Here is a 55,473-nt window from a genome sequence, read left to right on the forward strand (position 1 = left end):
CGGATGTTCAACGCGTGCAGCACCGCACCCATCGCGGGCACCGCGATATAGGCCACCAGATGCTCGTTGTTGTTCCACATGAACGTGCCCACCCGATCACCCACCCCGATACCCAACCCACCCAACGCGTTCGCCAACCGCGCCGACTCCGCGCCAACCTCACGATAAGTCATGGTGCGCACACCGGTACCCGTCCACGTCGACACAGTCGAATCCCCAGCGAACGTCGATGCGTAGCGCAGCAACGTCGCCAACGACAACGGCTCGTCCTGCATAGTGCTCAACATCGGAACTCCTTCTTCCATCGATGACTTCCCCACAGAAAGCCACATTGAGCGAGGTCAGGCCTCGGACAGGAACGGTTCCACGACGCCGAGGAACTCGGCGGTCTTCTCGATCATGGTCCAGTGGCCGCAGTTGCCGAGCACGTGCAGCCGGACGTCAGGAAGAAGTTCCAGCAACGCCCCCGAGGATTCCTTCCACGGCACCACCCGGTCGTCTCGCCCGTGAATCATGAGGGTCGGCTGTGCCACCCGGGTCAACTCGGCACCGGACAGGGCCAGGTCGTCGACCCAGCGTTGGCGCGGTTCGGGAAACATCGCTTCCCACGATTTCGCGACGGCGGGCTCGACACTTGCCCCGTATCGCATCTCGACCAGCTGATCGGTGATCAGCCCCCGGTCGTAGGCGAACAGCCCGATGATCTCGCGCATGTTCTCGATTCCCGGCCGGTAGTTCCAGACGGTGTCGAGCCCTTGCGGTAGCGCCATCGCGACACCCATCGAGCCCATGAGGACGAGTCGACGAACGGCCTGCGGACGCTCGGCCGCGAGTGATAAGGCGATTGCCCCGCCCATCGAGTTGCCGATGATGTCATAGGTCTCGATGCCGAGTTCGTCCATGAGCGCGAGTGCGTGCCGGGTCCACGCCTGTCGGCCCCACGTGCGCGCCGCACCGGTGGCTGTGCCACCGAAGCCCAACTGATCGGGGGCGATGACGCGTCGGCTGTGCGACAGGGACGGCAGCACGGGACGCCAGTTGGCCGCGGCGCTCACACCGGGACCGGACCCGTGCAGGAGCAGCAGCGGCGGCTGCGCGCTCTCGCCTGCGGGCTCCCCGGTGTCGATGACAGCGGTGCGCACCCCATCGACTTCGCGTATCGATGCGGTCGGATGATCGCTGGTGATGACGGCCACTTGCTAACTCCTCGTCGGGGTGGGTCGGGTTCCGGCCATCGAGGCCGCGTGCTGCGTGGAGACCCGCTTGACCGGACCCAGCCACATGTCGATCGAGCCGGGTTCATCCGGATCGAACGTGCGCGGTCGCCAAGCCGCGTCGTCCTCGATGCGACGCACCCCGAACGAGTATTCGTAGGTGAAGCCTTCGGGACCGAGAAAGTAGAGGAACACCGCTGTCGACTGCGGGTGGCGACCAGGGCCCATTTCGATCTGGACTTCGCGTTCCCGCAGGAAGTGCCAGGAACGGAAGACGTCGTCGATGGACTCCACCTGAAAGTTCATGTGGCACAGACCAGCGCTCTCGCCCTGGAATACGGCGAGCTTGTGGTGGACGGGATCGATCCGCATCAGGCACGCGGCGTCGCCGATCCAATCCGACACGCGGGCGTTGAAGTGCCCGTTCCAGAACCGGTAGGCCTCGTGCACATCCGGTGCGTCGAGGCAGAGGTGCCCGAACTCCGTGATGCCTGCCGGCCGAGCGAAAGCGACGGGGCGGGTGATCGTCTCCTGTTGGCTGACCAGCTCGATGCGATTGCCGAAGGGATCGTCGAAGCCGATGAACTCGGCCACGCGTCGCGAGCGAGCCTCTTGCTTCGACCCGCGCCGCACGGCGAAACCGGCGTGCTCGAGTTCGTTCTCGGCAGCTTCCAGCGCATCCGTGTCGGCGACGGTGAACCCGGAGGCCAGGACCCCCGACACCCCCTCGACCAAAGCCAGACAGTGGTGGCGGGAGTCGGCGCGAAGGTGTGCGATCCCTGGTTCGGTCTCACCGGCGAGTTCGAGACCGACGATGCGGGTCGCGAAGTCGACGGCGGTCCTGAGATCGGCGACTCCTGACCGCACATAGGCGATGTCGGTCAGCGTGATCATGGGTGTTCTCTCCTGTGGAAACTTGCCGAACGCACGGTGTCAGGAGTCGATCGCGTCCGGGATGAGGTTCTTCACCAGCCCCGGCTGCAGATAGCCGGTCTCCCCGTACCGAGCTACCAGCGCCGCGTTGTCGGCCAGCAGTTTCTCGATCGGTTCGGTGAGGTCGATCGCTGCCAGGAATGGCTGGCGGGCGGGCAGTCCGGTCTGCCAGTACACCTCGCAACGGTTGCCCTCGGGATCGAAGAAATAGATGCCGAACGCGTTGCCGTGCGTCACGATCATGTCGAAGTCGACATCGTGCTCGATGAATCTGCGGTGGAACTCGATCAACTCGGTCAGATGATTGACCCGGAACGAGACCTGCTGAATCAGTTTGGTGTTCTCGTCGGCGCGCGCCACGGTCCGGCCTTCGACGAGCTGGAACTCGTGGTGTTCGAAGTTCGGCCGGGCACTGAAGAACCGCATGCCCAGATTCAGGTCCTCGTCGGTGACCGTCAGTCCGAGGACGTCGCGGTAGAACGCTGTACTGGCTTCCAGGTCATCGCAGAAAACTCCGAAATGACCGAGTTCAGCGATCGGCATGGTGAATCTTCCTTCCCGTGGTGGCGGCCGGGTCATGTGCTGGTCGATCGAGTGCTCCTGGAACGGCCCGGCCGAGGAGTCCGCAGGTGGCGTCACTCCTGTTCGCTACGCGTCCGACCGTAATGTGTATGCACTTTTACTGTCAAGGCTCTTCCGGGATGTTGCCGCCGCACGGAAATTGCATACAGTTATGCGATGAGTTTATTGCCTCCCGCCGCCGATCGCGACGCCCCTGACCCCTCACTGCTCCTGGGCCGGGACTACTGGATGGTGACCTCGACCCCTTCGGCCGGGACGACCTCCGAGGACATCGCCGCCCTCGCCCCCGCGCACATAGCCTGGCTGCTGGACCTCGAGGAACGCGGCCTCGTCTTCCTGTCGGGCCCCCTCGTCAGCGGCCCCGGCGCCGGTCCGGGATCGGGCGTCACGATCTTGCGCGCCTCCGACGAAGCCGACGCAACCGCCATCGCGTCAGCGGATCCGTTCGTCACGGCGGGTCTGCGCAGCTTCGTCGTTCATCGGTGGCGCCTCAACGAGGGCAGCGTTTCGATGCGCCTGTCACTCGGCCGCGGCACCTACGAATGGCATTGAGCGGGGGCCCCTTCGAGCCCGCATCTCGTCGCACTCCCACCGCCTTCAGGCATAGAACCGTTGACGAGCGCATTTCCTGATGTCATAGTGTATACACTCTGCTGACAATGGTCGATCAGGTATCAAGGTGTGGCAGATCTCCACCGTCCGCACAGGTCATCGGCGACGACCGCCATCGACAGCAACGGCAAAACCCGGTTGAAGGAACTCCAGTGGGACGCTTGGACGAACGCGTCGAATTCACCTCCGGCGCAGCTCATGGTCAGGGACTCCGCCACGCGGTTCACCTTGCCGAAGAAACCGCACCGACCTCCATCGCGCCTCGGTATGAGGTGCGACGATGACCGCCACGGCCTTCTGCTCCCGAGCCGAACCACTCCGGCCGCGCGACGACGGCGATCCGGAGGAAGAAAAAGCACCGTTGCTCGGGCCTGATCAGTTATTGGCGGCGATCGCTGGTCACCTTACGCAAGGATCATCGCTGATCGAGTGGGCTAGGGAGTTGGGCGATCTGCACGCGGCACTGATCCCAGTGCGCCTGAATCGAACGCGTCTTCCCGCCGAATTCGATGAAGCTCGCGTCCACATCGACATTGCCGAGATCGTCAGCGAGATCGATTCGTGGGCGTTCGTCCATGTTCCGAGAGCCCCCGGAGCGCGCAGGCACACCCATTCCCTGGGAGAGGTGATCAGCCATATCGCAAAGATCTATGCCAACGCGTGGTGGACGGTGCTACACGTCGATGACAACGACGTGCGGCACGAGGCATGGTTTCATCTCGGTGAGGTCTGCGAAGGCTACGCGCAGCTGATTCACGACGTCCAGGCCTCCGGGGTCCGATTCCCGCTAGGATGGCGGGGCATCCGACACGCGCCGCCGACCTGACAGCTGCTTCCGCGAGGTCGGCCGAGCCCGGCTACTGGCGCAAATTGCGGTCGAACAGGGCCAGCAGTTCGCGGTAGTGCCGTTCATCGGCCTCGGGGTCGTGTGCGGAGGTATCGGCCTGGGTGTAGCCGTGTTGGGCACCCTCGTAGACCTCGGTGCGGTGGCGGACACCGGCGGCATCCAGCGCCTTGTCGAACAGGGCGATATGTTCCGGAGTCATGTGGTGATCCTCGCCCGCGTGGGCGAAATACAGTTCCGCCGTGACGTTTCCGAGGGTGAGATGCGGACTGTCCGGGGTGTCGGTCACCAGCGGTCCGCCGTGGAATCCTGCCACCGCCGCAACCCGATCGGGGAACATGGCGGCGGTCAGCACCGCCAGCCGCGCACCCATGCAGTAACCCGTGACGCCGACCTTTCCCGCTATGACCTGCGGCGACGCTGCCAGCCACTCGAGATATGCGCCGACATCCGAACGCAGGAGCTCCGGGGTCAGCTCGCGGATCATCGGGAAGACCTGTTGGAAGATCTCCGGCCGCTCCCCCGGGTCGATGAAGTCCGGCAGCTCGATCACAGGCGCACGCCCGTGCCGGTAATAGGCGTTCGGCAACAGAACGGTGTAGCCATGGGCGGCAATCCGATCGGCCAGTGATCGCAGGCTGGGCCGCAGTCCGAAACCGTCCTGAATCACGAGCACTCCCGGATGGGCGGCGCCATCGTCGGGGTAGGCGACATACGAGTCAGCGACACCGTCGGATGTCCGGACGTCGACCGACATACCGTTCACTGCGGTCACCCTCGAATCCTCCTGCCATGCCAGCCTTTCGAACATACCCCATTCAAGATCAGCCGATTCGACTCGACTACCGGTCGTCGGAGCATCGAGCCGAGACAGGGGCGGAGCGGTCGAGCCCGACGCGAACCCGATCATCGACGACTGGGTCAACCTTCTCGTCGACCTCACCGCACACGACCGGGACAACCGGCCGATCATGCTGTGCGGCCTCAGCGCGGGCGGCATGCTCGTCTATCACGTCGACACCAAGCCCCAGGGCGGTCTCAGCGGCACCAGCCAGCACATCCGGCAGGTCCGTAACGGGATGCAGTCGCCGATTTCATCTTCAACAACCGTCCGTCCAGGCTCATGCATTGTCTGCATATTTGCAGAAGACGTGTTTATTTCTGCGACATAAAGCGATCGCGACGCCGAGGATCCGCAGATTTGCGCAATAGTCGACCGAAACCGGAGAGCATGCTTCCACTTGGATGGATCCACCGGAGGGGCGTTCGATAGTCGAATGCACCGTTTGGGCACGGGAGAGCCCCGCAGGACGTGCATGGGATGCGGAATTGTACCGACATACCGCAGTGCGACTCGTCCCCTAGCAGGTCAAACCAGACGACACAGGTTGGTGGCACCGAGTGTGCCGTCGGCTCGACTCACGCCGAACGGAATGGAAGCGCACCGCGAGATCGACTCCGCCGCACGTTGATACGCGGGGTGTCGAGAAATCGATTTGATTTGATCATAGACTTCACCGAGGGATGAAGATCAATTTGTGTTACCTCGGCTAAATATTCAGTTAGCCAACTATTAACGGTGATGATTACCACAGCAAGAGAAGTGGATTTGTAGATTTCTTTTTCTTAACGTTGCTGGTGCGCCCGTGATGGCGTCGTTATCCCACTGTGAAAGGAAGCTCCGTAGATGTTCTCTCGTAAGGCCCTTCTCGCCGCCAGCACCGTCTCCGCCGCTGCCCTGTTCTTCGGCCCGGTCGCGGTGGCCTCCGCCGCCCACTCCGCCGCCGGCACCGGTTCCGCGGGCCTGGCCTCGGGTTCGGCCGACGGTGGCTCGTCCACTGGTTCGGCCGGCTCGTCCTCCGGTTCCGCCATGCTGGACTCCGGCAGCTCGGCCCTCGACGGGGGCACCTCCGCCGTCGTCAACGTCATCGATGCGATCACCGGCATCCGGGACCTGACCCAGCCCAAGCCCGCCTCCTGATCCGGTCTCGGTAGATCACCGCATCGTCCGTCTGCCCCTTCGGGGCCGGACTTCCCTGCGCCGCTCCGCTCCACACCGCGGCCCGCACTACAGCGGTGAATTCGCTACAGCTGAACTAGTCGATTCGCCGCATCGAAGCAGATGCGGCGGATGGACCCAGAGATTCCGTTTGCCCGCTAGGGAGACAGCTCCCAGTGCTGCGAGCGCTGAGCTTCCTTGAACACAGGTTCGTGCCGCCCGGCGAAGTCGCCGGACGGCACGAACTTTTTTCGGGCCACCCACCGAATGAAGTTCAGCAGGCTACGTCCCCCTGGGCGGCCTTGTCGAACGACACATGCACATGGTCGTAGTGATTGGCGGTCGGGCTCCCGCGGTCTTCCAGATAGGACCAACCGCTGCCATCGTTGTACCGCTGCCGCCAGATCACGTAGGTCACACCGAAACGCTGCTGATTGGCCAGCACGTATTCGGCGATCGCGTCGCCCCGCGCGGAATCGGGTGTCATGAGATCGAGTGCCAAGCCTGCGCCGTGGTCGCCGTCGCTACGGCCGATGGCGCCGCCGATGTCGGCGACGGCGAACGTCTTCTTGAGTAGGTTGCCCACCTGTGCCACGTGCGGCCGCGTGCCTGCGAGTTCGGTCGAGCACGGTACAGGGGGAGGCGGTGGTGGCAGGTGCTGCGCAGCCTCCCTGGCCGACGGTGGTGGTTGCTCGGCCGCGGACGCCGCCGCTGTCGGCCGAGTGATCGACGGCACGCTGGTCGGCGGCGCGACGGCTGCCGACGGCGGCGAATCGGCCGCTGCGGCATGCCGAGCCTCCAGGCCCGGTCGCGATACCGCCCACAACACGACGGCGAGGGCCACGGCGATGCCGCATACGGCCAGGGCACTGAGCTTCCGGGCTGCGGTCCGTTTACGGTGTTGACCAGGCATGATGTCGGCTACCGATTACAGTCGAGAATAGGTCACCGATACATTACGAAATGGTCGCGAAAATGTCACGCCGAGCGGGCGAAAGGTGCTCGGGTCCGCTGACAGGATCGAGTCCGAGTGTCCTGCTGTGCCGCGGAACGAGCTGACCAGGCCAGAAGCCGGTAGATAGCGCTGTAATGGTTCAGCTGAGGTGAGAAGTCAGTCGGGTCGACTGTCGGCTACCGCAGAAGATTGCGGGCCGGCGAGTCGGCCGACGGCGTGGAGGTGGCTCAGCGCTTGGCGGTAGGAGTCCAGGACGCTGGTCTCGCAGTAGGGCACCTCGAGTTCGACGCAGAACTGTTCGACCATCGGCTTGGCCCGGCGCAGGTTGGGCCGCGGCATGGACGGGAACAGGTGGTGCTCGATCTGGTAATTCAGTCCGCCGAAGGCGGCGTCGACGACTCGGCCGCCGCGGACATTGCGGGACGTGAGCACCTGCCGACGCAGAAAGTCTGCCGACTCGCCTTCGGCCAGTACCTCCATCCCCTTGTGGTTGGGCGCGAAAGTGCAGCCCATATAGAACCCGAACAGGCCCTGGTGCACAGCGATGAAGACGACCGCTTTACCCGGCGACAAGACCAGGAAGACCGCGGCGAGATACCCGGCGGCGTGCGCGGCCAACAGCGCGGCCTCCCAGACGCGGTTGGGTATCGCCCAGCGCAGCACCGCCCGGACACTCGCGTAGTGCAGACTGCCTGCCTCGAGCAACAACATCGGAAAGAACAGCCAGGCTTGATAGCGGAAAATCAACCGCCGGATGCCTTTGCCGGTCCGTGCTCGATGGCCGGAATGGGCCAGCACCCCCATCACGTCCGGATCCGAACCCTCGGTGTTGGGGTGAGCGTGGTGGCGGTTGTGATTACTTACCCACCAGCCGATGCTCACCCCGATGCCGAGATTGCCCGCGATCACACCGACCAAGTAGTTGGCCCGCCGACCGGCGAAGATCTGTCGGTGCCCGGCATCATGACCGAGGAACGCGAACTGCGCGAATACCACTGCCAAGAAAGCGGCAACCACCAGCTGCCACCACGAGTCGCCGACCATGACGAACACCGCCCACCCGGCAGCGAACGCCACCGCGGTGACCGCACTCTTCCAGACGTAATACCGCAACCGCCGATCCAGTAGCCCGGCTTGGCGCACTCGACGCAGCAACACCGCATACTCGCTGCCACGCGCCGGTCGGTTTTCCTTGATCTCGGCGGTCGGCGACGAAGCAACCGGCGCTGCTTGCGGTCCGTCCCGATCGATCGGGTCATAGTCCGCGAGCGCGGTTGTCGTGACGGAGGAGGTCGGCATCGTCCGACCGGTAGAACTTTCGAGAACCACGGATTGCCTGCACATCCTGTTGTCACTGTTGGTCTCCGGGCTCGGACGTTGTCCTTCCGTGCCCGGCGTCGACGACAGCAGGCTATCGGAAGTCGGCCCGGAAGACTCACCTGCCTCGAGAACTAGAGTGTCGCGATGAGACCACCGCGAGGTGAACGGATGTGCCGATCGACGACACATCCGCGTGACGATCGGGTTGCACAGACATCGGCAGGCGCGAGATGAGGAATTGTCCTATGGCCGAGACACTTCCGTGTCGGTTGTGCGAGTTACCGAACGTCGGTCGCAGTCAGCACGCGGGCGTCGGCGGTGCCGTCCAGCCGCGCGCCGACCTGAGGATAGGTCGGGTACTCGATGCCCGAGATGTACTGCACCGTCCGCACCACCTGGCACGAGTAGCCGAATTCGTTGTCGTACCAGACATAGAGAATCGCGGTGTCACCCTCGACGATCGTGGCATTGGCATCGATGATCGACGCTGCGCGCGATCCGATGAAATCGCTGGAAACCACGTCCGTGGCGGCGGTGTAATCGAGGTTTCGGCTCAACGGCCCGGCGAGCGAAACCCCGCGCAAGTAAGCGAGCACATCGCTCTTCGTCGTCTCCCGCTGAAGCTGCAGGTTCAGAATCGCGACCGAAACGTCGGGGGTGGGAACACGAATCGAGTTGCCGGTGATCTTGGCCTTGAAATCCGGCATAGCCTTCGCGACCGCGGACGCGGCACCCGTTTCGGTGAGCACGAGATTGAACGGCGCGGAACGACCGCGCCGGTCCGCCTTGTGATAGTTGTCCAGCAAGTTCTGGTCGTTGGTGAACGAATGAACCGTCTCCACGTGCCCGCGGATGATGCCGTACTCGTCGTCCATGGCCTTGAGCGGCGGAACGATCGCGTTGGTCGTGCACGAGGCGCACGAGAAGATTTGCTGCGACAGGTCCAGGCCGCGATGGTTCACGCCGTGCACGATATTCGGGATATCGCCCTTACCGGGCGCGGTGAGAACGACTTTCGCGATGCCGGGGCGCAGATGCTGCGACAGCCCGTCCCGATCACGCCACCTGCCCGTGTTGTCGATCAGGATCGCGTTCGTTATCCCGTACTCGGTGTAGTCGATCGTCGTCGGATCATCGCTGTAGATGAACTTGATCGTGTTCCCGTTCGCGGTGATCGTGTCGTTGCCGGTATCGACCTTGATCGTGCCGTTGAATGCGCCGTGCACCGAATCCCTGCGAAGCAGCGACGCTCGCTTGCTCAGATCGTCGTCGCCTCCCTTGCGCACCACCACGGCACGCAGGTTCAGCCCGTTGCCGGATCCGGCCTTCTCGATGAGCAGGCGAGCGACCAGGCGACCGATGCGGCCGAAGCCATAGAGGACGACATCCCTCGGGCCCGGGGACAGAGCCTTGTTGCCGTTGGTCACCTCGGCCAGCACCGCCGCGGTGAACTCGCGGATCGACAGTCCGCGATCGTCGGCGCGATAGGCCATGACCAACTGACCGAGATCGATCTTGCAGGGCCCGAGATCCAGTTCACTGAGCACTCGCAGGAAGGGAAGAGTCTCGTCCACCGACAACTCCTCGCCTTCGATCTGCCGCGCGAAGCGGTGCGTCCGCAGGATGCTGATCACCGACTTGTTCACCAGCGACCGGCTGTGCAGCAGGATCGTCACGCCCTTGCCCCGATACAACGTGCCGATGATGGGAATCATTGCCTCGGCGGCGGCTTCCTGGGCGTTCCAGCGGTCGAGTTGTTCGGTAGTCAACGTAGGTCCTCGGATCTCCTCGATTTACACGCGTATCGATGCTAATCAGGGCCCCGATTTCACCGAGGCCGGATCCCCCCTCGTGAGATCGCCAGGTGGCGACCCCGAACGAGCACCATCGTCCGAGCGGCGGGCGGCCTATCCGATATCGACTACTCGGGCCCATGCGGGAGGCGCGTCCGGAACGTAATCGGGGTCGTTTTCGCGCCACGAAGCGGCGTGCTGCCGACGGAACAGCCCTACCACCGTCCGGCACGGTGGCCGTGTGGTCGGCCAGGGTGTCTGGCCGTCGGTCAGCACCACGAGGACATCCGGGCGGGGGTGGGCTCGTATCGCCTTGGCGATGCCCGTGCGCAGGTCAGTGCCGCCGCCGCCCACCAGTGGTATCCGCTCGGCACGGCACAAGGGATGCACGATCCTCGCCGCCGCGTCGCACGGCAGCACGGTGACCAGGTCGCGGCGGCCGCCCACGGCACGGGCGATGGCGGCCACCTCGAGCAGCGCGCTGCCCAGTTCCGTATCACTGACCGACCCCGAGGTATCGATGAGCACCGAGACCCGAGGCGGCGTTCGCCGCAGACTCGGCAGCACTACGCCGGGCACCCCCGCCGAGCGCCGTGCCGGCCAGCCATAGGTGTAGTCCGCACCCGCACCGGCGACGCAGACCGCGGAGCGGAGAGCCGCTCCCAGCAGATCCCGCCACGGTTGCGGCGGATGGAACGCCTCTTCCGCCCAGCGCCGCCACCCTTTCGAGGCGTTCCCCGGACGGCCGATGATGCCCTGCGCCACCCGGAATCGGACGGCGTCTCGTTCGTGTTCGCTGAGTCCGTCCGCACCGTCGGGCCCGAGTTCCCATTCGCGTTCCAATCCGTCTGCGCCGCTGCCGCAGTCGAGCCACGCTATGCCCTGCGTAGTGGGTCCGAGCCGGAACTTGCGCAGGTAGTCCTCCATGAGCTCCCCCTCGGGCAACCCCAACGACTCGGGCGTGACAGCGTCATCGGGGCGGGTCAGCCCGTCGCCGAATGCGTCGTCGTTGATTTCGCAGTCCGCGGCGATGTTCATCCGCAGTCGTTCCGCCGGGCCGGTCAAGTCGTGTTGCCGGGCGAAGCGGTCACTGCGACCGTGATGGTCGCGCAGCAGATGCGACACCTCGTGCACCCACACCCCGGCCAGATCCGCTACCGAAGTCCGGTCCACGAACGCAGGCGACACGTAGCAGCGCCAGTGCCGGTCGACACCCATCGTCGGTACTCGGCGCGATTCGACGACGCACAGCGCGAACAGAGCGGTCGCCAAGTAGGGCCGGACCCTGGCGGCGTGCAATCGGGCGGCGAAGAGCTTGTCGCGGTCCAGCGGCCGCAGCGCGTTCGCGGTCATCGGCCTGCCTTCGCCGCGACACGGCCCGCTGCCCGATCCGCTTCCGTGGACACCGATACCACTCCGGCGAGTTCCTCGATGGCCGCGGGCACGTCCCAGTCGTCCTGGCGCAGCGTGGCGAGAGTGGTTGCGGGAACGACGATCAGATCCGGCGCCCCGGTTTCCGAAGCCTTGACCAGAAGCGCCCATGCCGCATCCCAGCGGGATTTCTCCGGCCGTTTGCGGACCGCAGCCACAACGCCGTCGAGCACAGCCTGCCGCAGATCCCCCCGCTCGGGCAGGACGGCTCCCGCCGGGTCGGCGAGCAGCACTTCCGGGTCCGGGAGGTCCATCCGGTCCAAGCTCGCCAGCAGCTCGAAGCCCGGCCCCTCGCCAACAGTGCCTCGGACCAGCTGGGAAAGCACATCCCGGGATGAACCGGCCGCGGTGGCGAAGGCGATCAGCCGCAATGTCATCTCCCAGCTTCGAGGCGACGGCCAGGGACCGCCTCGGCGGGTTTCGGTGCTGGGGAGTTGATGCACGAGAGCGGGACGAGCCGCCAGAAGCGCACACACCGCGCGGCGCGCGAAAGTCACAGCGTCGCCCAATCTTTCGGGTGCCAGCCGCGGTAGCGTCGCATGGGGCCAGGTCCCGCCGAGGCCCCGAACGACCACTTCGTGGTCGTGGGCCCATTGCAGATGCACGAACCGGTTGGCCAGTGGCGGGCTCAGTTCCCAGCCATCGGCCGCCGAGGATCGCGGATTGGCCGCGGCGACGATCCGAACACCGGGCGGCAGTTGCACGGTGCCGATCCGCCGCTCCAGGACCAGACGGAGCAGGGCGGCTTGCACGGCAGGCGGGGCGGTGGACAGTTCGTCCAGAAACAGCAGTCCGCGCCCGGTCCGGACGAGCCGTACGGCCCAATCCGGCGGAGCCATCGGGACTCCGTGTTCCGCGGGATCGTCCCCGATGATGGGCAGGCCCGAAAAGTCGGACGGCTCATGGACACTCGCGATCACCGTGGTCAGCGGCAGGTCCAGGTCGGCGGCGAGCTGGGTCAGGGCCGCGGTCTTCCCGATCCCTGGTTCACCCCATAGGAGAACCGGCAGGTCGGCGGCCACGGCCAGCGCCAAGGCCTCTAGTTGGTTATCGGGGCGCGGTTCGGTGGTTACCTCGCGGAGCAGACTCAGCAACTCGTCGGCCACATCGAGTTGGGCGGGGCGGGCCGGATCGGCGGCCGTACGGACAGCGGTAAGCATGTGTGATCACCTGAAGGGGTTGCGTTGTCGAGTGGATGTGCAGCGAGGTCGCCGGGTCAGCGCGAGGTCGCGTTGCGGGGGTGCGCGCGGCGGTCGCGTGGACGGCGCACCGGAGGAACGCGCCCGATCCCTGGCTCGGACAGGGCCGCCTTGAACAGTCCATAGGTAATTCGTTGTCGCGCGAACGTTTCCAGTTCGTCGCGCAGAGCACCGTCGCGCAGTACCGCGTCGGGACCGAGCAGTCCCGCTACGATGGCCAGCGCGCCGGCGGTGTCGCCATGGTCCAAACGCTCACGGACACCGACCAGACAGTCCGGATGACGGTGCGCCTCATCGATGGCCTGCAGGCAAGGCAGTGGAGTGCCGGTCAGGGCGACCAGCAGTTCTTCCCGCCGGATCTCGGCCTGGTTATGGTCCAGCGCGGCCAGGAACCCGTCGACCAGCCCGATCCTGTGCTGTTCTCCCCTGCACTGCACCAGGCGCGGTTGACCTGCCCGGTCCAGGATGCGTGGCGCATCGTTCGGCGAGTAGTCGGGTACCAGTGCCGAGGCGACCAGCGGATGCAGCCGATCGGCCGCTATCGCGCCGGCACGAAGCAGTGCCGGATCGGGCAGCACCCAGGTCGCCGCGTCGGGCAGGACGGGCAGCGCGGAGACGCCGCCAACCGGGTATCCCGACGCGATCCGCACCATGGACCGTCCAGAACCGTTTCCGTCCACGTCGAGAACCAACCGTTGCCGGGCCCCGAACCGCACCACGAAAATACCGCTACGCCGTCCCTCGGTGTGGCGCAGCATCTCCGCCTCGGCCGCCCAGCGGTCGACGGCGCAGCGGCGGACCTGCGGCACCGCGGCGAGCAGTTCGGCGGCCGGCATCGCGCAAGTATCCGCGTGCCGCTCGGCCCCGGACCGTGTGCGCAGCTCGCCGACTCTGCGCGCGTCCCACAAATGGCGATGAAGATCCAGGCGAAAACGCCGGTGTGGGCGAGGATGCGGATGGAGCCCGGCGCTGGTTCCGGCGGCGGACCCGTCCCACAGCGCGAGACTGATCCGCTGACCGGCGTCCGCCCAAGCCGGCGCGGTCCGAACGACAAGGTGCATGGGGCGTGCGCCGCCGCGCTGGTCCGGTGCCGTGTCGTACCGCGCCAAGGCGATGGTCAGACCCGGCCGCAACAACCCGTCCGGAGCGACTCTCGGCAGATGCCAGCGCAACAGGTCAGGAGCCAGATGGCGGAGATCGGCCCGGATTCGAGCCGCGAGTTCGTGCCCGTGGCTACGCGCCACCGACCGCACAGTGAAATCGACATCGAAGCCTGCCGCGGCACACGCGCCCGCCCAGTCCCCCACGCGACGGCGGGCGGTAGCAGTCTCGATCATGGAGGGCGGCACGGCGAATTCACGCACACGCAGCCAGAAGGAAAGGCGGGAGTCGTTCTCGTTCGCGATGTGAGTGAGCATCAGCACTCACCTTGTGCGAACGGAACCCCCAATCTTTGAACAGATGGAGTCATCATCGCGTTGATCATAACCTCCCGAACCGTCACCGGCCAGCCGAAGGGGCTCGGCGGCAGCTTCGCCGAACCGCTTCCACCCCCACAAGCACCCGCCAGACCGGTTGGTGCAGTTGATGATCAGCTAGTTTCCGGTGATACATCGACGCCACATCCCCCTGCGGCATCGCCCGGGGGACGACTGCACCAGCAGATCCAGTCGCCCCGGATGCGCCACTCGAGCCGTACGGCAACCGCCTACCGAATGAATCGGCGAATGTGATTCGGGAACGGGAGGTTTCGAGTGCGGCCACCACCTCATCGACGAGGAGCCGGCGAACCTCTCCTGAATCAGCAGGACCATTCTGGACCGGAGTCCCGTCACCGCCGAGAACTGAACACCATTGCGGCTGAGTGGCGCCGCTTCAGCTGCGGAAAGCGTGCGCACGGTGGAGTGCCTCGATCGCGTCGGTGAGTTCGGCGACCGGCCCGTCGACCACGGCGTCCGGCACGACCTCGGTGATCGGCAGCGCCGCGACCGGGGCACGCGGGACACCCCATTCCGCCAGCCAGGACACCAATTGACCGGACGACACGGCGTACACGATCCGCCCCAGGCCGACCCATCCGTGGCTCGCCGCGCACATCGGGCAGTGCTCGCCGGAGGTATAGACGGTGGCCGCGGCGCGCTCGTCAGGCGACAGATGTGCCGCGGACCAGCGAGAGATCTCGAATTCGGGATGACGTGTCGCGTCACCCGCCTTGATCCGGTTCCGATCCTCGAAGAGCACTTCCCCGTCGGCCGAGACCAGGAGCGAGCCGAACGGCTCGTCCCCGTCGTCGAGCGCCTCCCGGGCGAGTTCGACGCAGCGGCGCAGGTACGAAAGGTCCTCGGCAGTGATGGTCATCGCACCATCCTGGTAGCAGAAAGCGGGTGGGCCTTGCCGGAATCGACAAGGTCCACCCGCCGACGCGGTCGATCAGCTATCGCATCGGCGCCGGTCCGCATTCCTTGCCCATCAAGTCGGGGAGGTGCGCCCATCCGGACGAGCAGTTCATGACCTCGCCGCCGTTCACCTGGAACGGCTGCGTGATCTCTCCACTCGCGGGCGCACCGTTCGACGGCGTGCAGTCCATAGCGGTCACCCTGCCTTCCCACACCGGCGAATGGGACGAACAGTTGTAGTTCCACATCTCCTGCGCCGTGGCGGTCGGCGGACAGAACAACAGCGCCGCCGCGGCGGCGAAAAACGGGGGAAGACCCAAACGAACGAGGCGTGTGGCTTTCATGACGATCTCCTTGTCCTGGTTCCGTGCGGTCTGAATCGGTAACCGCCCCGGACGAACAGTCCGAGTGGTAGCGAGCAGAAACTGCTTGGTGCTCAGGAGAGAACGTGCACACTGCGATAAGGACGCTACCCCCGGGATATCCGACCTGATGCGGAATGCCGACCGCTGTGACCATTCGGATATGGTGGCGCCCATCTCGGCTGCCGAGCCGGGCGAACGCCGAGCTCAGTGGGCATGCTTCCCGGGCGCGGCGCTGCCGCGGTACTCGCCGAGATCGGAGACGAGCTCCATGATTTCGGGCATGCCGTGCGACCATCGAGAGTCCGGGAGCCGTGGTTCACGGTTTCAGCACAACCTTGCCGACCACCGTGCCCGACTCCGCGAGCCGCACCGCCTCGGCGACCTCGGTGAGCGGCAACCGTGCGGCGACCTGTGCCCGCAATGACCCGGCCACCGCGAGATCGAACACCTGCCCGAGGTCCTCGGCGATCCGGGCGCGGAAGGCCGCGGCGTCGCGCTTGCCCGCCCACAGATTGAAGAAGTGCGCTCTGCGCTTGTTCGGCACCGCGTTCCACAGTTGCAGCCGGGCGAGCAGTTTCAGCACGGGAAGCCGGGAATCGCCTTCGACGTCGCGGGTAGCCGCGGTGCCGTAGGACACCAGGGTGCCACCGGGCGCGAGCAGCCGGAAGGAGTCCACGATGCCGGGCCCGCCGACGTGGTCGAACACCGCGTCAACACCGTTCGGCGCCAGCGCCCGGACCTGGGCGGGCACGTCGCCGCGGTAGTCCACCCACTGCGCGCCGAGCGCCCGGACCGCGTCCGCGTTGCGGGCCGACGCGGTGCCGATCACCGCGATACCGGCCGCGCGGGCCAGCTGCACCAGCGTGGAGCCGACGCCGCCGTTCGCACCGTGCACCAGAATCGTCGCACCGCGCCGGGTTCCGGCGACCCGGTGCAGCATCTGCCACGCGGTGATCCCGTTGACGACCAGCGTCTCCGCTTCTGCCGGGTCGAGCCCGTCCGGCACCGGCACCAAGTCGGCGGCGTCCAGCAGCACGTGGCTGCGCCAGCCGCCGGTCTTGGTGAGCGCGGCGACCCGGCGGCCCCGCAGCGCCGCGTCCACTCCCGAACCCACGGCGACGACCTCGCCGACCAAGTCGTAGCCGGGCACGAACGGGAACGGCGGCTGGTCGTAGTACTTGCCACGGCGCATCTGCTGCTCGGCGAAGGAGACTCCAGTGGCCTCTACCCGCACCAGCGCCTGCCCCCGACCGGGTGGCGGCAGTTCGCGCTGCCGCACCCGCAGTCCGCTCGGTTCGACTTTGCCGGGCAACACGATCTCGGTAACTGTCACGTTCGGTGTGCTCATCTCGGAACCTCCTAGTGTGTGATTGATCAATCACTCGATGGGCAAATGGCGACTTCGCCACTCAGGACGTCGATTACATGCGGTTCGGGTGCCGGATCCCCTTGGTGAGCATTGCCGCCCACTCTCCTGCGCTCGCGTCGATGTCGAGCGTGGTGATCAGATGACAGAGCTGGCCGTAGGCGATGAAGCGCTGGACCTGCTCGGCGCTGCCGCCGGACCGCTCCGCGGCGAACGCGGTGACCCGTTCGAGCCCGCTGCGCATAGCGGCGGCGATTTCCGGGATGTCGGCCGCGGACTGGGCGTGCACCTGCACCATGAGCAGTCTGTTGTCCGCGATGAGTTCGGCGTAGGCGCCACCCATTCGATACAGGATCGCATCCGGGTCGGTCTCGCCCGGCCGGGACGCACCGGCCGACAGCGCTTCCTCGATCAGTTCGAAGGCGCGATCGAGCGCGGCGACGAACAGCGATACCTTGCCGGGGAACAACTTGAAGACGTACGCGGGCGAGATCGATGCGCGTGCCGCGACGCTCGTGATCGGCGTGCCGTGATAGCCGGTGCGGGCGAACTCGTCGATCGCGGCGTCGACGACGGCCTCGCGCCGGAGTTCCGCGGTGGAAAGAGTGGCACGTCTGCTCATGTGAGTGACTGTACACTCACTGCTCGAGTTCGCGCAACGGCGCCCGAGGCGGTCGCCAGATGACCTTCTGCCCTGTCGATACCTTCGCCGCCGTCGAATGATGATCGGAGTAGCGAACACGCCACCGCAATAGAAGGAGATGCATCATGACGACCGCGCGGACCATCATGCGGCCCGACGTACAGCACATCAGTGTTCGAGAAACCATGGAGGCAGCCGCCCAACGCATGCGGCAGCTCGACATCGGCGCACTGCCCATCTGCGACGGCGAATGCCGTCCCGTCGGCATAGTCACCGATCGGGATATCGTCGTGAAGGTGGTCGGTGTCGGCGCGAATCCGAAGACCACCACCGCCGGCGAATTGGCGCAGGGCGCCGACCGACTGCACACCGTCGATATCGACACCGATGTGCGCGACGTGCTGGTCCTCATGGAGCAGCAGCGGATCCGTCGGCTCCCGGTCACCGACAACGGCATGCTGGTCGGCATCATCACCGAGGCCGATCTGGCCCGCAATCTGGCCGATAGCACCGTCGGCGAATTCGTCGAGGCGGTCTGCGCGGCCCATCTGCCCGCCACCGAGAAAGTGTGAGGATCCGACGCGTCGGCCAGCCCGTCGAAAACTGTCTCGGAGAGGTGCAACGCGGGCAGCATCGCGACAATGATGCAGTAGGAATGCCGAGGCCGATATCATCGATACCGCGACCTTTTCACAATGCTGATCCTCCATAGCGAACGCGATTCATCCGTGCGGGAGGTGGTCGGTGAACGGCATAGCGTTCGGTCGCTACCGGTTGCACGAGTTGATCGGCGAAGGCGGCATGGGCCAGGTATGGCGGGCCTATGACACCGCTACCGACCGCATCGTGGCGATCAAATTGCTGCCCGAGCGCTGTGCGATTGATCCCAGCTTCCGGGAGCGGTTCCGACGCGAGGCTCACGACACCGCTCAACTGCGCGAACCACATGTGGTCCCGATCCACGGCTACGGCGAGATCGAAGGCCACCTCTATCTCGATATGCGCTTGATCGATGGCGACGACGCGAGAACCCTGCTCAACCGCGATGGTGCGATGGAGCCTGCGACAGCGGTTGGGGTGATCTCCCAAGTCGCGGCGGCACTGGATGCGGCGCACGCTCAAAGTTTGGTACACCGCGACGTCAAACCATCCAACCTGTTGGTCACCGATACCGGCTTCGTCTATCTGATCGACTTCGGTATCGCGCGCTCGGCCAGCAATACCCCGCTGACCAGCACCAGCACGATGATCGGAACCTTGGCCTACATGGCTCCGGAGCGATTCACCAGCGGGGTCGCCGACGCTCGGTCCGACGTGTATGCCCTTACTTGTGTGCTGTGCGAATTCTTGACCGGAATACCGCCCTACCCGAGCACCAGCACGGAGCAACAGGTCGCGGCGCACCTGACCGCAGCACCCCCGGCGCCGAGCATGCGGCGGCTCGACCTACCGGTCGAGTTCGACGATGTCATCGCCCGGGGCATGGCGAAGGACCCGGACGACCGCTACCAGACCGCCGGAGAGCTGGCAGCCGCCGCCGAACACGCTCTCACCACTGCTCCTGCGGTTGCCGCCGGAAGCGCTCCCCGAGCCGGCCCCGCTTCGGTGCCCCCCGGCTTCGGAGATCTCCGCGATCGGCCCGGGCCGCCGTCGCCGGTACCCCCCACAGAGCCGTACGCGGAGCAAAATTCCACGATCAACGCTGGACCTCCCGTAGATCTGCCCGGTCTTCAGCCCATTCGATCCGAATCGGGCGGGATCGCACGTGGCGGCACCGCACCGCCTCGACGTAAACGGCCTGTCGTGGGGGTAGTGGTGACCGTGGTCGCCGCGTTCATCGCCGCGGCCCTAGGAGCGGGTATTTGGTGGCTGACCCGGCCATCGAAGCCGGAAGTCGCTTTCGACGGCAAATACGAAGTCACCTACACGCCCAAAACTCTCAACGGGAAGCCGGACAACAGTCCCCCCCAAGAAAGGACATGGTCAGTCCGATCCGACTGCCCACCGCACGGCGAACGCTGCGTGGCCTCGATAACCAGCCAGAGCACGGCCGAGCGGGAGACAGCCCCGGCCAAGTTCAGCGCGGACTATCGCGACGGCACGTGGACGATCACAAGAGACATACGGGCCCGCCCCGACCCCGATTGCGAAAGTCCGATCACCAAGGTGCCGCAGAACGTCCCGGCATGGCAGCGACTCGAATTCCGACCCGGCATCCCGGCGTGGACCGGAAACTCCTTCAGTTTCGTCGGCGGCCCTTGCGCATACACCCAACAACAAGAGATGAAGCTTTCCCGCGTCGGCGAGATCGACCGGAAGGTCGACGTCGTCCCTCCCGAAACCATCCCCGACCGCGGTCCCAGCCCGACCATCGCGCCGATCAGCGGCTCCTACGACGTAACCATCACGTATACCGCGACACCAGACGTTCCCAATCCCCCACCGCCGAGCAAGTTCCGGCAGCAATACAACACCCTGTGCATGCGTGAGGGCGACCGCTGCGCCGCAACGACGGACACAAATTCCGGCACAGATCCGCGCAAAGATCCACGCGCCGTCTTCGCTCCGATGTTGAGGCTCGAGGGCGGGGTCTGGCGGACCGATTACAGCATCCCCTTTCCCTGCTTCGCGGAATCGAACGAGCCGCACACCATCGCGACATTCAATTGGGATTTGTTCGCGTCCGACGTGGGCCCCGACCCCACCGAATTCTTGACCGGTACATGGACCCGCGAGAAATCGGATCCTTGTCCCGAGACCAGCCGTGCCACGGTCGAAATGCGGCGGGTCGGCTCGACCGGCGGGCGGCCCGCTGTCGCAGGCAGCAATGCGGACCAGCAGCCCCATCCGTCCGCGGCTCCGGCGATCGTCGCAATCCGCTTACCCAAGGGCAGCGATGGATTTCGAGACCCACACCTCGGTCAAACGATCAGATGACAACGACAAGAGCGGTCCGGCCGAGGAATTCCAGCTCGCTCCGCGCCGCACCGCTCGAGATGGAGGCGGACATGACCACAGGCGATGCGGATTGGTCCAGGCCGGCGGCGATGGCCCTGCCGAAGGAGGGGTTCTTCGAGCTAGAGCAAGGCCGGTACGGGCCGGTCTTTCCCCGCACACCCGCCAATTACGGCTTCTCGATCATCGCGCGGGTCAAACCCGGCCGCGAGGAGGCGATCCGGGAGTACGGCAAGCAAATCGAGGCCGCGGTCGCCGAAGATCCCACTGTGCTGGCGCCGCTCCGGCTGCATTACTTGCGGTGGGTACTGTTCGACATCGGCGACGGGTTGTGTTTCCAATATCAGGGGATCTTCGATACCGACTTCGACAAGTACGTCGAGGATGCTATCGCCTTGTTCCTGTCGACGGGCATCACAACCGTATTCGTGAACCTCGAAGGGTTCCCCGAAGACTGGAAGACCAATACCGATGCGGTGGTCGGGTTCTTTCGTGAGCATCAATTCCCGAGCTTCCTGGAGTACGGTGAGTACCCCTATGTGACCGCGGACGAGGTCAAGAAGGCGCTGCGCGTGAAGGCGGCTTTTTCCGACATGCTCGACCAGATGCAGTAGGGACCGAGAGGTTTGCCGATGCTCGAACTCGACGACATCCAGCACATTCTGCTGACTCGCGTCCCAGCGCTGACCGGACGCTACGAGTTCCTGTCGTTCGCCGGCGCCACCGGTGGGCGGGCGTGGCTGTCTGCCATGGTCGACCGCGTGGCCTCGGCCGCCGACGCACAACGCTCCGTGACCACCGACCGCCGATGGGTGACACTCGCGTTCACCTGGACCGGCCTACGCGCACTCGGCGTGCCCGAACAGTCACTGGCAACGTTCCCCGAGGAGTTCCGCCAGGGCATGGCAGCGCGGGCCGCCATCCTGGGCGACACCGGGACCGCTCACCCCGACCATTGGGTCGGTGGATTGGCGGGCGACGATCTACACGCGATCGCGATCCTGTTCGCCCACGACGACGCCGAACGCGCTCGCTGGGTGCACGAGCACCAGCAGCTGCTCGGCCGCTGCACCGGAGTGACGGTGCTGTCGTCGCTGGACCTCGCGGCCGTTCCGCCGTTGGAGTACCCGCACGACCATTTCGGCTACCGCGACAGGTTGTCGCAGCCGGTGATCGAAGGCTCCGGTGAGCAGCCCACACCGGGCACAGGTGCCCCGATCAAGGCCGGCGAGTTCATCCTGGGATATCCCGACGAGGACGGTCCTCCGGTGGGATTGCCGCAACCGGAGGTGTTGTCGCGCAACGGCAGCTACATGGCCTACCGGCGCTTACAAGAACACGTCGGGCGATTCCGCGAGTTCCTGGCCGAGCACACCGACACCCCGGAGGAACAGGAGTTGCTGGCCGCGAAACTCATGGGCCGCTGGCGCAGCGGCGCTCCTCTGGTGCTCGCCCCCGAGCGGGACGATCCTGAACTCGGGGCAGATATGCGGCGAAACAACGATTTCAACTACAAACAGATGGACCCCTACGGGTACGCCGTGCCTTTGGGCTCGCACATCCGCAGGCTGAATCCCCGCGACACCGGGGTGAACATGCAGCGGCGGCGCATGATCCGCCGCGGCGCCACCTACGGACCGCACCTCCCCGAAGGCGTTTCCGAGGACGGCGCCGAGCGCGGAATCGCGGCCTTCGTGCTGTGTGCCAGCCTGGTGCGCCAATTCGAATTCGCCCAGAACGTGTGGATCAACGACAAGACGTTCCACGAACTCGGCAACGAGCGGGATCCGATCATCGGCAACCAAGACGGCACCCTGGAATACAAGATCCCCAAACGTCCGATCCGCAAGACCATCAGAGGATTACCGGCGTTCACAACTCTCAGGGGTGGCGCGTACTTCTTCATGCCCGGTGTTCGCGCACTGCGCTACCTCTGCACCCCTACCGACAACGAGGTGGCACCATGAGCACCGTCACCCAGGCACGCACCTACAACCAATCTCAGCTGCCACGCACCTACACTCCCGGCAGACGCCGGTTGAGCATCTACTGGACGTGGAGTTATCCCTGGGAGGCACAGCGCGATCCCGCCGCGCTCGACAACCGCTTCTCCACCATGACCGAGGTGCGCCAAGCGGCTTGGCCTGCCTACGAGACGCCCGAGTACGACGCCGCGCACTTTCTGCAAGGGATCGCCGGAACGCTGGAATTGTTCCACCGCTCCACCCTTACCTTCCAGCAGATCGCCGGAGAGGCCACCGGTCACCCCGTCGCGGTCTTCCAGCGCATCGATCAAGCCGGGTTCGAACTGCCCCTCGACGAACGCATTCTGGCCGACACCGATACTCTCATGATCTTCGGCCTCGACCACGTTCTCGGTCAGGCAGAAGCCGCGCCCGACGAGATCGCGGCCCTCGACGAATGGCTGCGACGCGAAGGCACCTGTCTGCTTTTGGCGCCTCATCACGACGTGGGTTGCACCGATGACCTCCAGCAACGCCAAGTCGAATTTCAGCACCACGGCGACCCGCTGGTGCCGCGCCAACAACGCTTCAGCGCCTACACCCGCTCACTGATGAAAGCCCTCGACGTTCCGGTGCACAACATGTACGGACTCCGACCCGCCGTCGCCGAAGGCACGAAATCCATTGCGCCCCTGTCCACATTTCCTGACCTCGACGACTTGCACCTGCTCGACAACGTCACCACATTCAACTTCCACCCCCACCTCCCGCACTATCACCTCACCGCGCCCGCAAGCGCATCCGTGCGCCTGCTCGCCCGGCAACCCATCGACCTCGACCGACCCCACCCCTTCACCGCCGAAGGCAACACCGAATTCAACACCGCGATCTGGCTGCCGCCCACCGACCGACGCGCAGGCGACATCGTCATGATCGACTCCACCAACTTCACCACCCTGTTCGGAGGAACCGAAAGCCTCATCAACCTCTGGCGCAACTTCGCCCTCATGAAGTGACCGCGCACCACACCGACGCGGTCTACCTCCTGCCGGCCAGGGGCCATCCGCCCACGGCGTTCGGCGGCCATCTGCCGCAGTTCCGCTTCGCTACGTGGGCGTCGATGTCAGCAATTGGTAGGGGCGAGCTCTCCGCGGGCCCGGCCTTCGAGCCACAGCAGCACCGCAGGCGCACCCAATACCGCAGGGGCCAAATGTTCCAGCGCGGAAGGCAGTTCAACCGACGGCACCAGCACCGTCTGCACCCGCACCCCGGCCGCGCACCAGCGGCGGACGGTATTCTCGATCGCACCGAGCGGAATCTGCTGGTCCTTCGGCGAATGCCATTCGAGGATCGGGTTTTCCGGCATACCGGGATAGAGTTCCAGGCTGTTCTCCTCCACCACCGAGCGGGCTTCGCGGCTGTCGACGATCGAGGTGTTGTCGAGGTACTCCCGAGCGCTGCCGTCGACGCCCGCGGTGAGGATGTCGTTGCTGCAACTGTTGGCCATGTCCTGAGCGACCGCGAGGCCGCGCGGGTTGAGATACGAGCTCGTCGGCAGTCGGTCCGGGTACTCCCGCTCCAGACCGATCGCCGCCGCCATGGCCAACCCGAACGAGGGGTGCCGGTCCAGGCCCAGTGTCTCGGCCATCGTCATCAGATTCATCGGGGCACCACCGATGGCCGCACCCGCGAGTTTCAGCTCCGGTGCGTATGCCGGCTGCAACGCGGCCGCCCATGCGGTGGCCAGGCCACCGCCGGAATAACCGGCCATGACCGCGGGGCTGCGCTCCACGGCGAGTGCGGGTAGCCGCTTCACCGCACGGATGCCGTCCAATACGACATGGCCACCCAAACGCGCTGCCCCGAGAGCGAACTGCGGTCCGAGGTGATCCGGCAGCGCCACAGTCCAGCCCTGGGCCAGCGCCACGTTCAAGATCGGCGTGGTCGCCACCAGGTTCAGATCGTCGCTGTACAACTTGTGCGATATCGCGCAGCCGGTGCCGAGCGCGTTGATGAAGTGCTGATACGACAACAGCGGCCCGCCGGGCTGTCGGGCGAAGGGAGTCAGAACCGTCGTAGTCGCCGCGATCGGCGCTCCATGCGAGTCGGTGGACCGGAACTTGACCAGCGTGACAGTGGCTGCGGGGAAGATCGCCAGCGCGGGCAGTGCCCGCACACCCAGCACATCCCCTGCTTCGTGTGCCGCCAGATCCGCCGGGGCGGCATAGAACGGGTCCGGATCGGGCAGTGGATACAGCGGTTGCGCGGTTGCCGTCGTCGCCAAGAGCAGCCCGAGTGCCACACCGCCGATCGCACCGCTGCGCCTGCTGCCGGGCAAAAGAAACCGCCGGATCACGATCTTCTACCTCCAGTAGTTCGCGCATTTGTCGACCGGCCAGCCTGCATTCAAATCCGACGCTGCGGGCTGACCTTCAGCGACACGCCGCACGAAAATCTGAAACGGTAGGAATCGAGATGTGCACGCGCTGTCACACACGCGCGAAGTCGGCAAGGTGTCGGGTGGCCCATTCGCGGAACGAGGTCGGCCGCACGCCGGTGACTTTCTGCACCGTCGGATGCACGACGGAGGTGAACGACTCCAGCGCGGTGGCTCGCAGTGCCATGATGGCGTCGGCCATGATCTCGGAAAGTCCGTGGTCCAAGATCGCCTGACGGGCGGCGGCGGGCTCGACTTCCAGGAACCGTAGCGGCCTGCCCAGCACGTCGGCGAGTACGGCGGTCATCTCGGCGGGGGTCAAAGCCTCCGGTCCGCTGAGCCGGTAGGTTCGCCCGTCATGACCGTCGGTGGTGAGCACGGTGGCGGCGACGGAGGCGATGTCGTGTTCGTCGACGACCGCGATGCGGCCGTGGCCATAGGCGGCGAACACGCTGTCGCGGTTCCGAATCGAGTCGGCCCAGTGCAATGCGTTGGCCATGAACCCGAGCGGGCCGAGGATCGTCCACGGAATGCCGCTGTCGCGCAGTGCCTGTTCACCGCGGCGATGCCAGCTCGGGATGGGGTCGGTCGCGGTGTCGTCGCCGGTACGCCCGGAGGACAGCTTGACGACATGCGCGACATCGGCGCGTACGGCTTCGCGCATCAGGTTCGCGTCGTGGGTTGGGATGTCGGGGCCGGTGGAAAGCAGGAACACGCGGTCCACCCCGCGCAGCGCCGCGGCGATGCTGCCGCGATCACCCAAGTCGCCCGCGACGACGTCGACGGCAGCGGGAAGACCGGCGGCGGCGGGCCGACGGGTCATCGCGCGCACGGGCACCTTCGCGGCGACGAGTCGGTCGACGAGCGAGCGGCCGACAGTGCCGGTGGCGCCGGTAACCAGAATCATGAGAGTCCCTTCCGTGGATCGTTGTCGTCGCGTCCTGTCCGACGACGGGACCCAGCATCGGCCCGGAGCCCCGCCAGCTCCATCCGCAGGGAGATATCGGTGGAAATTTTCCATTAGAGACGGAATGCTGAAAGAAATGACCGTGATAGACGAGCTGGACCGGGGCATCGTCCATGCGCTGCACATCGATGGCCGCGCAACGTTCAGCCGTATCGGCACGGTGCTCGGTGTGTCGACGCAGACGGTGGCCCGGCGCTACCGGCGACTGCGCGCCGAGGCCGGGTTGCGGGTGGTCGGGCTGAGCCGTCTCGACCGCGACGACCACACCCGCTGGCTGGTCCGCCTCGGCGCCACCACGACGGCAGCCCGGACACTCGCTCATTCCCTCGCCCGACGACCCGACACCTCATGGATCAAACTCCTGTCGGGTGGCACGGAAATCCTTCTCATCCTTCGCATGCCGCACCAGGCGGACGCGGCGCATCCGCTGCTGCTGCAGGAGATCCCCCGCACCGCCGGTATCACGACCGTGTCGGCGCACTATGTGCTCCACACCTATTTGGGCGGTCCGACGCCGTGGCACGGACAAGTCGCAACCCTCACCGAGCACCAGCAGCGACAACTCACACCACCCCATCACGACGCGCTGTCCGCACGCCGGCTCTCCAGCGCCGACGATGCCCTGTTGTCCGCGCTGCAAGCCGATGGACGGGCCGGGCTGGCCGAGCTGGCGGCAGCCACCGGATGGTCCCCGGCGACGGTCGCGCGCCGCCTGGCCGATCTACGGGCGCAGGGCGAGATCTTCTTCGATGTCCAGGCCGACGACACCCGGTTCGGCGCCACCACCCAGGCACTGCTGTGGATGTCGGTCGCTCCCGCGCGGCTCGACCAGGTCGGCCTCGAGTTGGCGCGGCATCCCGAACTCGCCTTCGTGCTCGCCACCACCGGTCCGAGTAACCTTGTGGCCCAAGCGATGTGCCCGAATCCCAGCGCCTTGCACCATTACCTGACCCGCCGCCTCGGCAGCGACGACGCCATTCGAACACTGGAAGTGACACCCGTACTCGCCACGGTCAAAGCCGCGGGTCACGTCATCACCGAAGGCACCAGGCACGGCACAGCCAGCCGTCGTTCGAAAAGCGCGGCGAATTCGAAGTGAGGCGCCCGTGCCGCAGCCGCATCCCGCATCCGCGCAATGCCCCGAGGTGGTCGTGCATCCGGCGCGCCGGGCGCGGGTCCACAACAGACCGATCGCACCGGCGACAATAAGGGCGATGCCCAGCGACTCCAGCCACGAAAGGCTCACCAACGCCACCCCGCCGCCGAAGATTCCGGCGGCGACCAGGACTGGAAGCGCGCAGCATCCGACACACAGAAGCGCGCCCAGCCCGATCGGTACCCACCAGCGTCGCGTCCGCGTGCGCTCAGCACCCACACTCGCCTCCTTCACCGGCGGAGTCGGAGGTGAACGGTACTGGGCAACAAGGGCTTTCGCTGCAGGCAAGCAAGTCGTCACAACCTGCCTCCAATGCGGCATGCAAGGTGTCGCGCACCGCGGTCAGCTCGGTGAGTTTCGCATCGATCTCGGCCAATTTGGCCGCCGCGCGCGCTTGTAGCCCGACAGCAGTACGGCGACCCGATCGGGCGGCGGCCAAAAGCTCGGCCACCTCGTCGAGGGTGAACCCCAGCCGCTGGGCCGCCTTGATCACACGCAACACCGTGACGGACCGCTCCGGATACAGTCGATGCCCGCCGAGAGACCGCTGCGGTTCGGCGAGCAGACCGCGCCGCTCGTAGTACCGCAACGTCTGAGTGTTCACCCCGGCGGCCGCGGCCAGCTCGCCGGTGCGCAATCCGGTCAACGCCGATCGCCGCCGATCCAGGCGTCCGCCCGCGCGGCCAGCGCGTCGAGGACCGCGGCCTGATTGTCGGGAACGGCGATACGCATCACCGGACCGTCCTCGGTGGCGTCGAAGCCGAAGGTGAAGAACGAGCAGCAACCGGACTCGCGCGCGGCGAGGTCACGGCCCTCCTCCTCCGCCTCGGCGGCCAGTAGGAGATTCAGTCGCGTGCGCGCGGACCGATCCGTGCGCCGCACCGATCCGGTGATGAAACGGTCGAACTCAGCGACTCGTACCGACTGTTCTACGGTGGGCAGTGTGCACGAGTCCGGTACCCAATCACCGGTCGGGGGCGTGATCGTCATGCCCTCACGGTAAGCCCGTACCCAGGTACAAGATGCAACCTCGAACCGCGGAAACGTGCGTACGTCCACCATTCCGCACTGCTGTATTACAGCGTCCGGCAAATTCGATGCTTCAGTTCGAAGTGCTACGGATGTTCGGTCCGTTGCACCTGTTCGTTGATGAGGGTGTCGTCGTCAGCCGGCGGCTCGGGGTCATGCCACTCTTCTGCTCGGCTGGAACGATTGCCTCGTATCGTGCCTTCCAACTCGTGGGCCAACTCGTCGTCGTGTACGGGACCATGCTTGGTATTTCCTCGTTCCATGGGATCTTCTCCTGTTGCGGTTGCTGGACACCGGCGCGCTAGCGGTGGCGCAAAAGGGTGGCGACCCCTTCCCGGGGTACGACAGCACCTTCGACGGGCACGATCGAGCCACCCTGCAGCAATGTGACCACCGGCAACGCTTCGTCCGCGCGGTAGGCGCGAGACGATGTCGCATCATCGATCCACTGCGCCGCGGTGATGCCGCGAAGCAATTCCGGATCGAGTTCGACGGATCGGTCCCCCACGGTGTCCGGATCGATCAGCAAAGTATCGGCGTTCGCCGCCAGCAGCGCCGAGACCGTCTCGGGCAGCCCCTCGACGGCCAGGCCGTCTGCCCTGCCCCGCGCGGTATTCAGTTGCTCGACGACCTGTCCCTGGCGCTGCCGTGCCTGCGTCCGCACCGCTTGCTGCACCTGCGCTTCCAGCGCGGCGGAGTCAGCACCCGCGGCCCGGGCACCGGCCTCGACCTCGACGATCCGAGCGGTAGGCGAATCGAGTGCCTTTGCCAGCGCTGCGCGGGCGCCGACCTCACCGACCAGCACGATGACCTGCGCTCCGACGCGATCCGCGAGATCGCGGACCGCCGTGGCGGCCTCCCCGACGTTCCGGCGGACCACTTCCTCTACCCGGCGCTGCATCGAAAGGTGTGCCCACCCTCCGCCGTGATGGATCTTGTGCACCGGATGCGCGGTGCCTTCGGCGGTCATCTCGATCAGGTTCTCGTCCTCGTCGACGCCGTACAGATCGCAGCCGACACGGTCGACGACCGCGATCACATGCGGCACCTCACGGGACTGCTGCTCGATGAGAGGCAACAGATACGGAAGCGCCGACACCCGCACTGTCTCGCGTGCGGGCGGCTCGGCGAGCATGTGATCGACGAGGACGCTGTCCGAATCGGCGATCAGCAGGCGGCCTGCACGCCCTTTCTCCGCCTTGACTTTGCTGATCGCGTCGTCGAGTAGCGTCAGCGTCTTCTCGGGAACGTGCTGGGCGGCCAATCGCTCGCGGATCGAGCGCCACCGTAACGCTTTTTGCTGCTCGGCGTCTTCGGTGTCGTGCGAGGCGTCGACGCAGAGCGAGACGAACGGGCCCCGCCGTTGCGCTATTTCTCTGAGATTCGTGCCATACACATCCGGCGCGTACCCGGTTCGGCGTGCACGAATCCGAATCCGCGAGTGCGTTCGGAATACGCTCCGAACGGTGGTTTGGCCGACCCAGGCCCGGGTAGTCGCCACGCGTCCGCCGGGACAACCGACTGGAGGTGAAGCCATGGCCGAAACCGTCATCGACGATGAGCTGTGGGAGGAATTCCACCGCCTGGTCAATATGTCGTCCCGGCAGTTGCGCGACTGGCTGCGCACCGAAGGCGCCGATACCGGCACCGAAACGGAACCCGATCGCGCGGGGCCGGAGATCGGCCGGCGCATCCTTGCGGTTCTCGGCAAACGTCGTACCGACCTCGATGCCGACGACATCGCGGTGATGCGCCGGGCCGTGGACGAGATCACCGCGGCGCGCGGTGCGGAAGCAGAGCGCGAGCCGCGCGCGGGCAGAGACGACTGGCGCAGGCATCTGATGTCACTCGGACACGACCCACTCCAGCCGTCGTGAACTCCGCATCGCGAGTCGAGCGGATGGGTGTGCGCTCTGCAAGTTGACGGCGAGGAGGGTGCTTCGATGAAGGCAGTGGTGTGGCACGACGTGGGAGATATCCGGCTCGACGAAGTCGATGATCCCAAAATAGTGGAACCGACCGATGCGCTTGTGCGGATCACGACCTCGGCTATCTGCGGTACCGATCTCCATCTCGTGCGCGGCACGATGCCGGGCATGCAGCCGGGAACAGTGCTCGGGCACGAGGCTGTCGGAGTGGTGGAGGAGACCGGGGCAGCGGTGCGCGGGTTCAGCCAGGGCGATCGGGTCGTAGTGTGCTCGACCATCGCATGCGGGACCTGCTCCTACTGTCGTTCGGGCTACTTCGCCCAGTGCGATACCGCGAACCCGAACGGACCGCAGGCGGGAACCAGTTTCTTCGGCGGACCGGAGAGCACAGGCCCCGTCGCGGGGCTGCAGGCCGCTTACGCGCGCATCCCCTTCGCCGCCACGACGCTGGTGAAAGTCCCGGATTCGGTGTCCGACGAACAGGCGATCATGGTCTCCGATGTGCTGCCGACCGGCTGGTTCGGCGCCCGATTGGCGCAAGTCGGGCAGGGCGACACGGTACTGGTGCTCGGTGCTGGCGTGGTCGGGCAATGCGCGATCGCCGCAGCGAAGCGTCGAGGCGCGGCACGGGTGCTGGTCGTCGACGGTATCGCCGATCGTCTGGCGACCGCTCGCGCGCAGAACGCCGAGCCGATCGATTTCAATGCCGAGGATCCGGTGGCAACGGTGCGCGAGCTGACCGGCGGTATCGGAGTGGACAGGGTGATCGACGCGGTCGGTGTGGATGCCCAACGCCCGAAGTCCGGACCGGCCGCACAGAATCTTCCGGTTTCGGATTCGACGCTGGAAGCCGAGCGCGAGAAGGCGGCCCCGCAGGGCAGGACCGAGGGCGCGCAGTGGTTGGCCGGCGACGCGCCCAGCTTGGCGGCGCGGTGGGCACTCGAGGCAGTCGCCAAAGCCGGTAGCGTCGGCGTCATCGGAGTCTATCCGCCGAATTTCGACGCTTTCCCGATCGGCGCCGTGGTCAACCGCAATCTCATCGTTCAGGGCGGCAACTGCAACCACCGCCGCTACGTCCCCGGCCTGTTGGGCAGGGTGGCCCGGGGCGACATCGATCCGACCGCCTTCATCACCCAGCGCGCCGACCCGGTCTCGATCATCGAGGCCTACGAGACGTTCGACCGGCGCGAAGACGGCTGGCTGAAGACGATCGTGCCGATGTGAGGTGTGTAGCGATGCTGAAGTCGATCCTCCGCGGCGCCGCGGCGGGAGCCGCGGGCACGACCGCGTTGAACGCCGTCACCTTCCTCGACATGATCGCGCGCGGCCGACCACCGAGTCGCACGCCCGAACAGAGCGTCGAGCGCATGACCGACAGGTTGGGCGTGCAGGTGCCCGGTGACGAGGAACAACGGCGCAGCCGGATTTCCGGCGCGGGTGCGCTGCTGGGCACGGGGACCGGCGTTTCGGTCGGCTGTGCCTACGGTTTCGCCCGTTCCATGAAGTGGCAGCCGTCGATTCTCGCCGCCAGCACGGTCAATACCGCCACGGCCATGTCCGTCACGGCGCTATCGCTTCTCAACTTGGGTGTTTCCGATCCGCGCCGATGGACACGTTCCGACTGGCTCAGTGATCTCGTGCCACATCTTGCGTACGGGCTGGTCACTTCCCTCACCTACGCCGCCATGGCCGACAGTCGTTCGACCTCGCGGCGACGTCGGCAGTGGCCGTGGGCATGACCCCAGCGGTGCCGGCCATCTCCGTGATGGGTTCGCGACTGCGCGGAGCCGGGTCGGCGAGCCTGTGCCGGTCAACCCGCCCTGCTGTCCGAGTTCGTCTGCGTGCTAGTCGAATCGATGACGACGATATCCAGTTCGCCTGACGAGTACCGGGCGCGCAGGGCTTTCTTGTCGAATTTGCCGACACTGGTCTTGGGTACTTCGGGCAGGAAAGTCCAGCGCTCGGGCAGTTGCCATTTCGCTGTCCTACCGGCCAAGAACGCACGCAGCACGCCCGCGTCCGCCTCCGCTCCGGCCCGCAACGCGGCGGCGACGACCGGTCGCTCGTCCCATCTCTCGTCGGGTACGCCGAACACGGCGGCCTCGACGACGTCCGGGTGCGCCATGATCGCGTTCTCGAGCGCGACCGACGAGATCCATTCGCCGCCGGACTTGATGATGTCCTTGGCTCGATCGACCAGGGTGAGGTAGCCGTCGGCGGTGATGGTCCCGACGTCACCGGTGCGCAGCCAGCCGTCACGGAACGCGTCGGAGCCGACCGTGCCCGCATCCGGCGAGTAATAGGACGCGGTGATCCAGGGCCCCCGAACCTCCAGCTCCCCCACGGCTTTTCCGTCGCGGGGCAGCTCCGCGCCGTCATCGCCGACGAGGCGCGCTTGCACCGTAGCGGGGAAGCGTCCCTGGGTGACCCGGTAGGCGTAGGCGTCTTCGCCCTCGGTTCCGGGTGGCGGCCACGCGACGCAGCCCAGCGGCGAGGTCTCGGTCATCCCCCATGCCTGGATGATGCGCACTCCGTGGCGGTCCTCGAAGGCGCGCATCAGTTGCGGCGGCACGGCCGAGCCTCCGACCACGACCGCTCGCAGGTGGCCGAGGTCCTGCGGGGCGGCGTCGACCGCGGCGAGCACACCGTTCCACACCGTCGGTACGGCGGCGGCGAAACTCGGGCGTTCGGCTGCCATGAGTTCCAGCAGCGGCGACGGCTGCAGGAAGCGGTCCGGCATCACCAGCGAGGCGCCCACCATGAGCGCGGCGTAGGGCAGGCCCCACGCGTTGGCGTGGAACAAGGGGACGATGGCCAGCACCCGATCGCCCGTCCTGATGCCCATGCCGTCGGTGGTGCAGGCGTGCATGGAGTGCAGCCAGTTCGAACGGTGCGAATAGACAACGCCTTTCGGGTCACCGGTGGTGCCGGAGGTGTAGCACATCGCGGCGGCGGATCGTTCGTCGAGCAGGGGGAAGTCGAACGTGGACGAATGTCCGGCCAGCAGCGTGTCGAGTTCGTGTACCGCCACCCCCTCGGGTGCGCGCAACGCCGCCGCGTCACCGTTGGCGACGATGACGTGGCGGACCGTACGCAACTGCGGCAGCACCTGCGTGAAGGCGGGCACCAGCGAACCGTCGACGATCACCGCCTTGTCCCCCGCGTGATTCGCGACGAAGGCGATCTGTTCCGGGAAGAGACGGATATTCAGGGTGTGCAGCACCGCGCCCATGGCGGGTACGGCACAGTAGGCGAGGAGGTGTTCGTTGTTGTTCCACATGAAAGTGCCCACTCGGTCGCCGCGGCCGATTCCCAGCGCGGTGAGGGCGTGCGCGAGTTGGGCGGCCCGATCACCGAGTTCGCGGTAGGTCAGTACCCGCGACCCGCTGCCCGTCCAGGTGCGGACCGTGGCATCGGCGTGCACGGTGGTGGCGTAGCGCAGCAGCGTCGCCAAGGAAAGGGGTTCATCCTGCATGGTGCTCGGCATCGGCAGGTCGTGCTCGGGGTAAGTCATTTCGTGCTCGTCTTTCTCGAAGAATGCCCGGCCGACGGGAACGTGGTGAGCCCGGGCCGACGTTGCCGCCGGGCCCGGGCTGGTCTCATGGGTTTCAGCCGCGCAGCGCGGAGGCGAAAATCGGCGCGAGCGGGGCGACGCCGGGCTTCTTCGCGAAGTTGGTCAAACGCCGCAAGGTGGTGGCGCCCGTGCGGTTGGTGACGAACCACGGCGGCTTCGGCGACAGGCTGAATTCGCCGTGCAGCAGCGACCGAGGCGAGGGGCGGAACGGCCCGCGCAGGACGGTTCGTTCCGGTTCGGCGATCAGCAAGGCGTTGTGCACCACACCGATGCCGCTCTGGATATCGGTCAGAGAGTGCCCAGGGAAGGCGCCCCACGACGCGCGGGCGGTGAGGTAGCCCAAGCCGGTCCAGGCGTTGACAGCGATCGTGCCGTAGCGCAGTTCGGTGACGGCCGTGTCGAATCGGTCGCCCAACTGTTTGATGGTGGCCGGGTGGGCGATGATGTTGACGCCGAGCGTGCCCTCGAACTCGTCGTTGCATACCTGCACCGCCCGCGCCAGGAACTCGGCCGGGTCGCCGCCGGGCAATTCGATCACGCCGAGCACCGGGGCGAAGTATTCGGTGTGCAGAGCGGGCTCGCGCCGATTCGGTGTCAGGCCCTCGATGAGGGTGCGTGCGCCGATCACTTGCGCCTGCGGGTAGCTCTGTCGGGCGGCCTCGACACGGTCGGAGGATCCGGGATAGTAGTCCGGCCGCTGCGGCGCGCGGCCGATAGCCGCACGGAGTTCGGCGAGGAACCGCTCCTTTTGCGGCCAATCCGCGGAGATCACCGCCACCTGTGCGGCGATGCAGTTGTACCCGTTGTTGTGGAGGCGCTGCGTCGCCAGGTGCTCGGCTTGGAAGCGCAGGTCCGCGTTGGACCATCGGCCCGGCACCACGATGGTGGGAGAAACACCGCCGAGTTCGCTGGTGATCGGCTTCGTGAGTCTGGGCGTGCCTGCCGCCTTGTTCCGTTCGGCCTCCGCTCCGGTGCCGAACACGATGGCGTCGTGGGTCGCCGCGCTGCCGGTCATGTGGACGGCGTCGACATCCGGGTGGTGCACCAAGGCCGCGCCGACTTCAGGGCCGCCGGTGATCAGGCGCACGAATCCGCGCTCTATCGCCGGAGCGAAGATCTTCTCCAGCACCGGCAGCAGCGGATCGGTGATCGGGTTGAGCTTCAGCGCCACCACCCTGTTGTCCGCGTAGAGCTGGTACAACACGTCCAGAGGGGCGATCGAGAAGATGTTGCCCGCCCCCAGGACGACGCCGATGCCGCCGGTGCTGGTCGGCGTGCGCTGCCCCAGGCCCGCACGGGCGCGAACGGTTTCGGCGTCGACGCCGGGCCGCGACCAGACTTCGGCGCGGAATCCGTTGAGCAGCAGGGCGTCGAACACTCCGTGCGGAAACACTTCGACGGCCGTCCGGCCACCGGGGGCCGGACGCATCGGGTATCCGTCGACCGGGCTGCGCCCCTCCTCCAATGCCAGCAAGGATTCCGCGAGCGCGGCAGCCCCGGTCAGCAGGGAATACGGTCCGCTCACCCACTCCTCACCGAGCAAGGGCGAATCCGAGGTCAGTTTCTTGATCCGGGCCGCGGTCTCGACCCACTCCTGCGCATGCCGCGCCGTGTTGACATGAATCTGATCCAGCAGTCGGCGCCGTGCGGGCAGCGCGGTGCGCGCCCATTCGACTTCACCACGCCGTAGTGCGGAGACCGCGGCGCCGACGGTTGCCGTCACGGTCGAGGTCATGCTTCGGTTCCTTCCGATTCGGCGTCCTCGAGGACCATGTCGGAAGCCTTCTCGCCGATCATGATCGTGGGAGCGTTGGTGTTTCCGCGCACTACCGACGGCATGACCGACGCGTCGGCCACGCGCAGACCGCGCAATCCCAGCACGCGCAATCGCGGGTCCACGACGGCGCCGATCGCGCAGGTCGACGTCGGGTGGTACAGGGTCTGCGCCGTCCGAGCCGCGAAATCGAGCAGCTCGGCATCGGAATCGCCGGTGGGGGTAGCGAATTCACCGGTGGTGAGCTCCCGGAGCGCGGGTTGATCGGCGATCCCGAGGGCGCTGCGCAGCCCGGCGATCACGCTCTGGCGGTCCTCTCCGGTCTGGAGATAGTTGTGCTGGATACGTGGCGCCGTGCCGGGGGACGCGGAACGCAAGGTGACTTCGCCGCGGCTCGTCGGGTTGATCAGGCACGGGCCGAAGGCGTATCCGTGCTCCGTCGCGGCCCCCATGCCTTCACCGTGGAACAGCACCGGCGCCATATGGAACTGGATGTCGGGCCCCGCGAGACCGCCGCGGGTCTCGATGAAGCCCCCTGCCTCGCCGATATTGGAGGTCAGCGGGCCGCGTCCTTGTTCCTGCAGCAGAGCGAGGTTTTCCGGGGTCAGTGCGGTCATCAGCGACTCGCGATCGGTGCGGTAGTTGAGGAACACCGACAGATGGTCTTGCAGATTCCGCCCGACCGGCAGGTCGCGGATCGTCTCGATCCCGAACGCCGACAGCTGATCGGCCGGGCCGACACCCGACAACAGCAGCAGATGCGCCGATCCGTATGCGCCCGCGGCGAGAACAACCTCGCGCCGGGCCTGGATCACTTCCGTGCTGCCGTCCCGGCCGATGACCACACCGGTCGCGCGGCCGTTCTCGATGACGACTCGATGGGCGAGCGCGCCGGTGACCACCGTCAGATTGGGGCGCGACGCGGCCGGGTGCAGATAACCGACGGCGGCGCTGCACCGCATGCCATTGCGCTGTGTCACCTGATAGCGACCGACGCCCAGCTGCGTGGACCCGTTGAAGTCCTCGTTGCGGAGGTGGCCCGCTTGCTCGGCGGCGCGCAGGAACGCGTCGCCCAGTGGATGCCGCGATCGGCTTTCGCTCACCGCCAGCGGCCCGCCGACGCCGTGGTAGGCGTCCTTTCCGCGTTCGTTGTCCTCGGCCTTGATGAAATAGGGAAGGACTTCGTCGTAGCTCCATCCGTCGGCGCCGCCCGCGGCCCATCCGTCGTAGTCGGCACGTGCTCCGCGAATGTAGATCATCGCGTTCATGGAGCTGCTCCCGCCGACCACACGCCCACGCGGCAGATAGGCGCGGCGGAATTGCAGCCCGGCCTCGGGCTCGGTGTCGTAATCCCAATCGAGCGGACTTTTGAACAGAGAGGGAAATGCGACCGGCAGATGGATTTCGTCCGCCGTGTCCTGCGGCCCCGCCTCGATCACGGCCACCTGGACCCGCCGGTCCTCGGACAATCGACTCGCCAGCACGGATCCGGCGGATCCGGCGCCTACGACGACATAGTCGTACACGGTCGGCACCTCTCTCGAAATCAATTCTCGAATCGGGGCGCTATGACCCCGGTCACTGTCGAAGTCGATACTGCTGGGGGGATGCCTCGAACCACCATGTGCACGGGCCTACCGATCCACGGCGGATATGTGTGCCAGAGCACAAGCGCATTCCCGGCGAATGCCTACCATCTATCCATGACCACGCTGACGGAGCCGCCCGTGAATGATTCCGCCGCGGTGGCGCGCACGCTGCTCGCGGAGGTCGACGACCTCACCGCCGAACTCGTCGGCCGGATCCGGACCGGGGACCACGCCTACGCGGAATCGACCGCGCTCACCGACGCTGAGCTGGGCTTCGTCGTCCGCGACAACCTCGTCTCGCTGCTGGGCCAGCTCTCCGGCGGTGTCGGGCGTCGGCTGCAGCCCGCTACCGTGGTGGGCCGGGTCAAAGCCGAGCTCGGCGTGCCCCTCCCCGCGGTGCTGCACGCGTACCGGCTGGCCGGACGACTGCTGTGGGAACGCGCGCTCGCAGTGGCCACCGGCACGAGACTCGACGTGTTGCCCCAGCTCGGGTCGGAGATGTGGCGGATCATCGACGACTATTCGGGAGCGGCGGCCGAGGCGTACGGCGACTATCTGACCGAGCGAGTCCGCCACGACGATTCCGAACGCCGCGCTCTGTTGCGCCGTCTACTGAACGGCGATTCCCACGATCCGACACAACGCGACATCGCCCGCGCCCTCCACCTGCCCCCGCTGGGCAGCTTCGTCGTCGTGCATGCCGAAGCCGATCCCGAAGCACTGGCGCCACTGATGGGCATCGAGTCCCGGCTCCGCGCCGAATACGTCGAATCGATCTGGATCACCGAAGCCGGCGCTCGCATCGGGCTGCTCAGCCCGGCCACCGAGCGCGCGCACCAGCAGGTACTCGCTCAACTGCGGCAACACGCCACAGGCCGGGTCGGCGTGAGCCGCCCGTTCTCGACCGCGGGGGACGCAGGCGCCGCACTGCGGGAGGCCGAACTGGCCGGGCGTTGCGCACCGGCAGGCACCGCCACGGTCACCGTCTACGGTGACACACCCATCCCGCTCGTCCTCGCGCATGCTCCGTCCGCTGCGCACGAAATGGCGCACGAAATCCTCGGACCCGTACTCGACCTGCCACCAGAGGAGTGCGATCCCCTTCTCGACACGCTCGCCATGTGGTTCGAATGCGGAGGCTCCAATACCGAAGTCGCGCAACGTCTGCACTACCACCGCAACACCATCCACTACCGGCTGCGCCGCATCGAAACCCTGACCGACCGCCGCTGCTCCGATCCCAAAGCGGCCGCCGAACTCTACGTCGCCCTGACCGCCGTGCGGCTCATCGGACTGGACCGGTCCGGGATTGCCGCCGATCCCCCGTCGCGTGGCCAGGCAAAACGCCTCGGCTTCTGATCACAACAGTCTTTCACCGGCTGGTCAGAGCACGCCACCCGCGCCGGAGCATGCGTCTAACCACCCTGGGAGTGACAGATCGTCGAACGACCATCCAGCCCGTGCACAAGATCGATGCCGCGGCCGAGATTGTCCAGTCGCGCGTGCAGGGTGTCGCCCGCGGGATAGAGACGTACCGTGTCCACGCCGGTGTCGCGCCAGGTTCGCAACCGCTCGCGGACCATGTCCTCGGTGCCGATCAGCGTGGTGGCCAGCACCATTTCGTCGGTGACCAGCGCGGCGGCGCCATCGCGATCACCGCTCTGCCACCGTTCACGCACTCGAGCGGCGACATCGGCCCAGCCTTGGCGGCTGTAGGCGTTGTTGTAGAAGTTGGTCGAGCCCGATCCCATTCCGCCCAGCGAGAAGGCGAGTTCTTTCTTGCGGCTGCCGAGGACCTCGTCGAGTTGGGCCTCGTCGGCGACGATATTGATCTCCGCGCCCTGGCAGATGTCCAGATCCGCGCGGTCCCGGCCGGAACGGGCCAGCCCGGCGTCGAGATGCTCGAAATAGGCGTCCGCTCCCTCGGGGACGAAGCTGGTGCCCAGCCAGCCGTCGGCGATCTCGCCGGTCAACTCCAGCATCTTCGGTGACAGGGTGGCCAGGTATATGGGAACCGCGACCGCGGGCACGCTCAGCCGCATCGGTTTGCCCTCGCCACCGGGCAGCGGGATTGTGAAGTGCCGGCCCTCGAAGACGACCTTCTCACCGGTGCAGGCCGCCCGGATTATCTGCACGGTCTCGCGCATGCGGGCCAGTGGACGGGCGAACGGCACGCCGTGCAGACCCTCGATGACCTGCGGGCCGGAAGCACCGAGACCGAGCAGGAATCGGCCTTCGCACAGTCGTGCCAGGGTCATGGCAGTCTGGGCGATCAGGACCGGCGACCGGGTGCCGAGTTGAATGATGCCGGTACCCAACCGCATTCGCTCGGTGCGCGCGGCGAGGAAACCCAAAGGTGTCACCGCATCGCTCCCCCACGCCTCGGCCATCCAGCAGATGTCCAGGCCGAGTTTCTCGGCTTCGACTACGAATTCGACGAGGTCGGGCCAGTTCGCCCCCGAGGCCTCGATGGTGGTGGCCGTGCGCATCACGCGTCCTTCTCCACTAGGTCCTTGATGGCGGACAGATTGGCGGCCATGCCGAACTCGAACTCGCGCAGGCGCACGAAAACGATTTTCTGCTCCTTCTCGGGCATGGCATCGATCGCGAAGTTGAGTCCCGAACGCGCGGGACCCATCTGGGTCCACTGCTCCAGGACGGTGCCCGCGCCCTCGGGTTGGAGGGTGAAACGCCATATGCTGGATGGGTATCCGGGATCGCCGACAGCCCAGGCGAAGCGCCGCTCCGGCTCGAATTCCACAACCGTGCTGGTCGTTTCCCAGTTCCCCATGGCCTCGTGGGCGTTGCGGCCGATGAACCGCGCGCCGACCGCGGGTCCGGTGGCGCCGTCGAGCCATTCCACGCTCTGTAGTTCTTCACTCAACCGCGGCATGAGGTGGATATCGCTGACGAATGCCCACACCCGTCGCGGTGGCGCGTCGATGAAGGTCTGAACTGCCACGGTCGGGGTGTCGGCATACACCTGCCCGGTCCACTCCACGATCAGCTCCTTCCGTCTGTTTCGCCCATAGTTGCATAGATAGACTAAGCACTACAACGGTCTCTTCAGCGCACTCAACAGCTGAGTTTCACATTTGGACTCACGGGGATGGGGCTATGCCGCGCACATCGTCGGCGAACTGTGATCGTCCCGGCACCCCGCACGATTGATCCACTGGGGACGACTCTCGGACGCCCCTAGATGGGGCGTCGCTTCATCGATCGCCGACATGACCGGCCGGGGTAATCGATGGCTCTCCGACGAGGGCGTCGGCAAAATCCGGCGATCCGTAGCCGGTCATTCACCGGGAGGCCGGCCTACTTCGACGCACCCACGATGCGCAGCGCGAGGTCCACGTAATAGTCGCCGATCTCCTCCGGCGAGAGTGAGCCGTCCTCCCGGTACCAGCGAGCGAGGTCGATGCCGAGCGACAGCAGAGCGACCGCCGCCATATGCGGATTCGGGTTGTCGAACACACCCGCCGCCACACCTCGCTCGATCAGCTGCCGTATCTCCGCGTCGATGAGGTGACGGATCGCCTTGATCTCGCCTTGATGCTCCGGACTGAGTGCGGCGAGTTCGTAGTTGATGACCCGGGCCACGGTGTGCGCCCGAGCATGGAAAACAGTGAAGGCCCGGACCGCCGCGATCAACTGATCGACCGGATCGTCAGCGGAAGCGACAGCGCTCTTTAAGCGCTCCAGCGTGTTGTGGTGACCGGTCCGGGAGACCTCGTAGAGAAGTTCCTCTTTCGAGCGGTGATGCACATAGATGGCTGCCGTGCTCAGCCCCGCGATCGAGGTGATGTCGCGAGTGGTGGAGCCGTGGAAGCCCCGCTCGGCGAAGGCGACGACCGCGGCATCCAGCAGCCGAGCTCGTGTGTCGTCCGCACGTGATTCGGTCACTTGAACAGTCTCGCATCCTGCCATCGAACACTTCCGGACGGTATCGGTCCGGCCCTCGCGCGACCGGCGTCGATGCTGTCGTGACCTTCGGCGCGTCGCACGGCTGTGATCCCGGATACGCTGCGGTGGTCGCCGCTCAGAGTGCGAGCACGAGTTTTCCGTTGTTGGCACCGCTGAACAGCATGTTCAGCGTCTCGCCGAAACGCGCGACGCCTCCCTCGACGACGTGCTCGCGGCTCTCGAGCTTGCCCTCGGCCAGCCATTGCGCGATCTGCGCGACGGCTTCGCCGTAGCGATCGGCGTAGTCGAAGACTACGAATCCCGTCATCGAGGCGCGGAAGACCAGCAGTGACATATAGCGCGACGGACCGGGAGGCAGCTGCTCGGCGTTGTAGGCCGAGATCGCGCCGCACAGCACCACGCGGGCCCCACGGCGCAAGTTCATCAGCGCGGCATCGAGGATGTCACCGCCCACGTTGTCGAAGAAGACGTCGATGCCCTGCGGGGCGAGCTCGCGCAACCGCTTCGCAACGTTGTCGTTGCGGTAGTCGACAGCCGCGTCGAAGCCGAGTTCCTCGGTGAGCAACCGGGCCTTCTCCGGGCCACCCGCGATCCCGATGACCTCCGCGCCCTTGGCTTTGGCGATCTGACCGACCACGCTCCCGACGGCGCCTGCCGCCGCCGAGACCACCACGGTGTCGCCTGCCCGCAGCTTCCCGACCTCGAGCAGGCCGAAATACGCTGTCATGCCGGGCATTCCGAGGGTGCCGAGCCAGGTGGGGCCGGGGGCGATGGTCAGATCGACCTTCGAGACGTCACTGCCGTCACTGATCGCGTATTCGGTCACCCCGAAAGTGCCGCTGACCGTGTCACCGACGGCGAAGTCGGGGTGCGCCGATTCCACGACCGTGCCGATATCCAACGACCGCATCACCTCGCCGATCCCGACCGGCGGCACATAGGAACGCTGATCTCTCAGCCATCCACGCATGGCGGGATCGATGGAGATGAAGTCGATCTTCACCAGCAGCTGGCCTTCGGCGGGTCCGGGCAGTTCCTCGGTCGTCAGGCTCCAGGTGTCGTCGCCGGGCAGCCCCGACGGACGCCGCGCCAGACGGATCTGCTGAGTCTTCGTCATGACATTCCTCTTCTCATCGATTCGGCCATACATCCGGGATGGCGTCCGTTGCCGTCGAGAAACTCTGCCCCACAGCTAATCTGGTCAACTGCAGGTCCCGCTCGCAGACGGTCGCGAACCGTGCCGGTCAGTTCTTCGGTCCTCCGGCGACGTACACCACCTGCCCCGACACAAATCCCGCACCCTCGCTCGCCAGGAATGAGACGGTGTGTGCGACATCCTCGGGCGACCCCGCTCGCGCGACGGGAATCTGCGCGATCGCTCATGGTGTTCTCCTTCGGGATGGACAGATGCTCGACGGTCCACGCGTAACCGGTCGACGACAGCGGTGCGCGCTCAGGACAGCCGCTCGAGCACCATGGCCATGCCCTGGCCCCCGCCGACGCACATGGTCTCCAGGCCGAATTGTTTGTCATGGAACTGCAGCGAATTGACGAGGGTGGTGGTGATCCGCGCACCGGTCATTCCGAAGGGATGGCCGACGGCGATCGCGCCGCCATTGACGTTGAGCTTGTCGAGGTCGATATCCAATTCGCGCATGGACGCGATGACCTGCGCCGCGAAGGCTTCGTTGATCTCGACCAGGTCGATGTCGCCGATCGTCATGCCCGCGTTGGCCAGCGCCCGCCGCGACGCCTCGACCGGGCCCAAGCCCATGATCTCCGGCGACAGGCCGCTGACACCGGTGGAGACGATGCGCGCGAGTGGCGTCAATCCGAGTTCCGCCGCCTTGGTATCCGACATGACGACCACCGCGGCGGCACCGTCGTTGAGCGGGCAGCAATTGCCCGCGGTGACCGTGCCGTCCGGCCGGAACACCGGCTTCAACGCCGCGACCGCGTCCAGCGTCACACCCGCGCGCGGACCGTCATCGGCCGACACCACCGTGCCGTCGGGCAGAGTCACCGGGGTGATGTCGCGTTGCCAGAATCCATTCGACAGCGCGATTTCGGCGAGGTTCTGGCTACGCACGCCGAAGGCGTCCTGCTCCGCGCGGCTGACACCCGCGAACTGCGCGACGTTTTCGGCGGTCTGCCCCATCGCGATATAGATGTCGGGCAGTGCTCCGTCTTCGCGGGGGTCCGACCAAACCTGCCCTCCCGCAGCGAATTTCGACGTCCGCGCGACCGCGTCCTCGAACAGGGGGTTCTGGGTGCCCGGCAGGCCATCGGCATTGCCGCTGTTGTAGCGGCTGACGGTCTCGACGCCCGCCGAGACGAACACATCACCTTCACCGGCTCGAATCGCGTGCAGCGCCATCCGGGTCGTCTGCAGGCTCGACGAACAATAGCGATTGACCGTGACGCCGGGCACCCGATCGAGCCCGGCCAGTACCGCCACCACCCGTCCGAGATTGAAACCCGATTCGCCCGCGGGCTGGCCGCAGCCGAGCATCAGGTCGTCGATCGTGGCCGGATCGAGCGCGGGCACCCTTTGCAGCGCGGCCTTGACGATCTGCGCCGCCAAGTCGTCGGGGCGCATGTCCTTCAGCGAGCCCTTGACGGCGCGTCCGATCGGCGACCGGGCGACGGAGACGATGACGGCTTCGGGCATGTGCCCAACCTCCCAGCTACTTACTAAGCGCTTATTCAGCGCATACGATGCTGGATCGGACAGGCCGCGGTCAATACCGACGGCCCGCATCCATCGATGTGATCTGCCACACAACATGTACATAAGCGCTGGTGAGGCAGGTGAATTCGGCGCGCGAAGAACGCGGCCACTGTGCACGTATCGCCTCGTCCGGAGTGTCCTAGGCAGAGCAGAGCACCGAAGCGACGATGGCGGTGGGCCAGCAACTCGGTGTGCCGCCACGCCTCGGGACCTGAAACCGGCCCCGGTGAACTTTCGTCAGTTACTTCGACTCTTGCCGCGCGAAGCGCTCCACGACGTCGGGACGTTCGCGCAGATGTTCGGGGTAGCCCGGACCCATGCGCAGGCGGGATTCCTCGATCGGGACAGGCTGTTCACAGTGCTCGCAGACCACCTTGACCTGTGTGTCATGACCGCACGCGGTGTGCCGCACAAGCACCGGCGGACCCGATTCGTCGGCGAGCCAGCGATCACCCCAGCTCGAAATCGCCAGCAACACGCTCCAGAAGTCGGCGCCCTTCTCGGTGAGCACATACTCGTACCAAGTCGGCTCGACCTGATACGGCCGTTTCTCGAGCAAGCCTTCGTCCACCAGACGACGCAAACGGTTGCTGAGGGTATTGCGCGCGATGCCCAACTGCTGCTGGAAGTCCTCGAAACGGCGTACTCCATAGAAGGCCTCACGCATCACCAGCGGGGTCCACCAATCACCGAGCAGATCCATCGTGCGCGCGACGGAGCATGGCCATCGTGCGAAGGATGTACGCCTCATGCAGCGAGGATATCGGTTTCATAGATAGACCATGCACTTGATGACGCCACGCGGCCGCCCGCGCTCTGCGCGGGCCATCCATCGGACCCCGCCTCGACCCCGAACTTCGCCGGCAGGCCGCGGCCGCCACGAGCCGAGGCTCAGGTCGAGCGCGATTCGCTCGGCGTCTGCATGGCATCGAGGGCTTCGATGACTTCCCTACACCAGACGATCCAGGCACGTTCGGTCCCGAGACCGGCCTTCAGGATCAGATGCCTCATCGCGCCCGCATCGTCGCCGACAGCCGGAAAATCACGTGCCTCGATCTCCCGATAGGTCGCGAACGTCTTCTCGTGCACCGCGAGGTGGTGCGCGACGACCTCGCGGACACCTTCGAAGTCCCCGGTGGCGGCCGCTGCTCGCAACCTGATCAGCAGCGTTTCTCGCTGCTGCGGCGGCTCGTCGACCTCGCACACCCAGCGGCGAAGCGCAGCGGTGCCCGCCGGTGTGATGGAGAAACGCTTCGGCTGACCACGCCCCGGCGCCTGTGGCTGCGAAACCTCGGCGACCAAACCGCCACCGCTGAGCCGATCCAATTCGCGATAGATCTGCTGATGGGTGGCCGACCAGAAGTATCCGAACGCGCGGTCGAAGCGCCGAGCGAGTTCGATGCCGGTCGAGGCCCGTTCGGTCAACGCGGTGAGGATCGCGAACTGCAGTGCCACGGCCCCATGTTAGAGAGCGTCGAGCGCGTCGGTCCCGCGACCTGAATCCGGAGTATCCCCGGCGAAGGCTGTGCGCGCGACCTTGCGCGACCCGGGATCCGGCCACTTGTGAAGCCGTGACCACAGGGCATGTGATCGGCCACACATGTTTTTGCAACTTATTGCATGAATGCGGGGTGCGTCGATAGCTTCGTCGTAACGCAGCGCTGTGCGGCCGGAATCGCCGCGAGTCAACGCTTCAGAACTCCTCGAAGGACGTCATCATGGCCTTACCCGCCGCTCTGTCCGGTCGTCTCACCCTGCCCATCGTGGGCTCGCCGATGTTCATCTCCTCCGGACCCGATCTCGTGATCGCGCAGTGCCAGGCCGGGGTGATCGGATCCTTTCCCGCGCTGAACGCACGTCCGGCGTCACTGCTGGCGGACTGGCTGGACCACATCACCGAGGAAAACGCGTCGTTCGCGGCGGCGAACCCGGACGCCACCGTCGCGCCGTTCGCCGTCAATCAGATCGTCCACCGGACCAACGACCGCCTCGAACACGACATGGACGTGATCGTGCGGCACCGCGTGCCTATCGTGATCACCTCTCTGGGCGCACGCCCGGAGATCAACGACGCCGTGCACTCCTACGGCGGAATCGTCCTGCACGATGTGATCAGCGACGAGTTCGCTCGGAAGGCAATCGAAAAGGGCGCGGACGGCATCATCGCCGTCGCTGCAGGCGCAGGCGGCCACGCCGGAACGCAGTCGCCGTTCGCGCTTGTCCAGGAGATCCGGGAGTGGTTCGACGGGCCGGTGCTGTTGTCCGGCGCGATCGCCCACGGCCGCTCCATCCTCGCCGCTCAGGCCGCAGGCGCTGACCTCGCCTATATCGGTTCGGCATTCCTTTCGACCGTCGAGGCGATAGCGGCTGCGGAATACAAGCAGATGATCGTCGACTCCCGGGCCAAGGACATCGTGTACAGCAACTTGTTCACCGGCGTCCATGGCAACTATCTGCGCGGCAGCATCGTCGCCGCAGGCCTGGACCCGGATAACCTCCCCCATTCCGACCCTTCCATCATGAATTTCGGCTCCGGCGGCAATGCGAGCGCCAAGGTATGGCGGGACATTTGGGGCGCCGGGCAAGGCATCGGCGCGATCAAGGAAAACCTCACTGTCGCGGACTTGGTGGCTCGCTTCAAGGCCCAGTACGACGAGGCGCTCCAGGCTCTCGCCCGCAAGACACCGAGGCCCGACACCGTCGAGCAGCCGGCCTGACCCACACATGCCCGTCGAGGCCTTCCTCGCCAAAGACGAGGAGTTCATCGGCCGCTGACGCGGAATACCCGCCTACCCGGTAACGCGATCATTGCCAGGTAGGCGGGTATTTTCACGTTCGGCCGCACTGCTATCCAAGCGCGACGAGACGTGCGCCGGGGAACGAGCTATGCACCGTCGTTGCCATCGCGCAGGGAATGGATCATGCTCCGCAGGATCCGCAACGCGCTGGACCGCTCGGTCTCGGTCAGGCCGGCGAGCATTCTGACCTCGACGGACCGGACCGCCACGGTCGCCTTCTCGAGGCTCCGTCGTCCGCGGGGCGTGAGCCGTGTGGGAAGAACCTTCCCGACGGGCGCCTCCGCGGGCCTGGTCACGTAGCCGTCTCGTTCCAGGGCCTGGAGTAGCACGTTCATCGTCTGCCGTGTCACGAACGCGCCCCGCGCGAGCTCGGAGTTCGACAGGCCCGGTCGTTGCGCCAGCAGCTCGAGGCAAGAGTAGTGCGTCACGCTCATCCCGAGTGGCCGCAGCACCTCCTCCATGGCTACGCGCAGGACGCTCGACGCCTCTTTCAGCAGGTAGCCCAGTGACGTTTCCAAGTCGACGCCCGCACGGTCTTGACCCATGTCAGCATTCTGACATAGATTGCCCTGTGTCAGAAAACTGACACAGAATGAGGAGATCATCATGCCCGTTACCGGCCCCGACTTCATCTCGCTGCAAGCGCGCGACCTGGCCGCTTCGCAGGCGTTCTACGAGCAGTACCTCGGCCTCGTCCGCTCGCAGGCCGGACCTCCACACGCCGTCGTCTTCGAGACGAAGCCGATCGCGTTCGCACTCCGCGAAGTCGTTCCCGGCACCGATCTCGCATCCGCCGCTCAGCCCGGCATCGGCGCCGCGATCTGGCTCCACGCCACCGACGTCCAGGCCATTCACGATGCTCTCGTCGCCGACGGTCACACCATCGTCTCCGCACCGATCGACGGCCCCTTCGGTCGGACATTCACCTTCGCCGACCCCGACGGCTACCAGGTCACTCTCCACGACCGCGTCTGACAGGACCAGCGCCACCGGACGATCACCGCCCCCGAAGACCGCGCGGCGACAAGTACGTCGCCGTGATCATCGACCTCACCGGGATCCGTGACTTCACCGGACCAGCGCGGCTTCTGGACATATGCTCCCCGACCGGCCCAGTCGCTGTCGCCTCGGCGTCTTACGCACCTTCAGTAGCGTACTTCCTTGACGAATTCCGCTATGGCGGTGCCGATTTCATCAGGGCTGTCTTCCTGAATGAAATGTGATCCCGCGACGGTCGTTTCGCGCTGATTGGGCCAGGTGCGGCAGAATTCGCGTTGCGGTCCGGTGAGAATGGAGCCCGGTTCCGCGTTGACGAACAACTTCGGGACATCGCTGGTGCTCAACCATCGTCCGTAGTCCTCGACCACCTCGACGACATCCTTCGGCTCCCCTTCGATCGGGATCTGGCGAGGCCAGCTCAGAGTGGGCCGGCGATCCTCGCCCGGCGACGCGAACGGCCGCCGATATTCCGCCATCTCCGCGTCGCTCAGCGCCCGGAGTACCGAACCGGGGAGAACCCGCTCGACGAAGATGTTCTTCTCGAGCACCATTCCCTCACCGGCAGGCGACCGGAAACCCTGGAACACGCCTCGTGCGCCTTCGGGCCACTGTTCCCACGTCACCGGCATGACAATGCTTTCCATGTAGACGATTGCCCGGACGCGGTCGCGGTGCTGGTTGGCCCAATCGAATCCCAAAGCCGACCCCCAGTCGTGGAGGACCAGCACGATATTGTCGCCGAGATCGAGCGCATCCCACAGATCGAAGAGATACTCGCGGTGCTCGGCATAGGTGTATCGGTCGGGATCGGAATCGGGGAGCTTGCTGGAATCACCCATGCCGATGAGGTCGCAGGCGATCAACCGTCCCAGCCCCGCACAGTGCGGCATGACGTTGCGCCACAGATACGACGATGTGGGGTTGCCGTGTTGAAAGACAATGGCGTCGCCCTGCCCCTCGTCGATGTAGGCCATGCGCTGTCCGCGAATATCCGAGAATTTCTTCGCCGCGAAAGGCGCTGTACTGTATGGCATTACAGAGTCTCCTTATGTGTAGGTGTCCCGTTGAAGGCAGGTCTATGCCGCTGCGGCAGTCCGATCACTCACACCTCTGCCCCAGGCCCGCGCTCGGCGCGCTCGTCGACCGCGGCGCCCATCCGCGCCGCCGCGTTCCGGCACACGCGAAGAATCCGCGACGAGAAGGACTCGGATTCCACAGCCCGTGACAGCACGAGTCCGCCGATACACAAGGCCAGGGTCGCGATGGCTTCGTCATAGAGTTCGTGCTCCTGCGGATCGTCCACCGGACGGCCACCCATCGCGTTGAGAGTCTTGCGCAGTTCCTCCTCGTAGGCTGACCTGAACTCGGCGGGCATGCGCGCGGCGTCGGATCCGATCGCCGAGAACGCGCACGAATCCGCCCGCTCGTCGCGGTGGGTCCGGTTGAGATAGCCGCGCGCGAGTCGGGCCGCGCGGGCGCCCCAGGACGCGTCGCGCGTCTTGCCGATCCAACGCGGCCGGCTTTCGGCAAGCCCGTGCCGGAAGGCCGCGATGGCCAGATCGTCCTTACTCGCGAAGTGTGAGTAGAAGGCTCCGTGCGTCAGGCCCGCGTCCCGCATGACCTTCCCGATAGCGCCGCCATCGGGACCATCCACCCGCAGCCGAGCGGCACTCGCGTCGAGGATGCGCGTCAACGACTCTCGTTTCTGTCGCGCGCGCTGCCCCTCCCCGGAGGGCGAATTTCGCATGTCGACCATCATGTGAACTACGCTCTCGCATGATGTCGGTCATGTCAATGCACCCAACCGGCCGAGCGGTCGGGGCGCGCACGGGATATCGCAGGATCAACTGACGAAGTTCCTGGCGAGCCGCCGCATGGTCAGGCGCGCGAGCAATCGCGTAGTGAACTCGCCGAAGGCACCCTCGAAGCGGGCGAGCTCTTTGCCGATGGCCACGTCGAGATCCGCTGCGGTGATCAACGTTCCCTTGGCCACCGTCGCCGTCAGGTCCCGGCTCACCGACCAGCTCGGATGGCGTGGATCCGATCGAGTGACGACGAGTTCGGCGCGCGCACCGCGGTCCACGGTGCCGATATCGGTGAGTCCGAGCGCGCTCGCCGCGGTGGCGGTGGCCAGCCGCCACGAGTCCCGGCGTGGGATACCGGCTTGCTCGAAGGCCTCGAGTTCGCGATGCAGGGCGATCCCCGGCGCGACGAACGGTTGCTGGGTGTCCGTACCCAACCGCAGCGGCACACCGTCACCGAAGAGACGGTTGACGAGCAGATGTTTGCGCTCCACGGCGCGCCTGCACCGATCGAAGTCCTCGCGTCGGATGTCGCGATAGGCAGGGATGCCGTGTCGAGGGTGCCACACGATGGCCGAGTAGAACGACGGCAGCGCTCGCGCTGTGGGCTCGTCGCGCGCTTGGTGATGCCGCTCGAGATCGAGGACACCGGTGGAGGTGTTCAGCGTCGGCGTGACCGCGAGCCCGCGGTCGGCGCTCACCTGCCGGATGAGATCGATGCGGCGGTCGTCGACAGCGTCCCAGTCGATCATGCGATTGAAGACGTGGTCCCGCCGAGTACTGGCCGGCGGCGCCATGCCGAACAGGTGCTGCCCATCCGGCAGTTGCGCATCCTCGTGCCCGAGCCCGTACGGGACGTGTCCGAGAACTCCCATGCCGGCCGCACGTGCCGCTGCTTTGAGCGCGACGATGCGCGGAACATCGAGATTCTCATAGGATTTGACCCTCTTGTTCGAGCGTGTTCCTGCTCGCGCGAACCGGAGCGCTCGACGGTGGCCGCGCGACGACATCCTGGTTCCTCGCAGCCGAACTCCAGGCACGGCACCCCGCGATCACCGTCGAACCCGACAAGATCTTGGTCCGGCACGGCCGCACGGTCACCGGCGGAGCATCACTCGCCCATGTCGACGTCATGCTCGCGGCGATCGAGATGCTCACCGGCTCGGACGTGGCCGATCTGTGCGCCCGCTATCAGCTCATCGACCGCCGGACCTCGCAGCGTCCCTACATGATGCTCACCGTGCTGATCGCCGACGACCCCGATCTGGTGCACGCCCACGACTGGATCGTCAGCAATCTCCGCCGATCCTTCACGACCGCCGATCTCGCCGACGCGGTGGGACTTCATACCCGCACACTCGCACGACGCCTACAGCGCGCTACCGGCCTCAGCCCGCAAGCCTTCGTCCAGTACATCCGCACGGACACCGCGTTGACGCTGATCCGATCGGGAACCACTGCGGAGGCTGCCGCCCATCGAGTCGGCTACGCCGATGCCTCTTCCCTGCGCCGAGCCATTCGCCGCCGAGAAACCGGTCGCACCAGCTGGTCGACTCCCGGGCACAGGCCGGACAGCGGGCAGGGCACGGTGTCACCCCGGGAATAGCGGCTCCAGAGGACCGCACACGTGTTTTCGCACTGACCAATGGCGCCCTCCCGGTCACGGCTGTTGCCACTTCCGGGAGGGTTCCCGACGGCGTCGGGCGCCATACGTCCGCTACTTCACGGTGATCGTGAGCGTCCGCGTCTGCGTCTTGGCGGGCAGCTTGGTGGTGTCGACCATCAGCACCTCACCCGTGTCCTGGGCGCCGTTGGCGAGGAGCTTGGCTTTCAGTCCGAACGGCGGCTGGTCGCCGGTGGCGGCCTCGATGCCGAAGTCGCTGTCGTCGGCGATGTAGAGGGTCTTGCCGCCGTCGCTGGTGGCGACGCCCTCGATCTTGTCGTGGCCGAAGAACTTGCCGTCGGCGTTCAGGCCGTCCAGCAGACCGCCGAGGTCCAGGGCGGACTTCTTGGCGACGGGGGTGACACCCGCCTTCCGCAGCGTGGCGACGCCTTCGGCAGTGGGCACGGCACCGACGAGGAGTTCCAGCGGCTTGCCGTCGACCAGCAGGCCGAGTTGTGGATCGTAGTGCGCGTTCTGGATTTTCGCCTGCGGGCCGACGTCGGTGGCGCCGGTGATGTCGATGGTCCACAGCTTCTTGTCGGCCTTGGGTGATTTGCCGCCGTCGCGTTCGTCGACCAGGAAGGTGGTCTCGCTCAGCGCCGTGATCTCGGAGACCGCGAGCTTCTGCTTCGGATTCTCCAGCGGATATACGAATTCCTTGACGTCCCGGGTCTTCAGATCCACGGTGACGATCCGGGTCATGGGCACCTCACGCGCCGACGCGACACCTGGCTCGTTCAGTGCGCTCTGCACGATGCCGACCAATGTGCTGCCGTCCGGCGTGATGGTGAGCCCCTCCATACCCTGGTTCGGGGTGCGCAGCGAAAGCTCTTTGGGCAGACCGCGTCCCGGTGCGAGCCGCTCCAGCTCGGTGCCGTTGGCGTCGAAGTGCACGACGAACGGCCCGTACTCGTCGGACACCCAGAAGCTGCCGTCGGGCATCGCGACCAGGCCTTCGCTGTCGATGCCGTGATCGGTCGGCGGCAGGACGGTGCCGTTGAGGTCGCGGATGGTCTCGCCGGTGCTTGCGGAGGCGTCGACCAGGCCGTTGAACGGCTGGCCCGCTGAATTCTTCAGAGGAATGGCGCTTTCCAGCACCGCCTTGGTGCCGACCAACTTGAATTTCGCGATGGTGGGCGTGAAAGTCGGTATCGGCGTGAGCTTCTCGTTCTTGCCCTTGCCGTCCACGTTCGGACCGCGGTCGGTGAGACCATAGAACTCGTCGGTCGATCCGGGCACCGGCGTGAACGCCGACCCGTATCCGCTGCCCTGCAGACTCACGCCACCGAAGTCACCGAGCGGCGGGATATCGGTGGTGAACAGCTTCACGGCGTCGGTGGTGGTCACAGTGATGCTGTCGGAACCGGTGTATCCAGCCGCAGGCGTGTACACCACCGCACCGTCGGTGCGACGGGTGATCGTGCCGTGCTGCGGATCGGTGATCCCGACCGCGGCGCTGCCGCCGGTCGCCGCCAGCAGATCATCCAGCGAGATCACCAAGGGCTGGTCCTTGGCGGCGGTGAAGCCCGCCTCCGAGTTCGACGACGAGCAAGCGGACAGAACGGCGGTCGCGCACACGGCGACCATGACGAGCGCGCTTCGGGTACTGCGGTGCATTCTCACCAGCGATGCGTACCGTCCGAGCCCGACCGCCAGTTGGCATCGAGCTGAACATGAGCCGTCGATCCCCACAATCATCCGATCAGTTTGCAGTGTTGCCAATCCTGACGAACGTGAGCACTGCGGTATCCGAGCGTCGGGCCGCGTCGCTACCGCGCTCTCGACGCTACCGACTTCGATGCCGAACAAGCCTTAGCGCTCGGTGAACGGGCACCTGCGTCCGATCGGGCGCCTGCGGCGAGGAAGATGCCGAGCAGGCCATCCGCATCGAGGTCGCCGCAGCCGGGACGCGGCCCCGCCACCACCACCACCCAGCGGGGGACCCAGCCGTGCTAGCTGTTCGGAGATCATCCCGTAAGTGTCGTGTCGTTCCCCGTATAGCTCTACGGTGGAGATATGACCGCCTTGGAGTATCAGCATGTGCTGGTCGCGCGGGACGGCGACACAGTGCGCATCACGATGAACCGGCCGGAGCGACGCAATACCCTGTCCGGCGAACATCTGGCCGAGTTGCTCGCCTCCTTCCGCGCTGCGGGCGAGACGGACGCCACCGGGATAGTGCTCGGGGCAGCCGGTCCGGTGTTCTCCGCGGGACATGATTTCGCCGATGTCGCGGCACGCGACCTGCTCGGCGTGCGGGAACTGCTCACACTGTGCACCGAGCTCATGTCGACCATCGAGTCGGTACCGCAGGTGGTGATCGCCCGCGTGCAAGGTCTGGCCACGGCTGCCGGCTGCCAACTGGTGGCCTCGTGCGATCTGGCCGTCGCCGCCGAATCGGCCGGTTTCGCGCTCCCCGGCGGCAAGGACGGCTGGTTCTGCCACACCCCCGCGGTGCCGGTAGCCCGCGCCGTCGGCCGCAAACGACTGATGGAACTCGCCCTCACCGGCGACCCGATCGATGCCCGCACCGCCGAACAGTGGGGCCTGATCAACCGAGCGGTGCCGGACGCCGAGCTCGACACCGCCGTCGACGAGTTGCTCGCCCGAGCTACCCGCGGCAGCCGCGCCAGCAAAGCACTGGGCAAACGCACCCTCTACCGCCAGCTTGACCGCCCCGAGGCAGACGCCTACGCCCTCGCCCTGGAAGTCATGGCCGCAGCCGCCCAACTTCCCGGCGCCCGCGAAGGAATGGCGGCCTTCCTGGCGAAGCGCCCACCTGTCTGGCGCGATTAGCGGCGCCGGCGTCTGCCCCTGCCCGCCGGAGACGGCTCGAATCGGCAAGAGACGCTGGATGTGACGCGTATTCGCTGCTGCCGTCAGCTTTTCATCGGATCGTGGCCCCAGTTCATCAGCGAGTATCGCCATTTGGTGTTCTCGATTTCGCCGGAGGGTCGCTGCTCGAGATGGCGGTGCGCATAGCCGATGACTTTGCGCATGTGCGCGTAATCATCGTCGGTCGGTTTCTTCTTCTCGAGGATGTCCGCGATGCGCCGCCCGCTCGCGTGCCCGGTCGACTCGCCGCCGTCTTTCGGTTTCTGCCCCACCGACTTCGACTCGTCGGTGTCGAGCCACCGGCGCAGTTCTTTCGCCGTCATGTTGACGATGTTGTCGAATTTCGTACGCGTGTCTTTGTCTTCCGTCGTCATGGCGCGGCTCCAATTTTCGATGTCAATCGTCGTGCGGACGTAGCGCGCCGGGCTTGTGCACCGCGTCACGGCCGCTCTTCGCACTGCGCACCCGATACTGTGGCTCCTGTTCGGAGGCCCGTACCGTTCGGCCCGCCGCTTCGGTGTCGGACGTGATCACGTCTTCCACCTCGCCCTCGGCGGTACTGCCGTGGCTGTTCCATTCGACTTCGTCGCCTTTGCTGAACGATTGCTTTCCCATGGTCGATTCCTTCCCCATTCCCGCATCCAACGAGGTCGTGTTACCCGCAGTCCGCTCTCGAAAACTGATAGCTGAACCGGTCCTCCTGATCGCCACCCACTCTCTCTGCGGCCAGAACCTCGTGCAGGGTCGCGATGGTGCCGGTTTCGACCCGACGATCCCGTTGTCAGCATCGGCCGCGCGGTTGCGCTAGGAGGTAGTGGTCCGGCGCCAACAGCCTGAGGCGGCGGATTCCGCGACATAGTTCTCGAATGTCCGGGCCGGACGGTCAAGAGCTCGGTGCACGTCATCGGTGGGGGTCGTGCCCGGGCCGCCGTGGGGAAGCCGGGTGAGAATGTCGGTGAGTAGCCGCGCAGCCTCGGGCGAGACACCGAAGCCGATCTGCTGTTCGACGAAAGTCGCGGGGTCGATGTCGACGTGGCGGATCGTGCGGCCGATGGTCGCTCCGATCATGTCCACGGCTTCGCCGAAGCTGATCGCCCTCGGGCCGGTCAGCTCGTAGGTGTTACCGCTGTGCCGGTCATCGAGCAGTGCTCGCGCCGCGACTTCGGCGATGTCGTCGGCGTCCACGAACGGGGTACGGCCGTCGCCGGTGGGGATATACAGCGCGCCGTTGAGAATGCCTGACAGCCAGAAACTTTCACTGAAATTCTGCGCGAACCAGTTGGGTCGCAGAATGGTCCATTCCAGCCCGCTGTCCCGGGTCGCGCGCTCGGCGGCGTGCAGGGGATGATCGGCCTGGTCGGCGGCCGGTGCGGACAGTAGTACGAGCCGCCGGACACCGGCCCCGACCGCCGCCTCGATGAATTTCGGGATACGCGCTCGGCCCTCATCGGTGAATTGCAGGGCCGGTTCCACGAGATAGGCGGAGGTGGCGCCGTCGAGCACTGCCGACCAAGTCGTCAGGTCGCCGAGGTCGAACGACATATCGCCCCCGGTGCGGGCGACCGCCCGTACCGGATGGCCCGCGGCTCGGAGGTGGCGTGCGATCCGTCGGCCGGTCTTACCGGTGCCGCCGAGAATCAGGATGTTGGTCATGGCAATCATCCAATCGAGCAGCAGCCAGACGATCCATGGG

Annotated in this window: 56 protein-coding genes and 1 pseudogene; 17 read left to right on the forward strand and 40 right to left on the reverse strand. The window is 66.0% G+C overall.

Translation table 11 applies throughout. The features are described from left to right. The 4 genes from ACIHAX_RS14370 to ACIHAX_RS14385 all read right to left on the reverse strand — a co-directional run. Positions 1-287 (reverse strand): AMP-binding protein (locus ACIHAX_RS14370; protein ID WP_364426115.1); only part of this gene is annotated, 287 nt, incomplete at its 3' end. A 54-nt stretch (positions 288-341) separates the two neighbouring features. Beyond that, entirely contained in the window at positions 342-1,196 is an 855-nt protein-coding gene (locus tag ACIHAX_RS14375; protein ID WP_364426117.1) for an alpha/beta hydrolase, read from the reverse strand. A 3-nt stretch (positions 1,197-1,199) separates the two neighbouring features. Continuing rightward, complete coding sequence (locus ACIHAX_RS14380; protein WP_397277761.1) at positions 1,200-2,108, reverse strand: VOC family protein; 909 nt, start codon at positions 2,106-2,108, stop codon at positions 1,200-1,202. Positions 2,109-2,147: 39 nt separating this feature from the next. Further along, the gene (locus tag ACIHAX_RS14385; RefSeq protein WP_364426121.1) at positions 2,148-2,690 is read right to left on the reverse strand and encodes a VOC family protein; all 543 of its coding nucleotides are present in this window, start codon (positions 2,688-2,690) and stop codon (positions 2,148-2,150) included. 195 nt (positions 2,691-2,885) lie between these two features. Here ACIHAX_RS14385 and ACIHAX_RS14390 point away from each other — a divergent pair, with 195 nt between their 5' ends. Continuing rightward, on the forward strand, positions 2,886-3,281 hold the full coding sequence (locus tag ACIHAX_RS14390; RefSeq protein ID WP_397277764.1) for a YciI family protein: 396 nt from the start codon (positions 2,886-2,888) through the stop codon (positions 3,279-3,281). 122 nt (positions 3,282-3,403) lie between these two features. Here ACIHAX_RS14390 and ACIHAX_RS14395 read toward each other — a convergent pair whose 3' ends face one another. Beyond that, positions 3,404-3,559, reverse strand: a complete 156-nt coding sequence (locus ACIHAX_RS14395; RefSeq protein ID WP_364426125.1) for a hypothetical protein — start codon at positions 3,557-3,559, stop codon at positions 3,404-3,406. A gap of 62 nt (positions 3,560-3,621) precedes the next feature. On the opposite strand from ACIHAX_RS14395, the gene ACIHAX_RS14400 reads away from it, so the two are divergent. Further along, entirely contained in the window at positions 3,622-4,167 is a 546-nt protein-coding gene (locus ACIHAX_RS14400) for a hypothetical protein (RefSeq protein WP_364426127.1), read from the forward strand. Positions 4,168-4,198: 31 nt separating this feature from the next. Here ACIHAX_RS14400 and ACIHAX_RS14405 read toward each other — a convergent pair whose 3' ends face one another. After that, positions 4,199-4,960, reverse strand: coding sequence for a dienelactone hydrolase family protein (locus tag ACIHAX_RS14405; RefSeq protein ID WP_364426129.1), 762 nt, complete (start codon positions 4,958-4,960; stop codon positions 4,199-4,201). 912 nt (positions 4,961-5,872) lie between these two features. Between ACIHAX_RS14405 and ACIHAX_RS14410 the strand changes: the two genes are divergently transcribed. Further along, positions 5,873-6,166, forward strand: coding sequence for a hypothetical protein (locus ACIHAX_RS14410; protein WP_355073792.1), 294 nt, complete (start codon positions 5,873-5,875; stop codon positions 6,164-6,166). Positions 6,167-6,458: 292 nt separating this feature from the next. On the opposite strand, the gene ACIHAX_RS14415 is transcribed toward ACIHAX_RS14410, so the two are convergent. The 10 genes from ACIHAX_RS14415 to ACIHAX_RS14460 form a co-directional block, all read right to left on the reverse strand. After that, positions 6,459-7,097, reverse strand: coding sequence for a hypothetical protein (locus ACIHAX_RS14415; RefSeq protein WP_397277767.1), 639 nt, complete (start codon positions 7,095-7,097; stop codon positions 6,459-6,461). Positions 7,098-7,295: 198 nt separating this feature from the next. Next, entirely contained in the window at positions 7,296-8,438 is a 1,143-nt protein-coding gene (locus tag ACIHAX_RS14420) for a fatty acid desaturase family protein (protein ID WP_397277769.1), read from the reverse strand. Between the two features lie 299 nt (positions 8,439-8,737). Then, positions 8,738-10,228: a glyceraldehyde-3-phosphate dehydrogenase gene (locus ACIHAX_RS14425; RefSeq protein WP_397277771.1), complete on the reverse strand. Its 1,491-nt coding sequence runs from the start codon at positions 10,226-10,228 to the stop codon at positions 8,738-8,740. 138 nt (positions 10,229-10,366) lie between these two features. Further along, on the reverse strand, positions 10,367-11,605 hold the full coding sequence (locus ACIHAX_RS14430; RefSeq protein WP_397277773.1) for a VWA-like domain-containing protein: 1,239 nt from the start codon (positions 11,603-11,605) through the stop codon (positions 10,367-10,369). After that, positions 11,602-12,843: a MoxR family ATPase gene (locus ACIHAX_RS14435; RefSeq protein WP_364426140.1), complete on the reverse strand. Its 1,242-nt coding sequence runs from the start codon at positions 12,841-12,843 to the stop codon at positions 11,602-11,604. Before ACIHAX_RS14435 ends, ACIHAX_RS14430 begins: the two co-directional genes overlap by 4 nt. A 56-nt stretch (positions 12,844-12,899) precedes the next feature. Beyond that, complete coding sequence (locus ACIHAX_RS14440) at positions 12,900-14,300, reverse strand: hypothetical protein (protein ID WP_397277775.1); 1,401 nt, start codon at positions 14,298-14,300, stop codon at positions 12,900-12,902. A 457-nt stretch (positions 14,301-14,757) separates the two neighbouring features. Continuing rightward, on the reverse strand, positions 14,758-15,240 hold the full coding sequence (locus tag ACIHAX_RS14445) for a nucleoside deaminase (protein ID WP_397277777.1): 483 nt from the start codon (positions 15,238-15,240) through the stop codon (positions 14,758-14,760). A 76-nt stretch (positions 15,241-15,316) separates the two neighbouring features. Beyond that, positions 15,317-15,622, reverse strand: coding sequence for a hypothetical protein (locus ACIHAX_RS14450; RefSeq protein ID WP_364426146.1), 306 nt, complete (start codon positions 15,620-15,622; stop codon positions 15,317-15,319). A 337-nt stretch (positions 15,623-15,959) separates the two neighbouring features. Beyond that, positions 15,960-16,991 carry a medium chain dehydrogenase/reductase family protein gene (locus ACIHAX_RS14455; RefSeq protein WP_397277779.1) on the reverse strand — a complete coding sequence of 344 codons (1,032 nt, stop codon included), beginning with the start codon at positions 16,989-16,991 and terminating at the stop codon, positions 15,960-15,962. Between the two features lie 73 nt (positions 16,992-17,064). After that, positions 17,065-17,631: a TetR/AcrR family transcriptional regulator gene (locus tag ACIHAX_RS14460; RefSeq protein WP_397277781.1), complete on the reverse strand. Its 567-nt coding sequence runs from the start codon at positions 17,629-17,631 to the stop codon at positions 17,065-17,067. Between the two features lie 146 nt (positions 17,632-17,777). Here ACIHAX_RS14460 and ACIHAX_RS14465 point away from each other — a divergent pair, with 146 nt between their 5' ends. From ACIHAX_RS14465 to ACIHAX_RS14485, 5 genes are all read left to right on the forward strand, one after another. Continuing rightward, the gene (locus tag ACIHAX_RS14465) at positions 17,778-18,224 is read left to right on the forward strand and encodes a CBS domain-containing protein (RefSeq protein ID WP_364426151.1); all 447 of its coding nucleotides are present in this window, start codon (positions 17,778-17,780) and stop codon (positions 18,222-18,224) included. Between the two features lie 202 nt (positions 18,225-18,426). After that, on the forward strand, positions 18,427-20,589 hold the full coding sequence (locus tag ACIHAX_RS14470; RefSeq protein ID WP_397277784.1) for a serine/threonine-protein kinase: 2,163 nt from the start codon (positions 18,427-18,429) through the stop codon (positions 20,587-20,589). 71 nt (positions 20,590-20,660) lie between these two features. Beyond that, complete coding sequence (locus ACIHAX_RS14475) at positions 20,661-21,221, forward strand: hypothetical protein (RefSeq protein ID WP_397277786.1); 561 nt, start codon at positions 20,661-20,663, stop codon at positions 21,219-21,221. A gap of 18 nt (positions 21,222-21,239) precedes the next feature. Beyond that, the gene (locus ACIHAX_RS14480) at positions 21,240-22,574 is read left to right on the forward strand and encodes a Dyp-type peroxidase (RefSeq protein ID WP_397277788.1); all 1,335 of its coding nucleotides are present in this window, start codon (positions 21,240-21,242) and stop codon (positions 22,572-22,574) included. Further along, on the forward strand, positions 22,571-23,587 hold the full coding sequence (locus ACIHAX_RS14485) for a hypothetical protein (RefSeq protein ID WP_364426157.1): 1,017 nt from the start codon (positions 22,571-22,573) through the stop codon (positions 23,585-23,587). Before ACIHAX_RS14480 ends, ACIHAX_RS14485 begins: the two co-directional genes overlap by 4 nt. A gap of 107 nt (positions 23,588-23,694) precedes the next feature. On the opposite strand, the gene ACIHAX_RS14490 is transcribed toward ACIHAX_RS14485, so the two are convergent. Together ACIHAX_RS14490 and ACIHAX_RS14495 are read right to left on the reverse strand one after the other, a co-directional pair. After that, entirely contained in the window at positions 23,695-24,924 is a 1,230-nt protein-coding gene (locus tag ACIHAX_RS14490) for a lipase family protein (protein WP_397278064.1), read from the reverse strand. A 136-nt stretch (positions 24,925-25,060) separates the two neighbouring features. Further along, a complete protein-coding gene (locus ACIHAX_RS14495) occupies positions 25,061-25,915 on the reverse strand; it encodes an NAD(P)H-binding protein (protein WP_364426160.1) in 855 nt (284 codons plus the stop codon). Between the two features lie 136 nt (positions 25,916-26,051). Here ACIHAX_RS14495 and ACIHAX_RS14500 point away from each other — a divergent pair, with 136 nt between their 5' ends. Next, complete coding sequence (locus ACIHAX_RS14500) at positions 26,052-27,074, forward strand: AsnC family transcriptional regulator (protein ID WP_355073825.1); 1,023 nt, start codon at positions 26,052-26,054, stop codon at positions 27,072-27,074. A 265-nt stretch (positions 27,075-27,339) separates the two neighbouring features. Here the strand turns inward: ACIHAX_RS14500 and ACIHAX_RS14505 are convergent, their stop codons facing one another. The 3 genes from ACIHAX_RS14505 to ACIHAX_RS14515 form a co-directional block, all read right to left on the reverse strand. Further along, positions 27,340-27,777 carry a MerR family transcriptional regulator gene (locus ACIHAX_RS14505; RefSeq protein ID WP_364426164.1) on the reverse strand — a complete coding sequence of 146 codons (438 nt, stop codon included), beginning with the start codon at positions 27,775-27,777 and terminating at the stop codon, positions 27,340-27,342. After that, a complete protein-coding gene (locus ACIHAX_RS14510) occupies positions 27,774-28,121 on the reverse strand; it encodes a hypothetical protein (protein ID WP_397277792.1) in 348 nt (115 codons plus the stop codon). Before ACIHAX_RS14510 ends, ACIHAX_RS14505 begins: the two co-directional genes overlap by 4 nt. Positions 28,122-28,461: 340 nt before the next feature. Further along, the gene (locus tag ACIHAX_RS14515) at positions 28,462-29,556 is read right to left on the reverse strand and encodes a Vms1/Ankzf1 family peptidyl-tRNA hydrolase (protein WP_397277794.1); all 1,095 of its coding nucleotides are present in this window, start codon (positions 29,554-29,556) and stop codon (positions 28,462-28,464) included. 139 nt (positions 29,557-29,695) lie between these two features. Here ACIHAX_RS14515 and ACIHAX_RS14520 point away from each other — a divergent pair, with 139 nt between their 5' ends. From ACIHAX_RS14520 to ACIHAX_RS14530, 3 genes are all read left to right on the forward strand, one after another. After that, positions 29,696-30,037, forward strand: coding sequence for a DUF3140 domain-containing protein (locus tag ACIHAX_RS14520; RefSeq protein ID WP_356964245.1), 342 nt, complete (start codon positions 29,696-29,698; stop codon positions 30,035-30,037). 66 nt (positions 30,038-30,103) lie between these two features. After that, positions 30,104-31,312, forward strand: a complete 1,209-nt coding sequence (locus ACIHAX_RS14525; RefSeq protein ID WP_397277796.1) for an alcohol dehydrogenase catalytic domain-containing protein — start codon at positions 30,104-30,106, stop codon at positions 31,310-31,312. 11 nt (positions 31,313-31,323) lie between these two features. Further along, entirely contained in the window at positions 31,324-31,827 is a 504-nt protein-coding gene (locus tag ACIHAX_RS14530) for a hypothetical protein (protein WP_397277798.1), read from the forward strand. Between the two features lie 71 nt (positions 31,828-31,898). Here the strand turns inward: ACIHAX_RS14530 and ACIHAX_RS14535 are convergent, their stop codons facing one another. From ACIHAX_RS14535 to ACIHAX_RS14545, 3 genes are all read right to left on the reverse strand, one after another. After that, positions 31,899-33,575 (reverse strand): long-chain fatty acid--CoA ligase, encoded by a 1,677-nt coding sequence (locus ACIHAX_RS14535; RefSeq protein WP_397278066.1) that lies wholly within the window; start codon positions 33,573-33,575, stop codon positions 31,899-31,901. A 121-nt stretch (positions 33,576-33,696) separates the two neighbouring features. Further along, positions 33,697-35,397, reverse strand: a complete 1,701-nt coding sequence (locus ACIHAX_RS14540; RefSeq protein ID WP_397075953.1) for an aldehyde dehydrogenase family protein — start codon at positions 35,395-35,397, stop codon at positions 33,697-33,699. Then, entirely contained in the window at positions 35,394-36,962 is a 1,569-nt protein-coding gene (locus ACIHAX_RS14545) for a GMC family oxidoreductase (protein ID WP_397277800.1), read from the reverse strand. The genes ACIHAX_RS14540 and ACIHAX_RS14545 overlap by 4 nt, the downstream gene beginning before the upstream one ends. A 177-nt stretch (positions 36,963-37,139) precedes the next feature. Between ACIHAX_RS14545 and ACIHAX_RS14550 the strand changes: the two genes are divergently transcribed. Further along, positions 37,140-38,384, forward strand: a complete 1,245-nt coding sequence (locus ACIHAX_RS14550; protein WP_397277802.1) for a PucR family transcriptional regulator — start codon at positions 37,140-37,142, stop codon at positions 38,382-38,384. Positions 38,385-38,440: 56 nt separating this feature from the next. On the opposite strand, the gene ACIHAX_RS14555 is transcribed toward ACIHAX_RS14550, so the two are convergent. The 8 genes and pseudogenes from ACIHAX_RS14555 to ACIHAX_RS14590 form a co-directional block, all read right to left on the reverse strand. Beyond that, positions 38,441-39,514 (reverse strand): LLM class flavin-dependent oxidoreductase, encoded by a 1,074-nt coding sequence (locus ACIHAX_RS14555; RefSeq protein ID WP_364426181.1) that lies wholly within the window; start codon positions 39,512-39,514, stop codon positions 38,441-38,443. After that, positions 39,514-40,026 (reverse strand): SRPBCC family protein, encoded by a 513-nt coding sequence (locus ACIHAX_RS14560; protein WP_364426183.1) that lies wholly within the window; start codon positions 40,024-40,026, stop codon positions 39,514-39,516. Before ACIHAX_RS14560 ends, ACIHAX_RS14555 begins: the two co-directional genes overlap by 1 nt. 317 nt (positions 40,027-40,343) lie before the next feature. After that, entirely contained in the window at positions 40,344-40,931 is a 588-nt protein-coding gene (locus ACIHAX_RS14565; protein ID WP_364426186.1) for a TetR/AcrR family transcriptional regulator, read from the reverse strand. A 136-nt stretch (positions 40,932-41,067) separates the two neighbouring features. Beyond that, entirely contained in the window at positions 41,068-42,069 is a 1,002-nt protein-coding gene (locus tag ACIHAX_RS14570) for an NADP-dependent oxidoreductase (RefSeq protein ID WP_397277805.1), read from the reverse strand. A 127-nt stretch (positions 42,070-42,196) separates the two neighbouring features. Then, a pseudogene (locus ACIHAX_RS14575) lies at positions 42,197-42,331 on the reverse strand (SDR family oxidoreductase); the annotation flags it as partial. Between the two features lie 74 nt (positions 42,332-42,405). After that, positions 42,406-43,623, reverse strand: a complete 1,218-nt coding sequence (locus ACIHAX_RS14580) for an acetyl-CoA C-acetyltransferase (RefSeq protein WP_364426771.1) — start codon at positions 43,621-43,623, stop codon at positions 42,406-42,408. Positions 43,624-43,924: 301 nt separating this feature from the next. After that, positions 43,925-44,434: a helix-turn-helix domain-containing protein gene (locus tag ACIHAX_RS14585; protein WP_355073848.1), complete on the reverse strand. Its 510-nt coding sequence runs from the start codon at positions 44,432-44,434 to the stop codon at positions 43,925-43,927. A 140-nt stretch (positions 44,435-44,574) separates the two neighbouring features. Then, on the reverse strand, positions 44,575-45,138 hold the full coding sequence (locus ACIHAX_RS14590; protein WP_364426193.1) for a PadR family transcriptional regulator: 564 nt from the start codon (positions 45,136-45,138) through the stop codon (positions 44,575-44,577). Positions 45,139-45,401: 263 nt separating this feature from the next. Here ACIHAX_RS14590 and ACIHAX_RS14595 point away from each other — a divergent pair, with 263 nt between their 5' ends. Then, on the forward strand, positions 45,402-46,400 hold the full coding sequence (locus tag ACIHAX_RS14595; RefSeq protein WP_364426196.1) for a nitronate monooxygenase family protein: 999 nt from the start codon (positions 45,402-45,404) through the stop codon (positions 46,398-46,400). Positions 46,401-46,567: 167 nt separating this feature from the next. Here ACIHAX_RS14595 and ACIHAX_RS14600 read toward each other — a convergent pair whose 3' ends face one another. Next, positions 46,568-47,026, reverse strand: a complete 459-nt coding sequence (locus ACIHAX_RS14600) for a MarR family winged helix-turn-helix transcriptional regulator (protein WP_397277809.1) — start codon at positions 47,024-47,026, stop codon at positions 46,568-46,570. 61 nt (positions 47,027-47,087) lie between these two features. On the opposite strand from ACIHAX_RS14600, the gene ACIHAX_RS14605 reads away from it, so the two are divergent. Next, positions 47,088-47,456 (forward strand): VOC family protein, encoded by a 369-nt coding sequence (locus ACIHAX_RS14605; RefSeq protein WP_397277811.1) that lies wholly within the window; start codon positions 47,088-47,090, stop codon positions 47,454-47,456. Between the two features lie 170 nt (positions 47,457-47,626). Here ACIHAX_RS14605 and ACIHAX_RS14610 read toward each other — a convergent pair whose 3' ends face one another. From ACIHAX_RS14610 to ACIHAX_RS14620, 3 genes are all read right to left on the reverse strand, one after another. Next, entirely contained in the window at positions 47,627-48,514 is an 888-nt protein-coding gene (locus tag ACIHAX_RS14610; protein WP_364426201.1) for a haloalkane dehalogenase, read from the reverse strand. Between the two features lie 68 nt (positions 48,515-48,582). Further along, the gene (locus tag ACIHAX_RS14615; protein ID WP_364426204.1) at positions 48,583-49,239 is read right to left on the reverse strand and encodes a TetR/AcrR family transcriptional regulator; all 657 of its coding nucleotides are present in this window, start codon (positions 49,237-49,239) and stop codon (positions 48,583-48,585) included. Positions 49,240-49,323: 84 nt separating this feature from the next. Further along, positions 49,324-50,157, reverse strand: coding sequence for a hypothetical protein (locus tag ACIHAX_RS14620; RefSeq protein ID WP_397277814.1), 834 nt, complete (start codon positions 50,155-50,157; stop codon positions 49,324-49,326). Positions 50,158-50,240: 83 nt separating this feature from the next. Between ACIHAX_RS14620 and ACIHAX_RS14625 the strand changes: the two genes are divergently transcribed. Next, entirely contained in the window at positions 50,241-50,888 is a 648-nt protein-coding gene (locus ACIHAX_RS14625; protein ID WP_397277816.1) for a GlxA family transcriptional regulator, read from the forward strand. A 111-nt stretch (positions 50,889-50,999) separates the two neighbouring features. On the opposite strand, the gene ACIHAX_RS14630 is transcribed toward ACIHAX_RS14625, so the two are convergent. After that, positions 51,000-52,562, reverse strand: coding sequence for an esterase-like activity of phytase family protein (locus ACIHAX_RS14630; RefSeq protein ID WP_397277818.1), 1,563 nt, complete (start codon positions 52,560-52,562; stop codon positions 51,000-51,002). 399 nt (positions 52,563-52,961) lie between these two features. Here ACIHAX_RS14630 and ACIHAX_RS14635 point away from each other — a divergent pair, with 399 nt between their 5' ends. Beyond that, the gene (locus tag ACIHAX_RS14635; protein ID WP_397277820.1) at positions 52,962-53,741 is read left to right on the forward strand and encodes an enoyl-CoA hydratase-related protein; all 780 of its coding nucleotides are present in this window, start codon (positions 52,962-52,964) and stop codon (positions 53,739-53,741) included. A gap of 83 nt (positions 53,742-53,824) precedes the next feature. Here the strand turns inward: ACIHAX_RS14635 and ACIHAX_RS14640 are convergent, their stop codons facing one another. The 3 genes from ACIHAX_RS14640 to ACIHAX_RS14650 form a co-directional block, all read right to left on the reverse strand. Further along, positions 53,825-54,238, reverse strand: a complete 414-nt coding sequence (locus ACIHAX_RS14640; protein ID WP_397277822.1) for a DUF3140 domain-containing protein — start codon at positions 54,236-54,238, stop codon at positions 53,825-53,827. After that, entirely contained in the window at positions 54,177-54,395 is a 219-nt protein-coding gene (locus ACIHAX_RS14645; RefSeq protein ID WP_397277824.1) for a DUF2945 domain-containing protein, read from the reverse strand. The genes ACIHAX_RS14640 and ACIHAX_RS14645 overlap by 62 nt, the downstream gene beginning before the upstream one ends. Before the next feature lie 189 nt (positions 54,396-54,584). Beyond that, positions 54,585-55,433: an NAD(P)H-binding protein gene (locus tag ACIHAX_RS14650; RefSeq protein ID WP_397277826.1), complete on the reverse strand. Its 849-nt coding sequence runs from the start codon at positions 55,431-55,433 to the stop codon at positions 54,585-54,587. Positions 55,434-55,473 lie beyond the last annotated feature (40 nt).

This window comes from Nocardia sp. NPDC051929 (genome assembly GCF_044548645.1).
Classification (GTDB): Bacteria; Actinomycetota; Actinomycetes; order Mycobacteriales; family Mycobacteriaceae; genus Nocardia; species Nocardia sichangensis.

What these genes read in the sequence shown, in the direction of transcription:
- ACIHAX_RS14380 (WP_397277761.1), bottom strand. Translation starts at nt 2,108, where the DNA reads ATGATCACGCTGACCGACATCGCCTATGTGCGGTCAGGAGTCGCCGAT.
- ACIHAX_RS14385 (WP_364426121.1), bottom strand. Translation starts at nt 2,690, where the DNA reads ATGCCGATCGCTGAACTCGGTCATTTCGGAGTTTTCTGCGATGACCTG.
- ACIHAX_RS14390 (WP_397277764.1), top strand. Translation starts at nt 2,886, where the DNA reads ATGAGTTTATTGCCTCCCGCCGCCGATCGCGACGCCCCTGACCCCTCA.
- ACIHAX_RS14400 (WP_364426127.1), top strand. Translation starts at nt 3,622, where the DNA reads ATGACCGCCACGGCCTTCTGCTCCCGAGCCGAACCACTCCGGCCGCGC.
- ACIHAX_RS14410 (WP_355073792.1), top strand. Translation starts at nt 5,873, where the DNA reads ATGTTCTCTCGTAAGGCCCTTCTCGCCGCCAGCACCGTCTCCGCCGCT.
- ACIHAX_RS14415 (WP_397277767.1), bottom strand. Translation starts at nt 7,097, where the DNA reads ATGCCTGGTCAACACCGTAAACGGACCGCAGCCCGGAAGCTCAGTGCC.
- ACIHAX_RS14420 (WP_397277769.1), bottom strand. Translation starts at nt 8,438, where the DNA reads ATGCCGACCTCCTCCGTCACGACAACCGCGCTCGCGGACTATGACCCG.
- ACIHAX_RS14430 (WP_397277773.1), bottom strand. Translation starts at nt 11,605, where the DNA reads ATGACCGCGAACGCGCTGCGGCCGCTGGACCGCGACAAGCTCTTCGCC.
- ACIHAX_RS14435 (WP_364426140.1), bottom strand. Translation starts at nt 12,843, where the DNA reads ATGCTTACCGCTGTCCGTACGGCCGCCGATCCGGCCCGCCCCGCCCAA.
- ACIHAX_RS14440 (WP_397277775.1), bottom strand. Translation starts at nt 14,300, where the DNA reads ATGCTCACTCACATCGCGAACGAGAACGACTCCCGCCTTTCCTTCTGG.
- ACIHAX_RS14445 (WP_397277777.1), bottom strand. Translation starts at nt 15,240, where the DNA reads ATGACCATCACTGCCGAGGACCTTTCGTACCTGCGCCGCTGCGTCGAA.
- ACIHAX_RS14450 (WP_364426146.1), bottom strand. Translation starts at nt 15,622, where the DNA reads ATGAAAGCCACACGCCTCGTTCGTTTGGGTCTTCCCCCGTTTTTCGCC.
- ACIHAX_RS14455 (WP_397277779.1), bottom strand. Translation starts at nt 16,991, where the DNA reads ATGAGCACACCGAACGTGACAGTTACCGAGATCGTGTTGCCCGGCAAA.
- ACIHAX_RS14460 (WP_397277781.1), bottom strand. Translation starts at nt 17,631, where the DNA reads ATGAGCAGACGTGCCACTCTTTCCACCGCGGAACTCCGGCGCGAGGCC.
- ACIHAX_RS14465 (WP_364426151.1), top strand. Translation starts at nt 17,778, where the DNA reads ATGACGACCGCGCGGACCATCATGCGGCCCGACGTACAGCACATCAGT.
- ACIHAX_RS14475 (WP_397277786.1), top strand. Translation starts at nt 20,661, where the DNA reads ATGACCACAGGCGATGCGGATTGGTCCAGGCCGGCGGCGATGGCCCTG.
- ACIHAX_RS14480 (WP_397277788.1), top strand. Translation starts at nt 21,240, where the DNA reads ATGCTCGAACTCGACGACATCCAGCACATTCTGCTGACTCGCGTCCCA.
- ACIHAX_RS14485 (WP_364426157.1), top strand. Translation starts at nt 22,571, where the DNA reads ATGAGCACCGTCACCCAGGCACGCACCTACAACCAATCTCAGCTGCCA.
- ACIHAX_RS14495 (WP_364426160.1), bottom strand. Translation starts at nt 25,915, where the DNA reads ATGATTCTGGTTACCGGCGCCACCGGCACTGTCGGCCGCTCGCTCGTC.
- ACIHAX_RS14500 (WP_355073825.1), top strand. Translation starts at nt 26,052, where the DNA reads ATGACCGTGATAGACGAGCTGGACCGGGGCATCGTCCATGCGCTGCAC.
- ACIHAX_RS14510 (WP_397277792.1), bottom strand. Translation starts at nt 28,121, where the DNA reads ATGACGATCACGCCCCCGACCGGTGATTGGGTACCGGACTCGTGCACA.
- ACIHAX_RS14520 (WP_356964245.1), top strand. Translation starts at nt 29,696, where the DNA reads ATGGCCGAAACCGTCATCGACGATGAGCTGTGGGAGGAATTCCACCGC.
- ACIHAX_RS14525 (WP_397277796.1), top strand. Translation starts at nt 30,104, where the DNA reads ATGAAGGCAGTGGTGTGGCACGACGTGGGAGATATCCGGCTCGACGAA.
- ACIHAX_RS14530 (WP_397277798.1), top strand. Translation starts at nt 31,324, where the DNA reads ATGCTGAAGTCGATCCTCCGCGGCGCCGCGGCGGGAGCCGCGGGCACG.
- ACIHAX_RS14535 (WP_397278066.1), bottom strand. Translation starts at nt 33,575, where the DNA reads ATGCCGAGCACCATGCAGGATGAACCCCTTTCCTTGGCGACGCTGCTG.
- ACIHAX_RS14540 (WP_397075953.1), bottom strand. Translation starts at nt 35,397, where the DNA reads ATGACCTCGACCGTGACGGCAACCGTCGGCGCCGCGGTCTCCGCACTA.
- ACIHAX_RS14550 (WP_397277802.1), top strand. Translation starts at nt 37,140, where the DNA reads ATGACCACGCTGACGGAGCCGCCCGTGAATGATTCCGCCGCGGTGGCG.
- ACIHAX_RS14555 (WP_364426181.1), bottom strand. Translation starts at nt 39,514, where the DNA reads ATGCGCACGGCCACCACCATCGAGGCCTCGGGGGCGAACTGGCCCGAC.
- ACIHAX_RS14570 (WP_397277805.1), bottom strand. Translation starts at nt 42,069, where the DNA reads ATGACGAAGACTCAGCAGATCCGTCTGGCGCGGCGTCCGTCGGGGCTG.
- ACIHAX_RS14580 (WP_364426771.1), bottom strand. Translation starts at nt 43,623, where the DNA reads ATGCCCGAAGCCGTCATCGTCTCCGTCGCCCGGTCGCCGATCGGACGC.
- ACIHAX_RS14585 (WP_355073848.1), bottom strand. Translation starts at nt 44,434, where the DNA reads ATGAGGCGTACATCCTTCGCACGATGGCCATGCTCCGTCGCGCGCACG.
- ACIHAX_RS14595 (WP_364426196.1), top strand. Translation starts at nt 45,402, where the DNA reads ATGGCCTTACCCGCCGCTCTGTCCGGTCGTCTCACCCTGCCCATCGTG.
- ACIHAX_RS14600 (WP_397277809.1), bottom strand. Translation starts at nt 47,026, where the DNA reads ATGGGTCAAGACCGTGCGGGCGTCGACTTGGAAACGTCACTGGGCTAC.
- ACIHAX_RS14605 (WP_397277811.1), top strand. Translation starts at nt 47,088, where the DNA reads ATGCCCGTTACCGGCCCCGACTTCATCTCGCTGCAAGCGCGCGACCTG.
- ACIHAX_RS14610 (WP_364426201.1), bottom strand. Translation starts at nt 48,514, where the DNA reads ATGCCATACAGTACAGCGCCTTTCGCGGCGAAGAAATTCTCGGATATT.
- ACIHAX_RS14615 (WP_364426204.1), bottom strand. Translation starts at nt 49,239, where the DNA reads ATGATGGTCGACATGCGAAATTCGCCCTCCGGGGAGGGGCAGCGCGCG.
- ACIHAX_RS14620 (WP_397277814.1), bottom strand. Translation starts at nt 50,157, where the DNA reads ATGGGAGTTCTCGGACACGTCCCGTACGGGCTCGGGCACGAGGATGCG.
- ACIHAX_RS14630 (WP_397277818.1), bottom strand. Translation starts at nt 52,562, where the DNA reads ATGCACCGCAGTACCCGAAGCGCGCTCGTCATGGTCGCCGTGTGCGCG.
- ACIHAX_RS14635 (WP_397277820.1), top strand. Translation starts at nt 52,962, where the DNA reads ATGACCGCCTTGGAGTATCAGCATGTGCTGGTCGCGCGGGACGGCGAC.
- ACIHAX_RS14645 (WP_397277824.1), bottom strand. Translation starts at nt 54,395, where the DNA reads ATGGGAAAGCAATCGTTCAGCAAAGGCGACGAAGTCGAATGGAACAGC.
- ACIHAX_RS14650 (WP_397277826.1), bottom strand. Translation starts at nt 55,433, where the DNA reads ATGACCAACATCCTGATTCTCGGCGGCACCGGTAAGACCGGCCGACGG.